This window comes from Micromonospora sp. NPDC051924 (assembly GCF_055586005.1).
This window is the reverse complement of the sequence record NZ_JBVJJA010000036.1, coordinates 1-54,571: the sequence shown is the minus strand read 5'-3', so window position 1 is coordinate 54,571 and position 54,571 is coordinate 1. Positions and strand designations below refer to the sequence as shown.

Genomic DNA, 54,571 nt, shown 5'->3' with positions numbered 1-54,571 from the left:
TGGCGCTGCTGCGCTACCGGCTCGACCAGTCCCTGCCGGAGCTGATCGCGGACATCGAGCGGACCATCGGCCTGGACGTGGAGGTGGCGGTCCGGGCCGGCCGGGACGGCACCGGCGACGCCGGTCTGGCCCGCGGCCACCTGGACGCGCTCGGCGACGTGGCGGCCCGGTTCAGCGGTGAGACGCCCGGGGCCACGCTGGCCGGTTTCCTCGCCTACCTGGCGGCCGCCGAGGACGAGGAGCGCGGCCTCACCCCGGGCGAGGTGGAGGTGGTGGAGGGCGCGGTGCAGATCCTCACCGCGCACGCCGCCAAGGGGCTGGAGTGGGACGTGGTGGCGGTCGCCGGGCTGACCCGGGGGGTCTGGCCGGGGCCGGTCCGCAACTCCGACCACTGGCTGGGCGGCCTGGGTGTGCTGCCGTTCCCGTTGCGCGGCGACGCCGACGGGCTGCCCGAGCTGGGCCTGGCCGGGGTCGCGGACCAGCGCGGGATGGCCCGGGCGCTGGAGGACTTCACCGACGCCTGGCGGGCCCACGACGAGCGGGAGGAGCGCCGGCTGGCGTACGTGGCGGCGACCCGGCCCCGCCGGCTGCTGCTCTGCTCCGGCTACTGGTGGGGCGAGGGGACGAAGAGGTTTCGCGGCCCCTCGGTGTTCCTGCGCGAGGTGCACGACGCCGGCCTGGACGGTGCCGACGGGCACCTGGTCGACGAGTGGGCGCCCGAGCCGGCCCCGGACGCGGTCAACCCGACCACCGAGCAGGTGCTCCGGGCCGAGTGGCCGGCCGACCCGCTCGGCACCCGCCGCCCGGCCCTCGCCGAGGCCGCCGCCCTGGTCCGCCGTTACCTCGCCGACCCCGACGCGGCCCGCCGCGAGGAGGCCGTCCTCGCCGCCGGCGCGGCGGCCGTCGACCTCAGGACCGCCGGCGAGGGCGGCCCCGGACCCGCCGGCACCGCCTCGCCCGCTGACGATCCGGAGGTGGCGCGCTGGCGGCGGGAGGCCGACCTGCTCCTCGCCGAGCGGGCCGAACTGCTGCGCGGCGCGGAGGCGGTCGAGGTCGAGCTGCCCGGGCACCTGTCGGTGACCCAGCTGGTGGCGCTGCGCCGCGACCCGGCAGCCCTGGCCCGGTCGCTGCGCCGGCCGATGCCGAGCGAGCCCAACCCGTACGCCCGGCGGGGCACCGCCTTCCACACCTGGCTGGAGCAGCGCTTCGGCGCCGACCGGCTGCTGGATGTGGACGAGCTGCCTGGTGCGGCGGACGACGACGCCGCACCGGACGAGGCGCTCACCGAACTCCAGGAGCGCTTCCTGGCCAGCGAGTGGGCCGACCGGATGCCGGTCGAGGTGGAGGTGCCGTTCGCCACGGTGCTCGCCGGCGTGGTGGTGCGCGGCCGGATGGACGCCGTCTTCGCCCGCCCCGGCGGCCGGTACGACGTGGTCGACTGGAAGACCGGCCGGCAGCCCACCGGGCGGGAGGCCGAGGCGGCGGCGGTGCAGCTCGCCGTCTACCGGCTGGCCTGGGCCGAGCTGGCCGGCGTGCCGGTCGAGCGGGTGGGGGCGGCCTTCCACTACGTCCGGGACGGGGCCACCGTCCGGCCCGCCGACCTGCTCGACGCCGACGGGCTGACCGCGCTGGTGGCCGACGTGCCGGAATTTCCGACGGACGGCGCGGCGTTGCACAGTTCGTGATAGGTTAGGCGCGTTGCAGTTTTGGTTACCAGAGACTCTGTGTGCGCCTGGCGGATTGTGGCCCCAGGCGCGCTTTGTTGTGTCCGGAGTTCTCCGGGCGGGGCGACCAGCAGCGACAGGTGCACCGCGCACCTCCGCGCGACGCACTCAATTTCGGCCCGCAACAGGTGCGGGACGAGCGTTCCGTCAAGGAGACGAAACAAATGGCTATTGGCACCGTCAAGTGGTTCAACGCTGACAAGGGCTTCGGCTTCATCACCCCGGACGGCGGCGGCGCCGACGTCTTCGCCCACTTCTCGGCGATCCAGTCCTCCGGCTACCGGAGCCTGGACGAGAACCAGCGGGTCGAGTTCGAGGTGACCCAGGGCCAGAAGGGCCCGCAGGCGGAGAACATCCGCCCGCTCTGATCCTCGGATCGCCCAGTAACACCCATCGCGCCCTCCGGGCGCGCTGACGGGCCGGTCCGCCGCGCCACCCACCCGCTCACAGCGGGTGCGGCGCGCTGCGGCGGGCCGGCCCGTACCCTTTCGGTTCGTGCTTGTGATTCCCGGTGGGTCGTTCCGCCGGTGACGCGCCGCTCCCCGGCGCCCTTCCTCGACACGTGCCGCGTCGAGGAAGGCGTTTCCGCATGACCATGACCATCCCCACCTTCGCCGCCACCGGCCTGGCCCCGGCGCTGGTCGCCGAGCTGACCGCGCAGGGCATCACCGAACCGTTCCCGATCCAGGCGGCCACCCTGCCCGACTCGCTGGCCGGGCGGGACGTGCTCGGCCGCGGCCGGACCGGCTCGGGCAAGACGCTCGCCTTCGGCCTGCCGCTGCTGCACCGCACGGCCGGCCGCCGGGCCCGCCCCGGCCGACCGCTCGCCCTGGTGCTGGTGCCCACCCGGGAGCTGGCCCAGCAGGTCACCACGGCCCTTGCCCCGTACGCCGGCGCGCTCGGGCTGCGCTGCGCCACCGTGGTCGGCGGGCTCTCCCTCGGGCGGCAGGCGGACGCGCTGCGCGCCGGCGCCGAGGTGCTGGTGGCCACCCCCGGCCGGCTGCACGACCTGATCGACCGGGGTGACGCCCGGCTGGACCAGGTGGCGATCACCGTGCTGGACGAGGCCGACCAGATGGCCGACATGGGCTTCCTGCCGCAGGTGACCAGGCTGCTGGAGCAGGTCGCTCCGGGCGGCCAGCGGCTGCTCTTCTCCGCCACCCTGGACGGGGGCGTGGACAAGCTGGTCCGTCGCTTCCTCACCGACCCGGTCACGCACTCGGTCGACCCGGGCACCGCCACGGTGACCGCCATGACCCACCACGTGCTGCACGTGGAGGCGGCGGACAAGCCGGCCGCGCTGGCCCACATCGCCGCCCGCGAGGGGCGGACCCTCCTGTTCATCGCGACCAAGCACCGGGCCGACCGGGTGGCCCGCCAACTGCTCGCCAAGGGCGTACGCGCCGCCGCCCTGCACGGTGGCAAGACGCAGCCGCAGCGCACCCGGATCCTGGAGCAGTTCCGCACCGGCCAGGTCACCGCGCTGGTGGCCACCGACGTGGCGGCCCGGGGCATCCACGTGGACGGGCTCGACCTGGTGGTCAACGCCGACCCGCCGACCGAGGCGAAGGACTACCTGCACCGGGGTGGGCGGACCGCCCGGGCGGGGGAGTCCGGCACGGTGGTCACCCTGGTCCTGCCCGAGCAGCGTCAGGACGTGTCCCGACTGATGAACCTCGCCGGGATCAACCCCCGGACCACCCGGGTACGTCCCGGCGACGAGGAGCTGAGCCGGCTCACCGGCGCCCGTGAGCCGTCCGGCGTCCCGGTGACCGTGGCGCCGCCGCCGCATCCCGTGCCGTCCTCGCCGGGTCCCCGCCCCACGCGTTCCCGGCGCCCCCGCCGCCGCTGATCCCTCCGCCGGCACTCCCGAGTCGGGGATCAGCGACGGGTGGGTCCGGTTGCCGACTGTTTCTCCGCGCCGGGCTGGCGATGCTGGCGGCGGGGGAGATGAGGTCGGGTGTGCCGGCCGTGCGGGAGGGGGATCATGGCGGGCGACGTCGGCTCGGCGGCGACGCGTGAGCTGCTGCTGGTGCTCGCGGTCGCGGCGGCGGGGCTGGCGCTCGCCATGGTCGCGGCCTTCGCGCCGTGGCATCCGGCACCCGGCGCCCCCGCACCCGCCGGCCTGGTCGGCCTGCACGCGCCGACCGGCTCGGCCGGAGCCCACCGCGCCGCCACCGGTTGACGCCGGAAGCGGGGCGCCCGGGCCGGTCAGCCGATGGTCGTGCCACCCTCCCGGACCAGCAGTTCGGCCAGCGTGGTCCGGTCGACGACCAGGGCGATCGCGCCGTCCACCGCCAGCCAGACGTCGCGCAGCCCGGTGGCCACCCCGTGGTAGCCGGCCCGGTCCGCGGGCAGACCCCGGACGCTGGTGAGCGCCCCGCCGACCGCGCGCAGCACGTCCCCGACGGTGATCTCGGCGGCGTGGCGGGTGAGGGCGTAGCCGCCCTCGTTGCCGCGGGCGCTGTGCAGCAGTCCGGCCCGGCGCAGGTCGAGCAGGATGCCCTGGAGGAAGCTGAGCGGGATGTCCTGGCTCTCGGCCAGGCTCGCGGCCTTGACCAGGTCGCCGCCGGGTCCCCCGGAGCCGGGGGACCCGGCCGCGTCGGCGACCGCGAGCATGGCCCGGAGGGCGTAGTCGGCGCGCGCGGAGACGTACACGGCGTCAGTTGCCGGCCTGGTCCAGCACGCCCCACCGCCGGCGGATCGCCTTGTCGGCCGCGCCGAAGGCGGCGTCCACGAGCAGCCCCACCACCAGGATGACGATCATGATGGCCATCAGCCGGGGCGCCTCGCTCAGTTCGCGGGCGTAGGTCAGCTGGGCGCCGATCGAGGTCCGGGTGGCGATGACCACCAGCAGCTCACCGGCCATCAGGCTGCGCCAGGCGAAGGCCCAGCCCTGCTTGAGCCCGGCGACGATGGCAGGCAGCGCGGCCGGCGCGATCACGTACCGGTAGAGGTCGAGGCCGCGGGCGCCGAGGTTGCGCCCGGCCCGCACCAGCAGTGGCGGCACGTAGTCGACGCCGTGGATGACGCCGTTGGCCACCGAGGGCGCCGCGCCGAGCACCACCACGAAGAAGATGGCCTGCTCGCTGAGCTGGAAGAGCAGGATGGCCAGCGGGAACCAGGCGATCGACGGCATGGTCTGCAACGCCGTGATCATCGAGCCGAGGGCGGCGCGGAGCACCTTGACCCGCGCCACGGCCAGGCCGAGCAGCAGCCCGACGGCGACCGCGGCGGCGAAGCCGACGGCGGCGCGGCGTGCGGTGGTGGCCAGGCCCTCCCAGAGCGCCGAGCTGACCAGGTAGTGGCCGAGGTCGGCGAAGACCACCGCCGGTCCGGGCAGCGCCCACGGGTCCTTCCAGCCGCTCCAGACCACGACCTGCCAGCAGGCTACGGCCAGGGCCAGCGCGGCGAGCTTGGGCCAGAGCGCGGACCAGCCGCGACGCAACCGGGACGGGGGCTTCTCCCGGCCGGCGATCTCCAGGGCGTCCAGTCCGGAGATCTCCGCGTCGGTACGCGGGGACCCGGCGAGCGTGTCACTGGCCATGGCGGCCCACCTCCGTACGCAGCCGGTCGGTGACCTCGGCGGCGATGGTCGCGATCTCCGGGGAGTCGATCCGCCGGGGTCGGGGCACGTCCACCCGGGTGGACCAGATGATCCGGCCGGGCCGGCTGGAGAGCAGGATGATCCGGTCGGCGAGCCGGGCCGCCTCCCGGACGTTGTGCGTCACGAAGAGCACGGTCAGCTTCCGCTCGGACCAGATCCGTTCCAGCTCGTCGTGGAGGATGTCCCGGGTCATCGCGTCGAGCGCGCCGAACGGCTCGTCCATCAGCAGCACCGGGGTGTCCAGGGCCAGGGTGCGGGCCAGCGCGACCCGCTGGCGCATGCCGCCGGAGAGCTGGTGCGGGCGCTTGCGGCCGAAGTCGGCCAGGTGGACCGTCCGTAGCAGCTCGGCGACCCGGGCCCGGCGCTCGGCCCGGGGCAGCCCGCGCAGCTTGAGCGGCACCTCGACGTTGGCCTCGACGGTGAGCCAGGGGAAGAGCGCCGGCTCCTGGAACATCAGGCCGGGGTTGACGCCGTCGCCCAGTTCGATCCCGCCGCCGCTGACCCGGTCCAGGCCGGCGACCAGGTTGAGCAGGGTGCTCTTGCCGCAGCCGGAGGCGCCGACCAGGCAGACGAACTCGCCGGGTGCGACGTCCAGCGAGACCCCGTCCAGCGCGAGGACGCTGTTGCCGCCCTGGCCGTACACCTTGGTCACGCCGCGCAGCGCGACCGAGCCGGTCGCTCTGCGCGGGGTCGTCGTGGTCGACGTCACGGCTGGGTGACCTCGGGCTTGCCCTGCGCCTTGAGCACCTCGTTGAGGAAGGACAGGTCGTACAGACCGTTGAGGTCGACCGGCTGGGTGAGCCCGACGGCGACCGCGTGGTCCAGGCCGGTCTTCAGCGAGGAGGCGATCGGGTCGTTGGTGAACTCCAGGGTCGGCCAGGCCTGCTTGATCAGCTTCACGTCCAGCGGCTTGCCGGTGATCTTGCCGATGTGGTCCGAGATGGCCTGCTGCGCCTCGTCGGGCCTGGTGTTCACGAACTCGTTCGCCGCGACCTGCCCCTCGACCAGCTTCTTCACCACGTCCGGGTGGGCCTTGAGGAACTTGGTGCTGACCAGCAGGTTGGTGATCACGAACTTCCTGTCCGGCCAGAGGTCGCGCTCGTCGACGAGGATCTTGCCGCCGGTGTTGAGCAGGCGGGAGACGAACGGCTCGGGCACCCAGGCGCCGTCGATCGCGCCGCTGCCGAAGGTCTCCACCGTCTGCGCGTTCTCCTGCGGGACGACCTTCACGTCGCCGCCGCCCTCCTTGGTGGTCTGCAGGCCCTTCTCCTTGAGCCAGTAGCGCAGCGCGACGTCCTGGGTGTTGCCGAGCTGCGGCGTGGCGATCTTCTTGCCGCGCAGCTGCTCCACCGCGATAATCTCCGGCTTGACCACCAGCGCGACACCGCCGGAGGCGGCCCCGGAGACGACCCGGACCGCCTCGCCCTTGGACTTGGAGAAGGCGTTCACGGTCGGATTCGGGCCGATGTACGTGGCGTCGAGCGCGCCGGAGAAGACCGCCTCGATGGCGGCCGGGCCGGCGTTGAAGGTCTTCGTCTCCAGCTTGACGCCGCTGCCGAGCTTCTCGGCGAAGATGCCCTTCTCCACGCCGACGACGGCCGGCGCGTGGGTGATGTTCGGGAAGTAGCCGAGGCGCAGCGTCACCGGACCGGACGTGCCGGCGGCGTCGGTGTCGTCGCCGCAGGCCGCCGTGCCGCCCAGGGTGGCCGCGCCGACCACGGCGAGGGTGGCGAGGGAGACCAGCCGACGGAAGGGGAGCCGTCTCATCGTGATGTCCAATCCACAGTATTCCTACTTAGTTGGTAGGAAGAGTGGGGCAGGCGCGGAGCGGCGTCAACCCCCATCCACGATCCGGAACGGCCGGCCGGGTATTCACGGCAATTCCCACCTGTTCGGTGGAGTAAGCGGGGCCGCTCGGCCCACCCGGACGAGGGCCGCCGGGAGTGCCGCGCCACACCACGGGTGCGGGCCGTGCGGACGCGTTAGGGTCGATCACGTGCCGACGCGGAGAGCGAGAATTCCAGCGACGAAGTACCCGGTCGAGCGGTTCACGCTCGGCAACGGCCTGCGGGTGGTGCTCACCCCCGACCGCAGCGCCCCGGTGATCGGGGTGGCGGTGGTCTACGACGTCGGCATCCGGTCCGAGCCGGAGGGGCGTACCGGCTTCGCCCACCTCTTCGAGCACCTGATGTTCCAGGGCTCGGAGAACCTGGAGAAGCTGGCCCACTTCCGGCACGTCCAGGGGGCCGGCGGCACCTTCAACGGCTCCACCCACCTGGACTACACCGACTACTTCGAGACCCTGCCGAGCAACGCCCTGGAGCGGGCGCTCTTCCTGGAGGCCGACCGGATGCGCGGCCCCCGGCTGACCGAGGAGAACCTGCGCAACCAGGTCGACGTGGTCAAGGAGGAGATCCGGGTCAACGTGCTCAATCGGCCGTACGGCGGGTTCCCCTGGCTGACCCTGCCGCCGGTCATGTTCGACACCTTCCCCAACGCCCACGACGGCTACGGCTCCTTCGACGACCTGGAGTCGGCGACCGTCGCCGACGCCGCCGACTTCTTCCGCCGCTACTACGCCAGCGGCAACGCGGTCCTCGCGGTGAGCGGCGACATCGACGTGGCCGAGGCGACCGCGCTGATCGAGCGGCACTTCGGGGACGTGCCGGCCCGCCCCGCCCCGGAGCGGCCCGACTTCGCCGAGCCCGGCCTGACCGCCGAGCGGCGCGCCTCGTACACCGACCAGCTGGCCCCGCTGCCGGCGGTGGCCAGCGCCTGGCGGGTGCCCGACCCGGTCACCGACTTCACCGGCTACCTGCCGTACGTGGTGCTCGCCGAGGTGCTCACCGACGGGGACGCCTCCCGGCTGGTCGAGCGGCTGGTCCAGCGGGACCGGTCGGTCACCAGCGTCGGCGGCTACCTCGGCTTCATGGGCGACCCGTTCGACGTCCGTGACCCCACCGCCCTGCTGCTCCAGTCCCACCTGCCGCCCGGCGGCGACGTGGACAAGGTGCTGCGTACCGTCGACGAGGAGCTCGACCGGCTGGCCACCGACGGCCTGACCGACGGGGAGCTGGCCCGCACCCAGGCGCGGATGGCCACCCACCTGCTGCGGGACACCGACGCGGTGCTCGGCCGAGCGTTGCGGATGGCTGTCCTCGAACAGCAACGCGGCGAGCCGGGACTGCTCAACGAGCTGCCCCGGCTGGTCGGCGAGGTGACCGAGGAGCAGGTCCGCGCCGCCGCCGCCGCCCTGCGGCCGGAGCGCCGCGCGTCCATCGAGGTCATTGCCGGAGGTGTCCGGTGAGCGCGAGGAGTGAGTCGGGTTTGCGAGCCCCGCAGTCGCGAACGGAGGAGGGTCGGTGACGGCAACCGTGGAGACCGGGACCCGGCCGCTGCCGCCGCTCGGGCCGAACCGCCGGCTCAAGCTGCCCGGGCAGGCCGAGCGCACGCTCGGCAACGGGCTCACCGTGATCGCCGTACGCCGGCCCGCCGTGCCCCTGGTCGAGCTGCGGCTCTGGATGCCGTTCGGGCGGACCCACATCGCCCGGGGTGCGATGCTGGCGCAGACCATGCTCTCCGGCACGGCGACGATGACCGCCACCGAGATCGCCGCCGAGCTGCAGAAGGTCGGCGGCGGCCTGTCCGCCGGCGTCGACCCGGACCGGCTGATGCTCTCCGGCGCCGGCCTGGTCACCGGCCTGGACCGGATGCTGGAGATCCTCGCCGACGTGCTGACCGGGGCCGCCTACCCGGCCGACTGGGTGGAGACCGAGCGGGACCGGCTGGTCGACCGGATCCAGGTCGCCCAGAGCCAGCCCGCGCACCTGGCCCGGACCGCGCTGCTCAAGCGGATCTACGGCCGGCACCCGTACGCGGTCCAGACCCCGGAGCCGGAGCAGGTCCGCGCCGTCAAGCCGCCCGCCCTGCGCAAGCTGCACGCCGAGCGGGTGCACCCGGCCGGCGCGGTACTGGTGCTGGTCGGCGACGTGCAGCCGGAGCGCGCCCTGGACGCCGCGGAGCGGGCGCTGTCGGGCTGGAACGGGGACGGGCACGTGGCCGAGCTGCCGCCCGCGCCGCCGCTGGAGCCCGGTCCGCTGCTGCTGGTCGACCGGCCCGGCTCGGTGCAGTCCTCGTTGCGGATCGCGCTGCCCGCGGTGCCCCGCACCCACCCCGACCATGCCGCGTTGCAACTGGCCAACCTGGTCTTCGGCGGCTACTTCTCCTCCCGCTGGGTGGAGAACATCCGGGAGGACAAGGGCTACACGTACGGGCCGCACTCGCTGGTCGAGCACTCGGTCGCCGGGTCGGTGCTGGTCGCCGCCGCCGAGGTGGCCACCGAGGTGACCGCCCCGGCGCTGCTGGAGACCATGTACGAGCTGGGCCGCCTGGCCGCTCTGCCGCCGAAGCCGGACGAGCTGGAGCAGGCCCGCCAGTACGCCCTCGGCACGCTCCAGCTCGGCATGTCCACCCAGGCCGGCCTGGCCTCGCTGACCAGCGCGTACGCCGGCAACGGGCTACGCCTGGACTTCCTCGCCGAGCACGCCGCCCGGCTGGCGAAGGCGACCGTGGACGACGTGGCCGAGGCGGGTGCCCGCTACCTCGCCCCGGCGAAGGCGGTCACCGTGGTGCTCGGTGACGCCGAGCGGGTCTCCGGCCCGCTCGCCGCGCTGGCCCCGGTCCGGACGGAGTCGGCGTGAGCGGGCGAACCGTCCGGCTCAGCAGCGTGGCGGCGCCGTGACCGGCGAAGGCGCCCCGCCGCTGGCCCGCGCCACGCTGGACCGGGCGGCGCACCGGCGTACCGACCCGGACTGGCTCGCCGCGGCGTGGGAGCGGGCCCGGGTGCTGGTGCTCGACTCGACCGACGACGGCCGGGCGCTGGTCCGCGGCCCGGAGCGGTCGGCCCGGCCGGAGCTGGTGCTGATCGGTTCCGGCGAGCTGCCCGAGGTGCCCCGCTCGGTGCCGATGTTCCTCGGCATCGAGCCGGACGGCGTACCGGTCTTCGCGGTGGACGGGCCCCTGCCGGAGTTGCCCGGCACCCGGCCGGCCAACCTGCGCGAGGTGGGCCATCTGCTGGTCGACCGGGACGCGGGCATCTTCACCACCGCGCTGGCCCTGATGAACTGGCACCTGCGGCACCGGTACTCGGCGGCGAGCGGGCACGCCACGCAGGCCGACGAGGCGGGCTGGTCCCGGGTCGACGCGATGGGCGACCGGATGTGGCCGCGTACCGATCCGGCGATGATCGTGCTGATCCACGACGGGGTCGCCGGCCCGGACGGCCGCTGCCTGCTCGGCAACAACGCCACCTGGGCGCGCAGCCCGGGGCAGCGCCGCTATTCCTGCCTGGCCGGCTACGTCGAGCCGGGGGAGTCCGCCGAGGCCGCGGTGCTCCGCGAGGTCCGCGAGGAGGTCGGCGTCGGGGTCGACGAGATCGCGTACGCCGGGAGCCAGTCCTGGCCGTTCCCGGGCTCGTTGATGCTCGGCTTCCTGGCCCGCGCCGACGCCGACGAACCGATCCGGGTCGACCCCGCCGAGATCGCGCACGCCCGCTGGTTCACCCGCCGGGAGATCGGCGCCGCGCTGGCCGGGGAGCCGGTCACGGTGGACGGCGGCGACCGGCTGGTGCTGCCACCGCCCTCCTCGATCGCCCTGTTCCTGGTCCACCGCTGGCTCGACGCCCACCGCTGACCCGCCGCACCTCGCCACCTCGCCGATCTGGCGGGGCCGGCGGGTCAGCGGTGAACGACGGGCAGCCCGGGCCGGAGTCGGAACGCGGCCCCGGCCCGTGACCGTCGTTGCCGCGGCGGTCACGGGCCGGGAACACGGGCCGCCGTGGCCGGGTGAGGCGAGGAACGCGGCGGGGGAGCCGGGTCCGACCACGACGGACGTCAGCGGCGGGTCAACTGCCGCCCCAGCAGTACGGGTACGTCGGGTCGGGGTCCGCGATCGGGAGCACCTTGACCCGGTGCCGGCCGCAGCGGACGGCGCCCACCGACGCCAGCGCCCGGGCGAGCAGCAGCGCGGCCTCCCGGTCCTCGGCGTGGACGACCTGGCGGCGTGGCTCCGGCGCGGTGGTCTCGTCCCGCAGCCGGCCACCGCCCGCCCACGCGGCGGCGATGTCGGTCTCGGCGACGGCACGGATCTCGGTGCGGACGATCAGGAACCGCATGGGTGTCCCCCGGGTACGGACGGACGGATACGCGCTGGAACTTCCACGTCACTTTTTCGACATGTTACGCCCGGGAGTTGTCCCAGCAAGTGAAACTCGACGATTGTTCGCGGTCGTAGACCGATCGGGGGAGCCCAGGTCAGCACGGTTGCCGGGGGTGGACACGCGAAGGGGCCGCCGGCCCGATGCCGACGGCCCCGAGGTTGGCCTGATCAGTTCAGATCGAACTGCCCGTTCTTCGCGCCGGCGATGAAGCCCAGCCATCCGGCCCGGTTGAACAGCAGGACCGGTCCGCCCCGGTCCTTGCTGTCCCGGAGCGCCACCGCCGCCGGCCCGGTACGCAGGGGCGCGACCTCCACACAGTTCGAGGTCTGGCTCCGGATGCTCTTGCGCCAGGCGGCGCCGGCGAGCTGCTGCGCGAGGTCGGACGAGCTGTTGTGGATCTCGTTCATGGTTCTGCTCCTGGTCTGGAGTGCTCCGATGGGGACGAGTGACGCCGCGGGCCGGACCGGCGGTCCCGCGTGGATCACCGGTCCGTGGTCAGACGCCCCGAGTCGCGGCGGCGCTGGGCCGGCGCCGCCGCCGGTCCGTACGCCACTGTGGACTCGACCGCCGTCTCGGGCCGTCCCGTCGCCTCGATGAGCCAGGAGAGGGTGTCCGATGCGGAGAGCGCCGCCGAGCAGAGCCACTCGAAAACCACTTTATAGCGATTTAGGGTGTTTACCTCGGTCGACATGACGTCGGTGAACCCACCTTCGATGGCGAGCGTCTCCGGATCGAGGGGGTCGGCGAACCGGTAGACCGAGAAGGCGGTCGGCGGCAGGTACCAGTCGCCGACCCGGGTGTCCCGCAGCAGCAGGTGCAGCGTGACGTTCGGCAGCATGGCCAGCTCGCACAGGTGGATGAGCTGGTCGTGCAGCACGGCCGGCGGGCCGGCCCGCCGGCCGAGCGCCGCCTCCTCCAGCACCGCCGTGTAGCGGGGCGCGTCCGGGCGGGTCAGCAGGGACTGGCGGGCCTGGCGGGCGCGTACCTCGTTCTCCGGATCCTCGCCGCCCTCCGGGTCGCCGGCCTGCTCCGCCACCCGGGCGGCGGAGATGATCCGGTGCCGGGCGTACCCGGGAGTCTGGAGCAGCCCCGGCACCAGCACCGGGTTGTACTCCGAGATCTCCGAGCAGCCCGCCTCGAGCTCGGCGAAGGCACGCTGCTGCTCGGTCATGACCGGGAAGTTGCGCAGCCAGCCGCGCATGTCACCGGCCTCGTGCGTGATGGCCAGCAGCTCCGCGCGCTGCTCGTCGCCGGCGCCGAAGAGGTCGAGCAGGACGCCCACGTCGTCGGGGTCGGGGCGGCTGCGCCCGTTCTCCAGGCGCGACAGCTTGGACGCGGAGGCCCAGCCGATCCGTTCGATGACCTGGTCCCCGGTGAGCCCGGCCCGCTCGCGCAACCGGCGCAGTTCAGTGCCGAGCCTGCGTCGGCGCAGGATCGGGCCTGGTGCGGTAGGAGGCACGGTGTCCTCTTCTCCGTCGACCGTCGCGGGGCGCGACGGTAACTGTATGAAATTCGCCCCCCACGGTCAGTATGGACGGCGAGGCCGGCGACGGAGGTTCCGGCGGGGGCGTGTCACGAGACAAAAAGAGGACTGTGGAGGGGTGCCCCGCGGCACCGGACGAGGGTCCGGGGCCGGGGTGCCCGTCCCCTCGGGAGGGAACCCGATGCGCACCGTCCTGCGCCGCCCCGACTTCCGCCTGCTCTTCGCCCTCGTCGGGGTGACCATCACCGCCGCCGGCCTCTACCTCTGGCACGGCCGCCGCCTCACCCCACCGACGCCCGCGCTGGCCCGCATACCGGCCCCCCGCCGCCCGCCGGCCGCCGTCGATCACGAGGTCGTCGCCGCGACCCGCCGCCGGGGCCACTGACTTCATGATCAACGAAAGCGGGGCGCCCAGGGGAGGGGGGCCCGCGTCGGGGGTACGGGGTGGGTCAGCGGGGGAGGGCGGCGAGGTGCTGCTTGACCTGGGTGATCGAGGGGTTGGTGAGGGCGCTGCCGTCGGCGAAACGCAGGGTCGGCACGGTCTGGTTGCCGCCGTTGACGCTCATCACGAACTCCGCGGCCTGCGGGTTCTGCTCGATGTCGACCACCTCGTACGCGATGCCCTCCCGGTCCAGCTGCGACTTCAGCCGGTGGCAGTAGCCGCACCACGGGGTGGAATACATCGTCAACATGGTCAGGTCCTCCAAGGGGATGGCTCGCACCCGGTCCGGGTCAGGCCAGGCTAACCGCTGCAACATCGGCGGGGGCTGGGATGATTCCTGGCTGTGGCGGTTCACTCAGCGGCGGAACGGGTGCTGGCCGGACTGGATCCGGAGCAGCGCTCCGCGGTGACCGCCCCGGCCGGCCCGGTCTGCATCCTGGCCGGCGCCGGGACCGGCAAGACCCGGGCCGTGACCTCCCGGATCGCCCACCGCGCGCTCACCGGGGACATCTCGGCCCGGCACGTGCTCGCGGTCACCTTCACCGCCCGCGCCGCCGCCGAGATGCGAGCCCGTCTCACCGTGCTCGGGGTGCGAGGTGTGCAGGCGCGCACCTTCCACGCGGCCGCGTTGCGCCAGGTCCGCTACTTCGCCCCCCGGCTGCTGGAGGGGCGGGCCATGCCGGAACTGCTGGACAGCAAGGTGCGGGTGGTCACCCTGGCCGCCGCCAAGGTCGGCCTGCGGGCCGACCGGGCCGCCGCCCGCGACCTGGCCGGCGAGATCGAGTGGGCCAAGTCGTCGCTGGTCGAGCCGGCGGAGTACGTGGTGGCCGCGGCCAAGGCGTTGCGCGAGACGCCGCACGAGCCGGCGAAGGTGGCCGAGGTCTTCGCCGCGTACGAGAAGCTCAAGCGCGGCAACGGCATGATCGACTTCGAGGACATGCTGCGGGCCGCCGTCTGGGGGATCGAGGAGCACGCCGACGTCGCCGAGCAGGTACGCGGCCAGTACCGGCACTTCGTCGTTGACGAGTACCAGGACGTCAACCCGCTCCAGCAGCGCCTGCTGGAGGCGTGGCTCGGCGGCCGGGACGACCTGACCGTGGTCGGCGACGCCAGCCAGACCATCTACTCGTTCACCGGGGCCAGCTCGTCCCATCTGGTCGACTTCCCGCGTCGGCACCGGAACGCCACCGTGGTCCGGCTGGTCCGCGACTACCGCTCCACGCCGCAGGTGGTCGGGCTGGCCAACGCGGTGATCTCCCAGGCCCGGGGTGCCGAGGCCCGGCTGCGGCTGGAGCTGCACGGCCAGCGCCCACCCGGCCAGGAGCCCGAGCTACGGATCTTCACCGACGAGCCGGCCGAGGCCAACGCGGTGGCCGCCCGCTGCCGGACACTCGTCGACGCGGGCACCCCGGCCCGCGAGATCGCCGTGCTGTTCCGCACCAACGCGCAGTCCGAGGCGTACGAGAAGGCGCTCACCGAGGCCGAGGTCCCGTACGTGGTGCAGGGGGCGGAACGCTTCTTCGAGCGACCCGAGGTGCGCCAGGCGATGGTCGCGCTGCGGGCCGCCACCCGGTCCATCCCCGGGGAGACCCCGCTGCCGGCGGCCGTGGTGGAGGGGCTCACGGCGGTCGGCTGGGCCCCGGACGCGCCCCCGGCCGGTGGCGCCGCGCGGGAGCGGTGGGAGGCGCTCGCCGCCCTGGTCCAGCTCGCCGAGGAGTACGCGGCGACCCCGGAGGTGGTGCCGATCGGGGAGGCCGCCGCGGTCGAGCGGCCGGTGACCCTCGCCGACTTCAACGACGAGCTGGCCCGGCGGGCGGCCCAGCAGCACGTACCCACAGTGGAGGGGGTGACCCTGGCCTCGCTGCACTCGGCGAAGGGCCTGGAGTGGGACGCCGTCTTCCTGGTCGGTCTCGCCGAGGGCACCCTCCCCACCGCGTACGCGAAGACCCCGGAGCAGGTGGAGGAGGAGCGGCGGCTGCTCTACGTCGGGATCACCCGGGCCCGGGAGTGGCTCTGGCTGTCGTACGCGGCGGCCCGCTCGCCGGGGGGCCGGGCTCGGCGGCCCTCCCGCTTCCTGCCGCAGCTCGACCGCTCCGGCGGTGGCGCCGAGCGGGCCGGCGCCGGCGCGGCCCGGCGGACCGAGCGACGACGCACCCAGGTGGTCTCCTGCCGGATCTGCGGCGCCACCCTGCTCGCCGGCGCGGACCGGAAGCTGGGCCGCTGCCCGACCTGTCCGTCCGACATCGACGAGGAGCTGTACGAGCGGCTGCGCGAGTGGCGGCAGCGGGTGGCCGGGGCGCAGAAGGTGCCGGCATACGTGGTCTTCACCGACGCCACGCTCACCGCGCTGGCCGAGCGGAAGCCGGGCCGCACCGAGGAGCTGATCGCGATCGCCGGGATCGGCCCCCGCAAACTGGGACTTTACGGGGATACCGTGCTGGCCCTGGTGGGCGGGGCGACGGTCGACGAGGTCTGCCCGCAGAAAAGTTTCGAAATCTAGCCGTAAATCGTTTGCCCTCGCCTGTGGGCGAGGAATAGCCTCAGGACACACCTCGCGAGCGGCGCCATTCTGGCTGCTCACGGGGGATGAGTCCATGGTCGATACGAGGAACGTGAGGGAGGTGGCACCCGTGGAGATCTTCACCTATGAGCGTCCGGCGGCGATGCCAGCTGCCTGCGCTCCGCTGTCGGCTGTCCGGGTGGCCCTTGCCGCTCGACCGTCGGCTCCGCAGGTGCACCAGGTCCCGGTTCAGGCCGAGCTGAACCTGACCGTCGCGCCGATTGCCGGAGTCGAGGGGACCAGTGGCTCCACGGGCATGGGCATCGGTGACGTCAAGAAGCGCACGGATGTCCGCGGTGTTCCACCTCGAGGTAGACCGGTCTGATCCACCAGACCACCGGCTCACCTCGAGGCCGCGGAACCCGCACACCGGGATCCGCGGCCTCAGTTTTTTTGCACCGCCGAAGTACGTCGGGAATGCGATCCACGAGATCGAAGTGAGAGAGAGGTGACCGGAGGATGAGTCTGGCGTTGGCCCCGCTCGACGTGAGCGTCGAGGTGGAGGCGAACCTGCCCTGCCGGAAGTTCGACCCCGACCTGTGGTTCTCCGACTCGCCCACCGAGCTCGAGCTGGCCAAGTCGCTCTGCGGGGACTGCCCGCTGCGCGTCGAGTGCCTGGCCGGTGCGGTGGAGCGGGCCGAGCCCTGGGGCGTCTGGGGCGGCGAGATCTTCGAGCGTGGCGCGGTCGTACCGCGCAAGCGGCCCCGTGGCCGTCCGCGCAAGGAGGACCTCGCCCGTGACGCCCAGCTCCGGGTCGAGGCCGAGGCGCGACTGGCGGCCAGTGGGCTGTCCGAGTCGCGCAGCGCGGTCCGGCTGGCAGCCTGACACAACCCCGTTCCACACGTCCCGCCGGTGACCGCCGGCCGAGCGAGAAAGTCGAAACCGATGCTGCACCTGCCGAATGGAACTGAGATGCAACTACTCCACGAAGCGTTGTCCCGGGCTCGAATGCCCCGGCCTCAGGCCGGTCGCACCACCACGAGCACTGAGGCAACCCGTTCCGCCCGTACCGTCGCGATGAAGAGCCGGGCCCAGTCCGCTCGTGACCTGGGCGTTCTCTAGATCCCTACCTGATCGCAAGGGGCGGTGACCGGATGGTCACCGCCCCTTCGGCGTGTCCGTGGCTCAGCCCACCGGGGCGAAGCCGGGCAGCCAGCGCTCCAGGATCGCCCGGTACGGCGCCTTCGCCTCCAGCTGGCAGAGCACCCCGATCGAGCCGAGCGTCACCCGGTGGATCATCAGGTACGACGGCGGCAGGTTGAGCTGTCGGCTCAGCTGGAACGCCGGCGACCGGGGGCTGGCCAGCCGGGCCGCCTCCGCGCGCAGCCAGGCCCGGCTGAACCGGAACTCCTCCTCGGCGACCGGGGTCAGCATCGGTCGCAGGTAGTCCAGAAGCGCCTGGGCGTCGATCGGCTCGGTCTGGCTGACGAAGCCCTCCTCGCGTAGCCCGTTCACCACCCCTTCCGCGTCGCCGCGGATCGCCAGCGCGGCGATCCGGCCGATCGGTTCGGGGGTGCCCTCCGGCATCCGAGCCACCGCGCCGAAGTCGATCACCCCGAGCCGGCCGTCCGGCAGCAGCCGGAAGTTGCCCGGGTGCGGGTCGGCGTGCAGCAACCCGGCCCGCATCGGCGCGGACAGGTGCAGCTCGGCCATCAGCCGTCCGGCCTCGTCGCGCTGCTCCTCGGTGCCGTCCCGGATGATGTCCGCCAGCGGCGTGCCCTCGACCCACTCGGTGATCAGGACCCGGGGCGAGGCGTCCAGCACCTCCGGAATGTAGATGTCCGGGTCGTCGGCGTACGCGGCGGCGAAGGCGCGCTGCGACTCGGCCTCCAACTCGTAGTCCAGCTCCTCGGTGATCCGCTCGCGCAGCTCGACCAGGAGCGGCTTGACGTCCAGTCCGGGCTGGATCGCGCGGAACATGCCACCCAGCCGGGAGAGCTGCTTCAGGTCGGCGAGCAGGGCGTCGCCGGCGCCGGGGTACTGGATCTTCACGGCGACGTCCCGATGGTTCGGGCCGCCGTTCGGGCTGTAGCCGGGGTCGCGCCAGACCGCGCGGTGCACCTGCCCGATGCTGGCCGCGGCGGCCGGGGTGTCGTTGAACTCGACGAACCGCTCCCGCCAGTCCGGCCCGAGCTGCTCGGCGAGCACCTTGTGCACGGTGGCGGCCGGCAGCGGCGGGGCGGCCTCCTGGAGCTTGGTGAGCGCCTGGCGGTAGGGGGCGGCGATCTCCTCGGGCAGCGCCGCCTCGAAGACCGACAGCGCCTGGCCGAACTTCATCGCCCCGCCCTTGAGCTGCCCGAGCACGCTGAACAGCTGCTCGGCGGTGCGCTGCTGGATCTCGGCGGAGATGACGTCGGAGGCGAGCCCGGTGACCCGCTTGCCCATGCCGAGGACGGTCCGACCGGCGAAGCCGAGCGGCAGAGCGGCGAGCTTGGCGGTCCGGGACACGGCCCGGCGCGGGATGTCGGTCACCCGGTCATTGTTACCGACTCGGCGGGCCCGCTGCTGCTACGAAGCCGGGAGCGGGTGGGGCGGCCCCGGATCGGGCGACGCCCGGAGCACCCGCAGGACGGATGCGGCGGCCACTGGCGGCGGCGGAAGCGGCCCGCCCCGGCGACCTCGACCGCGCAGCCGAGGGTCTCCGGGGTGCCCCCGTCGAGGTGGGCGAGGGCCTCGGCGACCGCGTACGCCACCGCCGCGAGCCGGGTGGTCGTGGCACAGGCCCGTTCGCCGGCGTCGGCCGCGAGCTGGGCGGCGAGCCGGGGCCAGTCCGGATCCCGGTCGGCCCGGTGCAGGTCGAGGCAGTTCAGGCAGGGGCCGACCGGCGGCCGGACCAGCGGGCCGACCGCCGGTACGCCGCCGCGCAGGTCGACCTGGAGGTGGGGCTGGCGGCGCTGGGCGTACCCGGTGGCCAGCAGGGCGGCGGGCCGGTCGGTGCCGAGCTGGATCACCAGGTCGACGCGGCCGCGCCGGAGCGGGGCGGTCGCCGTGCCGGGGGCGCACCGCCCGAGCGCGCCGCGGACCGCCGCGGCCAGCGGCCGGCCCACCTCGGCGGCGGTGAGCCCGGTCCCGACCAGGTCGGCCGGGCGGACCGGTCCGCTCAGGTCGGGCGTCACGTGCCCGACGCCGGCCTGGGCCAGCCCGACGGCGATCGCCGCGCCGAGCCGGCCGGACCCGGTGACCAGCACCCGGGCCGTGCGGCGGCGGCGCACCACCTGGGCCGGCGTGACGGGTGGTCCGGGCACGGCCAGGGCCAGGGCGTCCGCCTCGTCGGCCAGCCGGGCCCGGATCGGCCCGGCGAGGTCCCGGGGGAGCAGGCTGTGCGCCGGTACGACGAGACCGGCGGTCCGGAGCGTGTCGAGCAGGAGCCGGGCCTCCGCCGGGGCCACCTGGACCGTGGCCGCGTACGCAAGGACGGCCCGCTCGCTGCGGCTGCCGTCCAGCAGGTCGAGCAGGTGGGCGGCCCGGGGATTCGCCAACTCCAGCAGCACCGCCCGGCCGGGCTCCACCCCGAGCTGGAGGGTGTGCCGGTCCCGCCAGAGGCGGGTCAGGCCGGGCAAGAGGGTGGGGCGGGGGAGCGGACTCGGCTGGGTCATGACACGAATCGTGACCGTGTCCGCGCTCTCCGTCGATCGTTGTCCACAGGTGCGCCCGTCCCTGTCCAGGGTTGTCCACAGGGAAGGGCGGGGTTGTCCACAACCAGCCGGTAACCGGTGTCGGCGAGCTGCCAGTCAGGGCGGAGCCGAATGGGGGAGGGGGGGGGGGGGGGGGGGGCCCCCCCCCCCCCCCCCCCCCCCCCCGCGCGACCCGTACGGGTCAGACCTTGGCCTTGCCGAGAATGCGGTTCACTGTTGTGCCGCACACCGGGCACTTGCCCTTGGCCATGTTCATGCCGGTCTTCGAGACCTCCACGTGCCCCTCGAAGTCCCGCTTCTCCTTGCACTTCACGCAGTAACCGTTGTAGGTCTGGGCCTGGTCGGCCACGGTAGCCCTCCTCGTCTCGTCCGCCGGGCACGCCGTCCCGGTGGGTTTCCCTGCGGCGGGCCACGGAGGGCGCCGGCGCCGGGATCGGCGGCCACGCTCGTGACCGCTGGTTGGCGGACCCTACCCAGGTCTGGGCAGTTCCATGTCAGCTGTGCGCCGACTCTGTGAGCTAGTCGACGTCGAGAGTGTGCATGCCGAGTTACGTCGGATAAGTCAGTTTGGCGGGGACACGCCGGGTGAATGCGCTCAGATCCCCCTTCAGGGCGCCCCCGCGCGGCGGCGCGTCCGTAGATCACCTAACGTGTGGGCGGGCCCGGAGGTGACGCTCCGGAGTGCCCTACGGGTCTTCCGCAAAGAAATTTTTCAGGACTCCTGACGACCAACCACCATTTTCCGGGCGCGTGTCGTCGTGTTGACTCTTGCGGACCCCTGGTCAGTACGCATTAGCTTTCCCTCGTGACAGTCATCCGAGGCTGCGCGGGTCAGTGATGGCCGCGACGCGGAAGCCCGTCGTCGAGGTACGGCGCAGTCAGCGCCGGCGACGCACGGTGTCCGCGTACCGGGACGGTGAGCGGGTCGTGGTGCTCATCCCCGACCAGTTCTCCCGCGCCGAGGAGAGCGAGTGGGTCGACCGGATGCTGGCCCGGCTCGCCGCCCGCGAGGGCCGGCTGGCCCGCTCCGACGCCGAGCTGCTGGCCCGGGCCGCCCGGCTGATCAACCTCTACCTGACCGAGTACGGCGTCGCGGCCGCCCCCGCCAGCGTCCGCTGGGTCACCAACCAGAACGGCCGCTGGGGCTCCTGCACCCCGGCCGACCGCACCATCCGGATCTCGCACCGGATCCAGGACATGCCCGACTGGGTGGTCGACTACGTGCTCCTGCACGAGCTGGCGCACCTGATCGTGCCCAGCCACAACGCCTCGTTCTGGGCCCTGGTCGGCCGGTACCCGAAGACCGAGCGCGCCCGCGGCTACCTGGAGGGCGTCGCCGCCGCCAGCGGCGTACCCCTGGCCGACTGATCGCGCCGCCGGCCCCGGCGGCCCGGCTAGATCCACTCGGGATGCGCCAGGGCGCGCCTTCCCGGCCCGCCCACCGACCGCCTCACGGCAGGACGAGTCGATCATCGGGCTCCCGACGCCCCGCGGAGCGGCACACGGACGGAGGCGGCACCTCCGGGAAAGTGCTGCCTCCCTGCGCGCTGGGGCCACAACTTCCCTGAGCTTGCGCGGATCTTGGTGAGCGGGTGGGGTGATGGGCCACGGGTTAGGGTCGGGCATGGCCCGACGTGTGGTGGTGGCGTTGCTCGGACCGGTGGCCTGGACGCCGCCAGGGATCGACCCGTCCCGGTGGCGTACCGCGCTCGCCGAGGACGTCGTGGACCTGCTGGCCACGCTCAACGAGGTGGAGACCGCGGTCGCGGTGACGCCGACGGACCGTTGGCTGGCCGACGCGGTCGTCTGGCCGGGCACCGCCGTGCTCGAGGTGCCGGAACCCACCGTCAACGCCGTGTTCGCCGCCCTGGCCGGGGACGCCGCGCCGCTCGGGAAGGCCGTGCCCCTCGCGGAGGCCGTCCCGGCCGCAGCGGCCGTCCCGCTCGGGGAGGGCGCGCCGCGCCCGGAGAACGCGCCGGCTGTCGGCGCCGGCCCGACCGGGTACGACCAGGCGGCGGTGGTGGTCGCCGACGCGCCGGACGTGCCGGGGCTGACCCTCGGCAAGCTGCTCCGGCCGCTGTCCAGCCGGCCGGTCGCGGTCGCCCCGGTGGAGGGGGGCGGTCCCGGGCTGCTCGGCGTGGCCGCCCGGCTGCCCGTTCCGGACTGGCTGCCGGCGCTGGACCTCGGCACGGCCGCGCCGGGCGAGGTGCGTGCGGCCGCCCCCCGCCCGGGGGACGTGGCGGTCACCGCCGGCTGGCGCCGGTTGCGTGGCCCGGCCGACCTGGCCACCCTCGATCCGGCCGTCGAGGGCTGGGACGCCACCCGCGCCCTGCTCTCCGGCCATTCGGGCTGACCGCCCTCGGGCACAGCAAGATCCGCACAACTTCCGCGAAACCGTAGCCTCGACACGAGCGCGAGGCCACAGTTTCCGTGACGTTGTGCGGATCTTGACGGTAGGGGCGGCTCAGGACTTCTTGTCGTCGTCCTCGCCCGGGGTCTGCTCCTCCGGGGCGCCGGGGGCGGTGAAGTCGAAGTTCGCCAGCTCCTCGTCCAGGTCGCTACTGGTCGCGGCGAACGCCTCCGGGTTGGCGAAGTCGTCGTCCGAGGGGAGCAGGTCGGGGTGGCCCCAGATCGCGTCCCGGCCGGCGATCCCGCGGTGCTCGGTCAGCGCCGCCCAGAGCACGGTGGCCTCCCGCAGCCGGCGGGGCCGCAGCTCCAGGCCGACCAGGGCGGCGAACGTCTGCTCAGCCGGCCCGCCGGCGGCCCGGCGGCGGCGGAACGCCTCGCCGAGGCGGACGACGTTGGGCAGGCGGTCGCCCGCGGCGCTGTCCACCACGTGGCACACCCAGCCCTCGACCAGCGCGAGCACCGTCTCCAGCCGGGCCAGCGAGGCCTTCTGCGCCGGGGTGTCCTCCGGCGTGAAGATGCCCTCCAGGGCGATCGCCTGCATCGACTCCGGGTCGGTCGGATCGACCCGGCCCATCGCCTCCTCGATCGCCTCCCGGTTGACCCGGATGCCGGCGGCGTAGTTCTCCACTGCGGTGAGCACGTGTCCGCGCAGCCACGGCACGTGCTGGAAGAGCCGCTGGTGAGCGGCCTCCCGCAGGGCCACGTAGAGGCGTACCTCGTCCTCGGGCAGCTCCAGGCCCTCGCCGTACGCCCGGATGTTGGCCGGGATGAGCGCGGCGGTGCCGGCCGGGCCGAGCGGCAGGCCGATGTCCCCGGCGGAGAGCACCTCGGCGGCGAGCGAGCCGAGCGCCTGGCCGAGCTGGCCGCCGAACAGCGCGCCGCCCAGCGTGGCGACCATCGACTGCATCGGGCCGAGCTGGGCGCGGGCCTCCGGCGGCACCAGGTCGCCCATCGCGCCCACCATCCGGCTGGCCACCGGGTCGCAGAGCTTGCGCCAGACGTCGAGGGTCTTGTAGATCCACTCGTTGCGGTTCCAGGCGACCGACGTCCGGATGCCGGAGGGCCACGAGGTGGCCGGCTCCAGCCAGAGGTCGGCGATCCGCAGCGCCTCCTCCACCGCGTTGCGTTCGAACGGCGAGACCGCCGGGTCGCCGCTGGCGGCGAGCTGGCTGGCGGCCACCTGACGGGCGAGGTCCCAGTTGACCGGCCCGCTGCCCGGCGCGGAGAGCAGGTGCTGCAACTGCGACATGAACTGCTGCATCTGCGCGGGATCGTTGGGGTCTGGTGGTTGCCCACCCGGGAGCGCGAATCCGAACGGAATATCAGGCACGTCGTCTACGGTACGCGTGCCCCGCCGCAGGTCGCGTCCGTCGGCGTTGCGCTGAGGGCGAAGTCCGGCGGTCACCGCGCCGGACGTCTCCGCCCGGATCGGTACGCTCTGCCGCATGAGACGTCGCGGCGTGACCGTCCTCCTCGGTGCACTGCTCACCGCCCTGCTCAGCGTCGGCGTGCTGAGTGTGCCCATCCCGTACGTGGTGCTCGGTCCCGGCCCGACGGTCAACACCCTCGGCAGCGCCGACGGCAAGGAGATCATCCAGGTCACCGGGCGGGCGACGTCCACCTCCGCGGGCCAGTTGCGGCTCACCACGGTCGGCGTGCAGCCCACCGTGCGGCTCCGGTCGGCGTTGGCCGGCTGGTTCTCCGAGGACGAGGCGGTGGTGCCGCGCGAGCTGGTCTACCCGCCTGGCGAGTCGCAGGAGGAGGTCGAGAAGCGCAACGCCGAGGACTTCCAGAACTCGCAGACCAGCGCGGAGACCGCCGCCCTGCGGGAGCTGGGCTACCCGATCCGGGTGCTGGTGAAGGCGGTCACCCCGGGCGGTCCGTCGGTCGACGTGCTCAAGCCCAACGACGTGCTCACCTCGGTCGACGGCCAGCAGGTGACCAGCGCCGCCCGGCTCACCGAGCTGATCCGGGCCAAGCCGGCGGGGACCGCCCTGAAGATCGGGTACACCCGGGACGGCGAGCCGGCCACCGCCACGGTGACCAGCCGGGAACAGGACGGCCGGCCGCGGATCGGCATCGAGATCGACCAGCAGCAGCCGCACCCGTTCACTCTCAAGATCGACCTCGGGGACATCGGCGGGCCGAGCGCCGGGCTGATGTTCGCCCTCGGCATCGTCGACAAGCTGGAGCCCGCCGACCTGACCGGCGGGAAGATCATCGCGGGCACCGGCACGATCGACGACGAGGGCCGGGTCGGCCCGATCGGCGGCATCGCGCAGAAGCTGGTCGGCGCCAAGGAGGCCGGCGCGAAGGTCTTCCTGGTACCCGCCGACAACTGCGCCGAGGCGGTCCGCAACCCGCAGCCCGATCTGCCGTTGCTCAGGGTGGCGTCGCTGGACGACGCGCTGAAGGCGCTCGATACCCTGCGCGCCGGCGGGCAGCCCACCCGCTGCTGAGCGGGCCCGGTTGCGGGTGCGCGCGAGGATCGTGACGTGACCTTGACCCGACGTGTTCAGAAACACCCCGTACTCTGGGTGCCTGGTCGGAGCCGATCACATCGAGCGTGCGGAGCCAACAGTGGTCATGCGTAGCAGCCCCCTGCCGAGGATGAGCCGGCGCGGACGCGTCACCATCGGGGTCCTGATCGGGGTGTTCGTGCTCTTCACCCTGCTCGGCTGGGGGGTCAACGCGTGGACCGACTGGCTCTGGTTCGACGAGGTCCGCTACACCCAGGTCTTCACCGGCGTCCTCGCCACCCGGCTGCTGCTGTTCCTCCTGGTGGGGCTCGGCATGGCGCTGGTCATCGCGGGCAACCTCTGGCTGGCCTACCGGCTGCGGCCGCAGCTGCGCCCGCACTCCCCGGAGCAGGCCACCCTCGAGCGCTACCGGATGCTGCTGACCCCCCGGCTCGGCACCTGGATCGCGCTGGTCTCGGCGCTGATCGGGCTCTTCGCCGGGCTCTCCGCGCAGAGCCGGTGGAGCCAGTGGCTGCTGTTCCGTAACGGCGGCAGCTTCGGGGTCAAGGATCCGGAGTTCGGCGTCGACGTCGGGTTCTACGTCTTCCAGTTGCCGTTCTGGCGCTACCTGCTCGGGGTCGGTTTCACCGCGGTGGTGCTGGCCCTGCTCGGCGCGCTGGCCGTGCACTACGTCTTCGGCGGGGTGCGGCTGCAGGGCGTCGGGGACCGGATGACCAACGCCGCGCGCGCCCACCTGAGCACTCTGGTCGCCGTCTTCGTCCTGCTCAAGGCCGTCGCGTACGTGCTGGACCGGCGGGCGATGCTGCTGGAGTACAACGAGGGCGCCAAGCTCTACGGCGCCGGCTACGCGGACGTGAACGCGCTGCTCCCGGCCAAGGAGATCCTGGCGTACATCTCGATCGTGGTGGCGATCGCGATCATCGTGTTCTCCAACGCGGTGATGCGGAACCTGGTCTGGCCGGGCATCGCGCTGGCCCTGCTCGGCGTCTCCGCGGTGGCGATCGGCGGCATCTACCCGTGGGCGGTGCAGACCTTCGAGGTCAAGCCGAGCGCCCGGGACAAGGAGGCGCCGTACATCCAGCGCAGCATCGAGGCGACCCGGGCCGCGTACGCGCTGGCCGACACGAAGACCTCCGGGTACCAGGCGACCAACCTGACCCCGCCGGCCAGCCTGGCCACCGACACCTCGGTGGTGCAGAACGTCCGGCTGCTCGACCCGCAGCTGGTCTCCGAGACGTACACCCAGCTCCAGCAGGTCCGCGGCTTCTACGACTTCGGCCCGAAGCTGGACATCGACCGGTACACGGTGGGTGGCAAGACCGCCGACTACGTGGTCGGCGTCCGGGAGATCAACTACGGCGAGCTGACCCCGCAGCAGAGCGGCTGGATCAACCGGCACACCGTCTACACCCACGGCTACGGCCTGGTCGCCGCCCCCGCCAACCAGGTCTGCAACGGCCTGCCGTACTTCGTCTCCGGCTTCCTTGGCGACTCGGGCAAGGAGGCGCAGGGCTGCTCCTCGCCGAGCGACCAGATCCCGGCCCAGCAGCCGCGGATCTACTACGGCGAGCGGATGGAGGCCGACGACTACGCTATCGTCGGGCAGACCGGGGACCGCAACGTCGAGTTCGACCGGCCGACCTCGACCGGCGGCGAGCAGTACTACACCTACACCGGCGAGGGCGGCGTCAAGATCGGCTCGTTCACCCGTCGGCTGCTCTACGCGCTGAAGGAGCAGGAGTCGAACTTCCTCCTCTCCGAGGCGGTGAACAAGGACTCCAAGCTGCTCTACGTCCGTAACCCGCGGGACCGGGTGGAGAAGGTCGCGCCGTTCCTCACCGTGGACGGCGACCCGTACCCGGCCGTGGTGAACGGCCGGATCCAGTGGATCGTGGACGGCTACACCACGGCGGCGACCTACCCGTACGCCGAGCGGGTCAACCTCCAGGCCGAGACCGCCGACGAGCTGACCGGTCGGGGCACCTTCCAGCTCGCCCGGGAGAACGTCAACTACATCCGCAACTCGGTGAAGGCGACGGTCGACGCCTACGACGGCACCGTCCGGCTCTACGCGTTCGACGAGACCGACCCGGTGCTCAAGGCGTGGAACAAGGCGTTCGGCGGCGACCTGGTGCTGCCGAAGGCGGACATCCCGCCGGAGTTGGCGGCGCACTTCCGCTACCCGGCGGACCTGTTCAAGGTGCAGCGCAACCTGCTCACCCGGTTCCACGTCACCGACCCGGGCGACTTCTACTCCGGCCAGGACTTCTGGCAGGTGCCGAACGTGCCGGACGCGCCGGACAGCGGGCAGAAGCAGCCGCCGTACTACCTCTACACGCAGTTCCCCGGGCAGCAGGAGGGGCCGCGCTTCCAGCTCACCTCGGCGGTCACCCCGAACGGGCGGCAGAACCTGGCCGCGCTGATCTCCGGGTCGTACGTCGACGGGCAGCCCCGGCTGGAGGTGCTGGAGCTGCCCGACCAGACCCGTACCGCGGGTCCGGTCCAGGTGCACCAGCAGATGATCAACACCAACTCGAACATCCGCCAGCAGCTGAACCTGCTCCAGTCCAACCAGGCACAGGTGCAGTACGGCAACCTGCTCTCGCTGCCCTTCGGCAACGGCATGCTCTACGTCGAGCCGGTGTACGTGAAGAGCAACCAGCAGGACGCGTACCCGCTGCTGCAGAAGGTGCTGCTGTCCTACGGCGACGGCGGCTCGTACATGGTGCTGGCGGACAACCTCGCCGACGGCATCAAGCAGCTCGTCGAGCAGGGCAAGCGGGCCGCCCCCGGCACCCCGCCCAGCTCCGGGGGCACCACTCCGCCCAGCTCCGGGGGCACCACCCAGCCGGTGCTCACCGGCGAGCTGGCCCAGGCCGCCGACCGGGTGCAGGCCGCGATCGGCGAGGTCAAGGCCGCCCAGGCGTCCGGCGACTTCGAGCGGTACGGGCGGGCGCTGAAGGCGCTGGACGAGGCGATGACCGCGTTCCAGGAGGCGCAGGCGGCGGCGAACGCCTCGCCCGCCCCGGCGCCGAGCGGCAGCCCGTCCGCGTCGCCGTCGACCTCGCCATCCCCCTCGCCGAACGGCTGACGCCGACCCGAGCACGCCGGCCCGTGGCCCGGAACCCGTAGCGGTCCCGGGCCACGGGCCGGTCTTGTCGTGTACCGGACGGAACGCCCGCAACCCGGCACCCCGCTCCACCGTCAACAGGACAGGTGAACGGAGGGAGGCGGATTCGCCGATGCGGGACGCGAACAGCTTCGACGATTTCTATCGCAGCACGTCCGGGCGGGCGCTGCGGTACGGCTATGCGGTGGCGGGCGAGCCCGCCGAGGCGCAGGACCTGGTCCAGGAGGCGTACGCCCGGGCCTGGCGGCAGTGGGCGAAGCTGGCCGCCCATCCGGCGCCGGAGGCGTGGTTGCGGCTGGTGATCAGCCGGCTCGCCACCGACCGCTGGCGACGGTTGCGGAGCTGGCGGCTGGCGGCCAGCCGGACCGGCCCGCCCGCCGACGTCCGGCCACCGGGCGAGGAGACCGTGCTGCTGGTGGGCGCGCTCCGGCAGCTGCCGGCCGGGCAGCGGCAGGCCCTCGCTCTGCACTACCTGTTCGACATGTCGGTCGAGGAGGTCGCCCGGGAGGCCGGCGTCCCCACCGGAACCGTGAAGTCCTGGCTGGCCCGGGGGCGGGCCCGGCTGGCTGAGCTGCTGCCCGGTGTGGTCGCCGAGGAGCTGGAGGTGAATGATGTCGCGTGAACTGAGCCGTCTCTACCTGGCGCTGGCCGCCGACACCGACGAGCGGGCGCTGCCGGCGCCGGACCAGCTGCGCCGGGGTGCCGACCGCCGGGCCCGGAACCGGGCCGCGCTCGGCGCGCTGACTGCCGCCGTCCTGGTCGCCGGCACTGCCGCCGGCACGCACCTGGTGCTCGCCGCCGGGCCGGCCGGGCCGCCCAGGCCACCTGCCGGCTCGCCCACCGCCGGGCCGACCGTCGCTTTGCCCACGCCGTCCGGCCCGGCCACTTCGCCGCCGTCGCCCGGTCGTACCGGGCCCACGCCGTCCCGCACGCCGGCCGCGCCGACTACCGGCAGCTCGCCGACCGCCACCACCCCGACCAGCATCCCGGACCGGGCCTTCTTCACGCTGCCCCCCGCCAACGAGGCCGGCGGGGGACCCCGGTTCGTCTCCGGGCCCGTGCTGCCAACCCTCTGCGGCACCACTCCCGGCGGGGACAACGTCGTGGCGCGTCGCGGGCGGATTCTGCCCTTCACGCTGTCCGGCGGGCCGGATGTCGCGCCGTACGGCCTGTACCGGCACAGCGTCACCAGCTACCGCCCGGGGCGCGCCGACGACGCGCTCCGGGAGCTGCGGCAGGCGGTGCGCGACTGCCCCCGGCAGGACGAACCGAACGGGGCAGGGGAGATCGAGCGGCAGCGATTGCTGGCCGATGGCGGGTACGGCGACGAGTCGGTGCTGGTCGAGATCCGCGCCCCGTACCCGAGCGGCTACGGCGGCGGCACGCCCGGCGAGGACGAGATCCACCTGCTCCGGGCGATCCGGGTGGGTGATGTGGTCACCGTGCTCTGGGAGCAGGGCTACGAGAACACGCCCACCGACCGGCCGCAGTTCGAGAAGGACAGCGGACGGGCGACCGAGGCGGTACGGAAATGGCTGAGCTGAGGGCCCGTTTTGCGCCCCCCGGGGTCGGTGCGCTACGGTGGACGAGCCGACGCGGGGTGGAGCAGCTCGGTAGCTCGCTGGGCTCATAACCCAGAGGTCGCAGGTTCAAATCCTGTCCCCGCTACTCGTCCCGAAGGGCCCCGGAGTTCACTCCGGGGCCCTTCGCCGTGTCCGGCCCTTCATCGCGTCCCAGGGAACCGCCGCGATCGGGGACCCGGCTGATCTCCACCGCGAAGATGCGATAGGCTGTACGAGCCGACGCGGGGTGGAGCAGCTCGGTAGCTCGCTGGGCTCATAACCCAGAGGTCGCAGGTTCAAATCCTGTCCCCGCTACTCGTCGCGAAAGGCCCCGGAGTCCGCTCCGGGGCCTTTCGCCGTTTTCCGGTTTGCTCATCAGCAAGGTCGATCAGGGCGGGGCTTGCCAGGCGATTTCTGAGAGGATACTTTCGAAACATGTCTCTCAGAAATCCGGACGCCGCGGGCAACCCGTACGGCGATCTCGAACTGACCGACCCGAAGGCGATGCGGGCGCTCTCCCACCCGGTCCGGCTGGCCATCCTGTCGCGGCTCCAGCGGCACGGCCCGGCGACCGCCACCGAGCTCTCCGAGCACGTCGGCGCGACGCCCTCGGTCACCAGCTGGCACCTGCGTCACCTGGCCGGGTTCGGCCTGGTCCGGGACAGTGGGACCGGCGGCGACGCGCGGAAACGCTACTGGGAGGCGGCCGCCCGGGGCTTCCGGTTCACGTTTCCCGAGGACGCGGAGGGGCAGGCCGCCAGCCAGGTGCTGAGCCGCGCCATCTTCACCCAGTACGCGGACCTTCCCGGACGGTGGATGGCCGAGGTCGAGCCACACCTGGCCGCGGAGTGGCGCCGGGAGGCCGGGGTGTCGAACACCAACGTCCGGCTGACCGCCACCGAACTGGCCGCCGTCAACGCCGCGATCGAGCAGGTGCTCGCGCCGTACGTCACCCGGGACCTGGTCGAGCAGCCGTCCGACGGCCGCCACGTGCGGTTCATGCGGTACGTCATGCCCGAGGCGAAGGAGCAGTGAGCGGCCCAGGTCCGCTGCTCCGGGAGCCCGGCTTCCGGTCGTTCTTCCTGGCGCACACCGTCTCGCAGTTCGGCGACCGGATCTCCGAGCTGGCCTTCCCGCTCCTCGCGGTGCTCCTCCTCGACGCCACCGCCGCCCAGGTGTCGGTACTGACCGCCCTGGTGTGGCTGCCGAACCTCGCCGCGCTCTTTTTCGGCGCCTGGGTGGACCGGCAGCCGAACAAGATGCGCCTCCTGGTGGCGGCCGACCTGATTCGCGCCGCGCTGCTCGTGACGGTGCCGCTCGCGTTCGCCTTCGACGCCGGCACGATGGCCCAGCTCTACGCCGTGGCGCTGCTGACCGGGGCCGCCTCGGTGCTGTTCAACACCACCTACCCGGCCTTCTTCGTGCTGCTGGTGGACCGGTCGCGCTACCTGGCGGCGAACAGCGCGCTCAGCGCCAGCCGGTCGGTGTCGTTCATCGCCGGGCCGGCCCTCGGCGGTGTGCTGGTCCAGGCGCTGACGGCACCGATCGCGATCCTGGTGGACGCGGTCTCGTTCCTCCTGTCCGCGCTCGGCATCGGCCGGACCCGACCGACCGGGGCGGCCGGCGGCACCGACGACGCCGCGCCCGACCGGCTGTGGCAGCGGGCCCGGGAGGGCCTGCGGTTCACCCTCGGTCACCCCGTCCTCCGGGCCAGCCTCGGCTGCACGAGCACCGTCAACTACTTCAGCTTCATCTTCAGCGCGCTGCTCGTGCTCTTCGCCAGCCGTACGCTCGACCTCCCCGCCGGGCTGCTCGGCCTCGCGCTCGGGGTCGGCGCGGCCGGTGGACTGCTGGGCGCGGTGGCCGCGCCGCGGCTCTCCGCCCGGATCGGTGTGGGCCGCAGCATCGTGCTCGGCGCCGTCGTCTTCCCGGCCTCGATCGCCCTGGTGGCCGTCGCCGGGGGACCGCTCTGGGCGCGGGTGGCGCTGGTCGCCGGGGCTGAGTTCCTCTCCGGGGTCGGCGTGATGCTGTTCGACGTGAACCTCAACGCGCTCAACGCCACCGTCATCCCCGACGGCCTGCGAAGCCGGGTCTCCGGGGCGTACTCGACGGTCAACTACGGGATCCGGCCGCTGGGTGCGCTGACCGGCGGGGCGCTCGGCAGTTGGCTCGGCCTACGCCCGACGCTGTGGATCGCGGCGATCGGGGGGACCCTGTGCGTGCTCTGGCTGCTCCCCTCGCCGATCCCGAAGGTGCGTTCCCTGGACCAGCTCGCCGGCCCCGACCGGGCCGATCTCGCCCTGGTCGAGTGATGAGAAATGTCGGTGCCGGGTCGGCCGGTAGCGCTGGAGCCGCCCCGGTTCGCGCCGTCCACCCGCCCGGGTTGCGCCGCTCGGCCAGGATGGGGGCATGTCTGCTTGGAACAGGTGGTGGGGACGGCTCGGCGCGGTCCTCGGTGCGGTCGCGCTCTCGGTGTTCGTACCGGTCGCGGCTTGGGCGTCCACGGGCACCGGCGAGCTGGTGGTGGAGGCCGCGCGGCGGCGGTCGCGGGGCGGCGGTGGCTTCCTCGGGCTGCTCTGCTGCCTCGTGGTGGTCGTGGTGATCGTGCTGCTGGTGCTGCGGCTCATGCGTAACCGGCGCGGCGGCCCGCCGCGCTGACCCGACCCGTCCGCCGCGGCCCGGCCCGGGCCGCGGCGGACGGTCACTCGGCCAGCGCCGCGTTCGCCTGCGCCATGAACGTCGAGGTCGCCGCCCGGGCCCCGGACTGCTTCGCGCGGATGCTCTCGGCGGCGGCGATGAGCAGGGTACGCACCCGCGCGTGACCCTTGGGTGGCGGAGCGGGCGCCGGTCCCATCAGGTCGGCGAGCTCGTTGCCGAGGGCCACCAGCCGCTTCTGGGTGCGGTCGGTGGTGCCGTCGGTGACGAACCGCCGGACGGAGAGGCTGGCGTTCAACCCGCGCTCGGTGCCCAGGAGCCGGCCGGCCGCCACGTTGTTGGTCAGGAAGTTGATCACGTCGACGACCGCCGCGGGCTGTCGGGTCCCCCGGAAGGCGGCCCAGTACATCGACGCCCGCGGCCACTGCGCCGCCGGGCTGCCCGGCAGGGCGGTCATGCCCAGCTCGTCGTGGGTCAGGCGCTGGAGTTCGGGGAGCTGGTGCGACCAGGCGAAGGACGCCGCCGTGTGCCCGGTGACCACCAGTTGCCGGGACGGCTCGCCGGTGTCCGCCAGCTCCACCAGGGCGGCACTCGGCGTGGCGCGGTCGTACCGGGCCACCTCCCAGAACTCGAACCAGTCGAGCAGTTCGGCGGAGCTGAAGCCGAGCTGCCGGCCCTGGTACAGCTCTCCGCCCTGCCCGCGCAGCCAGAGCCAGAGCGCCCGGTAGTCGCCCGAGGGGTCCATCGTGCCGGCCACCCGGCTGCCCGAGGCGCGGGTGACCTGGGCGGCCCAGCGGACGTACTCCTCCCAGGTCATGCCGGTGTGCGGCTCCGGTACCCGGAGGCGGCGCAGCAGGTCGCGGTTGTAGACCAGCGCGGCGTTGGTCTGCGCGGCGGGCACGGCCACGGTCCGCTCGTCCACCCGGCCGTACCGGGCCAGGTTCTCCGGCAGGCCGCGCAGGTCGAGCCGGTTGTCCACGACGTACCTGCTGAGGTCGAGGGCGATCTCGCGCCGGGCGTACTCGGTCAGCATGGTGTCGTCGACCTGGAACAGGTCGGGCACGTTGCCCCCGGTGGCCTGGGTGGCCAGGCGGTCGTAGTAGCCGGTCAGGCCCTGCCAGGTGACCCGGAACCGGACCCGGGGGTTCTGCTCGGAATAGCGGCGCAGCGCCCTCTCGGTGGCCTCGGCCCGCTGGTTGCCGCCCCACCAGAACACCGACAGCTCGATCGGCCCGTCGTCGACCCGGGTCTGCTCCTCCGGGGAGCAGCCGGCCAGCCCGCCGCCGAGCAGCGGCAGCCCGGCCAGCGCGCCGAGGAGCCGTCGCCGGTCGAGGCCGGGGCGGGACGCGGGCTGCGGCGCGGGCACGGGCGGTCTCCTGGAGGCGGGCGGCGGCGGACGGACCATTTACACAGGCCCCGGGTGGGGGTGTCAACGCCCGATCCGGTACGCCCTGACCGGAACCGGTGGGAGGGCCGGTGGCCGCGCCGGGCGGGGCACCGCTCCCATGGTGTACTAGCGCCGTGGAACTTCTGCACTCGGGCAAGGTTCGGGACGTCTACGCCGACGGTGACGACCTGATCCTGGTCGCCTCCGACCGGATCTCCATCTACGACGTGGCGTTGCCGACCCCGATCCCGGACAAGGGTCGCCTGCTCACCGCGCTGTCGCTGTGGTGGTTCGAGCAGCTCGCCGACCTGGTGCCGAACCACGTGATCTCCGCGACGGACGTGCCGACGGAGTTCGCCGGCCGGGCGATCCGCTGCCGGCGGCTGGAGATGGTTCCGGTCGAGTGCGTCGCCCGGGGCTTCCTGACCGGCGGCGGCTTCGCCGAGTACCAGCGCACCGGCGCGGTCTCCGGGGTGGAACTGCCCCGGGGCCTGGTGGAGGCGTCCATCCTGCCCGAGCCGATCTTCACCCCGTCGACCAAGGCGCCCAAGGGCGAGCACGACGAGCCGATCACGTACGCGCAGGTGGTCGACAAGGTCGGCGCCGAGACCGCCGAGCGGTTGCGGCAGATCACCATCGACGTCTACCGGCGGGGCGCGGAGATCGCCGCCGACCGGGGCATCCTGGTCGCCGACACCAAGATCGAGCTGGGCTGGACGCCGGACGGCACCCTGGTCCTCGCCGACGAGGTGCTCACCTCCGACTCGTCCCGCTTCTGGCCGGCCGAGTCGTACCAGCCGGGCCGGGCCCAGTTCTCCTACGACAAGCAGTACGTCCGCGACTGGGCCACCGACAGCGGCTGGGACAAGCAGCCGCCGGCCCCCGAGGTGCCGGCCGAGGTCGTCGAGGCGACCCGGGCCCGCTACGTCGAGGTCTACGAGAAGCTCACCGGCAACCGCTGGGACTGACCGCCTCCCCAACCTCCGCGCCACGTCGCGGAAGTTGTGGTGCCGGCGGGCCTGGGAGGCCCAAGTTCCCCGATGTTGTGGGGTTCTTGCCGGCGCGTGCAGCGGATCCGCCCACCCGTGGCCTCTAACGGGTGGAGGTGCCATGCAGCCGACGTTCGAGGAGTTCGTGACCGCGCGCGGGCAAGCCCTGCTGCGGTTCGCGTTGATGCTCACCGGTGACCGGCACCAGGCCGAGGATCTCGTCCAGTCCGTGCTGGCCAAGGCGTACGTCCGGTGGGCGCGGGTGGCCGCGATGGGGCAGCCCGAGGCGTACCTGAAGCAGGTGCTGGTCAACGAGAACCTGCGCTGGTGGCGCCGGCGCTCGTCGCGGGAGACGCCGGTCGCGGAGCCGGGTGACGGTCCGGCCGGGACCGACGGGGCCGGGGCGTACGCGGCTCGCGAGGCGGCCTGGGGCCTGCTTGGCCGGCTGCCCCGCCGGCAGCGGGCGGTGCTGGTGCTCCGGTACTACGAGGATCTCGCCGATACGCAGATCGCCGAGATCCTCGGCTGCACTCCCGGGACCGTGCGATCGCAGGCGGCCCGGGCCCTCGCCACGCTTCGGGCCGTGGTGCCCACGATGGATCGGGAGGCGCTGCCGTGAGCCGCTACGACGTGGAGGATCTGGTCCGGGACGTGTTCCGGGGCCACGAGTCGGAGATCGAGGACGGTCGGCCCGGACTGGTTGGCGCGGTGCGGGCGCGGGTGGCGCGGCGTCGCCGCCGGGTCCGCGCGGCGGCCGTCGGAGCGACCGCGGCCGTCGTGCTCGTCGCCGCCGGCTTGGTGCCGGTGCTCACCCGGGACCGGCCGCCCACCGCCGAGCTTGCCGCCGAGCGCCGGGCGGCCGAGGACCGGGCGGCGACCGCGGACTGGCGCTGGGAGAGCGCGTTGGGCGCGGAGATCCGGGTGCCCGGCTCCTGGGGGGTCAACGACGTCGGCTGCCTCTCGACGGACAAGCCAACCGTGGTGCGGGTTGGCGGCGGCTCAGTATTCACCTGCCTGAAGTCGGAGGCCGTCACGAAGGAGGTGGCCTACCTCAGCGACCGGACCGTGAACCAGCCCAGCGCCGTGCTGCCCGACCACCCGGTGACGGTCGACGGGGTGCCGGCCGTGCGGGCCGAGGGGCGGCTGCCGGACGGCCGCTGGGCCGGGTCGATCGAGGTGGCCTCCCGTCAGGTCGCGGTCACCGTGCGGACTATCGACCAGGCCACCACCCGGCGGATCCTGGACAGTTTCCGGCTGGTGGAGACCGACTACGCCGGCTGCTCCGCCCGCCGCCCGTCGGTGCCGCCTGCCCCGCCGACCGGACAGCCCCACTCTTCGCCGCGCGCCGAGGACAGCTCGCAGCGGCGGCCCACGCCGTTCGCACCGGCCGCCCCTACCTCGATCAGCATCTGCCAGTACCCGCGGGAGGCCGGGCCGGCGCTCGCGGACCGGCTGCTGGGCTCCGTTCGGCTGACCGGGGACAGCGCGAAGCGCCTCGCCGCCGGGCTCAACGCGGCGCGTCCCGGTGGCAACCCCGACCAACCGGCGGCCACCTGCGTCCGGCCCGACCCGGGACAGTACGACGTGCTGCTGCTGGTCCGCGGCCGGGACGGCGAGACCCGGGTACGGGTGCGCTACAGCGGCTGCGCCGAGCTCGGGCTGGACAACGGGGTGCGCCGGGCACAGCTCACCATGCGGCTGCTCGCCCAGATCATGCGGCCGCTGCACACCGGCTACGCCGTGAGCGTCGACCTGCCCGACTGAGCCCATCCCGCCGGCCTGATGGCGCGCCACACCAAAAAGCAACCAATGGTTGCGCATGCTCGCCGGCTCGGCTAGCGTGATACGCAACCAAACGTTGCGAAAGGTGGCGGTCATGGAATTCGGCACGATCGAGCGGGAGATCCACATCGACGCCTCACCCGAGGTGGTCTTCGACGTGGTGAGCAGCCCCGAGCACCTGCGCGAGTGGTGGCCGGACGAGGCGGAGTACCCGGCCGTGCCCGGGGGAGCGGGGCGGATCGGCTTCGGGGACTTCGCGCAGGGCGGCGGCACCTGGGTGCAGTTCCAGGTCGTCGACGCCGTGCCGCCCCGGCTCTTCTCCTTCCGGTGGACCCACGAGGAGGGGGAGTCCGCGGCGCCGGGCAACTCGTTCCTGGTCGTCTTCGAGCTCGAGCCCGCCGGGAGCGGGACGCTGCTGCGGATGACCGAGAGCGGCTTCCGCGAGCGCGGCTGGGACGAGGCGAAGGTCGCCGCCGAGTACGCCGACCACGTCACCGGCTGGGACCACTTCATTCCGCGGCTGCCGGCGTACGCCGCGAAGGTCGGAGCGGGCGCGTGAGCGTGCTGGTGGACGACGACCTCTGGTCGGCGGTCGGCGACCCGACCCGCCGCCGGATGCTCGACCTGCTGCTGAGCGAGGGCAGCGGAACGGCGACCAGCCTGAGCGAGCACCTGCCGGTGACCCGTCAGGCGGTGGCGAAGCACCTCGTCGTCCTCGACCGGGTCGGCCTGGTGCGCGCCACCACCGCCGGCCGCGAGAAGCAGTTCCGCGTCGACGAGGCACAGCTCGCCCGAGCCGTCGCCCAACTCGCCGACGTCGGCGCGGCCTGGGATTCCCGGCTCCAGCGCATCAAGCGCATCGCCGAGACGATCCAGCGCGGCCGGGACACGGACAACGACGGAACCGGCAAGAAGCGGTAGAGAGGAACACGGAGATGGCAGACATCCTGCACCGCATCGGCGTCGAGCGGTCCTCGCCGGAGCAGGTGTACGACGCGCTCACCACCCTCGACGGTCTGTCCGGCTGGTGGACCGAGAAGACGTCGGGGGAGACCGACCCCGGCGGCGTGATCGAGTTCCGGTTCGGGCCGGGCGGAATCGACATGAAGGTCGCCGAGCTCGATCCGGGCCGGCTCGTCCGCTGGGAGGTCGTGGGCGGTCCGCAGGAGTGGATCGGCACCACCGTGCGGTGGGACCTCCGTCAGGACGGCGACTACACGATCGTGCTGTTCACGCACGAGGGCTGGCGGGAGCCGGTGGAGTTCATGCACCACTGCAGCACCAAGTGGGCCACCTTCCTGATGAGCCTCAAGCAGCTCCTCGAGACCGGCGAAGGTGCCCCCGACCCGCGTGACGTGAAGATCAGCGACTGGCACTGACCCGGCGCGCCCGGGAGAGCCCTCGGCGTCCGCCGGCGTCGAGGGCTCGCTAGTCGTCCACCCAGTCGAGGGTGCGCTGCACGGCCTTGCGCCAGTTGCGCAGCTCCCGCTCCCGGTGCGCCGGGTCCATGGTGGGCTCCCACTGGGCGTCCGAGCGCCACTGCTCGCGCAGGGTGGCCAGGTCGGGCCAGAAGCCGACCGCCAGGCCGGCGGCGTACGCGGCGCCGAGGCAGGTGGTCTCGGTGATCCGGGACCGGACCACCGGCACGTCGAGGACGTCGGCGAGGAACTGCATGAGCAGTGCGTTGCCGGTCATCCCGCCGTCCACCCGGAGCCGGCGCAGCGCCACGTCGGAGTCGGCGTTCATCGCGTCCACCACCTCGCGGGTCTGCCAGGCGGACGCCTCCAGCACCGCCCGGGCCAGGTGCCCCTTGGTGATGTAGCCGGTCAGCCCGGCGATCACGCCCCGGGCGTCGCTGCGCCAGTGCGGCGCGAACAGGCCGGAGAAGGCCGGCACCACGTAGCAGCCGCCGTTGTCGTCCACCGTGCGGGCCAGCTCCTCGACCTGCGGCGCGGTGGAGATCAGGCCGAGGTTGTCGCGCAGCCACTGCACCAGCGAGCCGGTGACCGCGATGGCGCCCTCCAGGGCGTACACGGCGGGCTGGCCGTCGATCCGGTAGGCGACGGTGGTGAGCAGGCCGTGCCGGGAGGCAACCGGGCTGGCGCCGGTGTTGAGCAGCAGGAAACTGCCGGTGCCGTAGGTGCACTTGGCCTCGCCGGGCTGGAAGCAGGTCTGTCCGAAGAGGGCGGCCTGCTGGTCACCGAGCGCGCTGGCCACCGGCACCCCGGCGAGCACCCCGTCGGCGGTGCCGTAGACCTCCGCCGAGCAGCGGACCTCCGGCAGCATGGCGGCCGGCACCCGCAGCGCGTCGAGCAGCTCCGGGTCCCAGTCCAGGGTGGTCAGATCCATCAGCATCGTGCGGCTGGCGTTGGTCACGTCGGTGACGTGCCGGCCGGTCAGCTTCCAGATCAGCCAGCTGTCCATCGTGCCGAACAGGACCTCGCCCCGCTCGGCCCGGGCGCGCAGCCCGTCGACGTGGTCGAGCAGCCAGCGCAGCTTCGGGCCGGCGAAGTAGGTGGCCAGGGTCAGGCCGGTGCGGACGCGCAGCCGCTCCTCGTCGTACGCCTCGGCCAGCTCGCGCAGCAGCGGGCCGGTGCGGGTGTCCTGCCAGACGATGGCCGGGGCGACCGGCTTCCCGGTGGCCCGGTCCCAGACCACCGTGGTCTCCCGCTGGTTGGTGATGCCGACGGCGGCTAGCCCGTCCGGCCCGGTGCCCGCGGCCGTCAGGGCCTCCAGCACCACCTGCTGCACGTTCGCCCAGATCTCCTCGGCGTCGTGCTCGACCCAGCCGGGCCGCGGGAAGATCTGCCGGTGTTCGCGCTGGGCGACGGAGACGATCTCCCCGGCCCGGTCGAAGACCATGCACCGCGAGGAGGTGGTGCCCTGATCGATGGCGGCGACGAACTCTCCGGTCACGGCAGCACCGTACCCGCCGGGAGCGTCCACCGCCTCCCCCCGGACCACCCGTACGATCAGCAGACGTGCGTGACATTGCCGTGTTCAGCGGGACCGCCCACCCCGACCTCGCCGCCGAGATCTGCGCCCACCTCGGCGTCCCCTTGTACCCGGTGCGGGTGTCCCGGTTCGCCAACGACTGCCTGGAGGTGCAGTTGCAGGCGAACTGCCGGGAGCGCGACGTGTTCCTGATCCAGCCGCTGGTGCCCCCGGTGCAGGAGCACCTGGTCGAGCTGCTGCTCATGATCGACGCGGCGCGGGGCGCGTCGGCCGGCCGGATCACCGTGGTGCTGCCGCACTACGCGTACGCCCGGTCGGACAAGAAGGACGCCCCGCGCATCTCGATCGGTGGCCGGCTGGTGGCCGACCTGCTCACCTCGGCCGGCGCGGACCGGGTCCTCGCCATGACGCTGCACTCGCCGCAGGTGCACGGCTTCTTCAGCGTCCCGGTGGACCACCTGCACGCGCTGCGCGAGCTGGCCGCCCACTTCAAGGGGTACGACCTGAGCAACGCGGTGGTGGTCTCGCCGGACCTGGGCAACGCCAAGGAGGCCGCCGCGTTCGCCCGGATGCTCGGCACCCCGGTGGCGGCCGGCGCGAAGCAGCGGTTCAGCGACGACCGGGTCAAGATCAGCACAGTGATCGGCGACGTGGCCGACCGGGACGTGATCGTGCTGGACGACGAGATCGCGAAGGGCAGCACGGTGATCGAGCTGATCGCCCACCTGCGCGAGCGGAAGGTCCGCTCGATCCGGTTGGCCTGCACCCACGGCCTCTTCTCCAGCGGCGCGCTGGAGCGGCTCAGCGCGCAGGACGGGGTGCTGGAGATCGTCTGCACCAACACCGTGCCGATCCCGGCGGAGAAGCGGGTGCCCAAGCTGGAGGTGCTCTCGGTGGCGCCCGCGCTGGCCGAGGCGATGCGCCGGATCCACAACGGCGAGTCGGTGAGCGCGCTGTTCGGCTGAGCCGGGGCCGGCCGGGCCGCCGCGCAGAGCGGGGTCAGCCGTCGGCGGGGCGGACGGCGGCCTGCCGGGCGACCAGGGCGGCGGTGATCCGGACGATCGTGCCCGCCTCGCCCGTCTCGACCGCCATCGTGTCGCTCAGCTCCCGGGCCAGCCAGAGGCCCCAGCCGCCGGCGGTGTCCGGGGCGGGACGGTTGCGGTCGCTGAGCCGCTGCGCGCTGATCCCTTGACCGTGGTCGGCGACCTCGCAGACGAGATCCCCGGCCTCGCGCCAGAGGCGCAGCGAGCCCTGGCCGCCACCGTGCCGCACGGCGTTGGTGATCAACTCGTTGACCGCCAGCACGAAGTCGTCCAGCCGCTGGCCGCTCAGCCCCGAGGCGTGCGCGCAGGAGGTGACCGAGTGCCGTAGCTCGGTCACCTGTGCCTGTTCGAAGGCCTCGGCGATGAGGAGGGAAGGTTCGATGGGCACAACCGTACGCGGTGCGGGGGGTTCTGCGTTCGTCATGGCCCCGTCCCGGCGGTTGGTCTCGTCGATTTTCGCGGCATTTCCACCGTACGTCAGGGTTTCCCATGTCGCACCCGCCACCCCGCCCGGTGCCCGCTGTGGCATGGTGTCGCCCATGCCGTCGTCCCCGGGTGGCCTGGAGGTCCCGCTCTGGCGGGCCATCGCGGTGTTCCGCTTCGCCTCGCTGGCGTACGTGGCCGTGCTGCTCCTCCGCGACGGTCATCGGTACGCGCACCCGCTCGCCGCCGGCGGCGTACTCCTGCTGATGCTGGCCTGGACCGGGGTGACCGCGGCCGGCTACGCGCGCCCCGCCGGACGGCGCTGGCCGCTGCTCCTCGCCGACCTCGGCGTGGTCCTGGCGATCATGCTGGCCACCCCGTGGGTGATCGGCCGCGCGGCGCTCGCCGCCGGCGTGCCCACCCTGACCGTCGCCTGGCTGGCCGGCCCGGTGCTGGCCTGGGCGGTCTCCGGCGGCCGGCGGCGCGGCGCGGTCGCCGCCCTGATCCTCGGCGGGGTCGACCTGGCCACCCGGGAGCGGATCAGTCAGTCCTCGCTCACCGGCGTGATCCTGATGCTGCTCGCCGGGGTGGTGGTCGGGCACGTGGCCCGGCTCACGGTCACCGCCGAGGAGCGGCTGCAACGGGCGGTGGAGCTGGAGGCGGCCACCCGGGAACGGGAGCGGCTGGCCCGGGACATCCACGACTCGGTGCTCCAGGTGCTCGCGCTGGTGCAGCGGCGCGGCGCCCAACTGGACGGCGAGGCCGGCGAGCTGGCCCGGCTGGCCGGCGAGCAGGAGGCCGCCCTGCGGGCGCTGATCGGCCGGGCCGGCGCCACCCCGGCCGAGGAGGGCGACGCCCGGGACCTGCGCGACCTGCTCGACCGGTACGCCTCGGCGGCGGTCGAGGTGGCCGCGCCGGCCACCCCGGTGCCGCTGCCCGGCCGGGTGGCCGGCGAACTGGCCGCCGCGGTCGGGGCGGCGCTGGACAACGTGGCCCGGCACGCCGGCGGGCGGGCCTGGGTGCTGATCGAGGACGAGGGGGAGACGGTGACCGTCTCGGTACGCGACGAGGGGCCGGGAATCCCGGCCGGGCGGCTCGCCGAGGCCGCCGCGCAGGGCCGGCTCGGCGTCGCCCAGTCCATCCGGGGCCGGATGGCCGACCTGGGCGGCGAGGTGCGCATCGCCTCGGCCCCGGGGACCGGTACGGAGATCGAGCTGAGCGTGCGCCGGAGTGGCCGGTGAGCATCCGGGTGATGGTGGTCGACGACCACCCGATGTGGCGCGAGGGCGTCGCCCGCGACCTCACCGAGGCCGGGTACGAGGTGGTGGCGACCAGCGGGGAGGGCCGGCAGGCGGTGCGGGTGGCCCCGGCGGCCCGCCCGGACGTGGTGGTGCTCGACCTGCAACTGCCCGACGTCTCCGGGGTCGAGCTGATCCGTGGGCTGCGCGCGGCGTTGCCCGAGGTCCGGGTGCTGATGCTGTCGGCCAGCGGCGAGCCGCAGCGCGTGCTGGACGCGGTGAAGGCCGGCGCGACCGGCTATCTGGTCAAGTCGGCCGCGCCGGCCGAGTTCCTGGACGCGGTGCGCCGCACGGCGGCCGGCGAGCCGGTCTTCACCCCGGGCCTGGCCGGGCTGGTGCTGGGGGAGTACCGGCGGCTGGCGGCGGGGCCGGCCGCCCCGGACGACGGCGCACCCCGGCTCACCGAACGGGAGACCGAGGTGCTGCGTCTGGTGGCCAAGGGCCTGTCGTACAAGCAGATCGCCGAGCGGCTCGGGCTCTCCCACCGTACGGTGCAGAACCACGTGCAGAACACGCTCGGCAAGCTCCAGCTGCACAACCGCGTCGAGCTGACCCGCTACGCGATCGAGCGGGGCCTGGACGACTGACCGTCAGGTCGCCTCCGGGGGCCGGGTCTCGTGGACGGCCAGCTCCTCCGCGGTCGCCCCGCCCCCGGCCGCGCCGGCGTCGTACGCGACGTTGTCGGTCTCCTGGTCGGTGTGCGCGCCCTCGTCCGGTTCGACCAGCCGGCCCACCTGGTGGTCGGCGACCGTGCCGAGCTGCCCGTGGTCGTAGAGGGAGACCGCCGAGTGCGGGTCCGAGGTCGGGCCGGGGTCGATCACGTCGGCGTCGAGCTGGGCCTGCGCGGCGGCCTCCTCGCTGTCCGCCTCGGCGGCGATGTCCGGGTCGACGGCGCCGGCCAGCGGGTCGTCGGCGGGCCGCTCGTACTGCTCGCGCTGGAGCTTGTAGTCCAGCGACTCGCCGTCGAGCTGCTCCTCGGCGGTCGTCCCGTACCGGTCCACCGCCACCGGGGTGCGGTCGCCGGGCAGCTGCGCCGGCTCGGGACCGTCGGCCTCGCGGCCGGTGAGGACATCGTCGTCGGCGGTCGAGTCGTCGTCGGCGGTGTCGGGCAGGCCCTCCGCCTCGGGATCGGACACGGGGGTGGGGTAGTCGTCGTCGCGCATGGGTGGTCACTACCCGCTGGGCTCGGCGCATTAACCGCGTCCGACGGGGTGGATCGGGAGGAACGGGCGCAAAGAGGGCGGGTCAACCCCGGAACGCCGCCTCGTCCTCGGCGTGCAGGACGCACCAGACCACCTTGCCGTCGGGCAGCGGGGTGCTGCCCCAGCGCCGGGCCACCGTGTCGATGAGCAGCAGCCCACGCCCGCCGGCCGAGTTCAGCGGCGCCAGGCCGGCGTACGCGGGCCGTCGGGCGGAGTGGTCGCGGACCGCCAGGTGCAGCGCGCCGTCGCGCGGGGCGACCCGGACCGTCATCGGCGTGCCGGCGTGGGCGACCACGTTGTTGACCATCTCGGTGGCCGCGATGCACGCCGGCTCGGCCAGCTCCGGCACCCCCCACCGGCCGCAGCCGTCGGTGACCAGCCCCCGGGCCTCCCGGGCCGCCGCCGGCAGCGGGGGCAGGTCGGCGTTCAGCACGGCCGCCAGCGGGGCGTTGACCAGCGCGGCCTGCGCCTCGTCCAGGGACGGGTAGACCGGGGGGCCGCCGGAATCGGCGGCCCGGTCGAGGTCACGGCCGGTGACCCGGCCGAGGACGTCGTCGCCGCGGCCGGCGGCCGGGTCGAGCACGAGGATCCCTGCCGCGGGCCAGTCGGCCACCGTACGGTGCACCTCGTCGACGACGGCGCGAGCGTCCGGTCCGACGATCCGGACCCGGGACAGGTCGACGATCACCGGGCCGGGCCGCTGCCAGAGCCGCGCCAGCAGGGCGTCGCGGACGCCGTCCGTCCCGGCCGGGTCGAGCACCCCGGTCAGCCTGACGATCGCGGACGATTCGTCCGCCTCCACCAGGCATCGCACGTCCGTCGGCATGATCGTCCCATTGTGCACGCCAGGTCGGGACGCGCATCCGGCCGGTCGACGGGATTCATCCGCGTTCCGTCCGCGAACGCCGACTCATCGCCGCCAGGGTGCCGACGGCGGTGCCCGCCGCGGCCAGCCCGAACGCCGCGGTCATCCGGACCAGCTGCCGGCGCCGGCCGTGCCAGCCACCGGACCGCTCGGCCTCGGCGTCGGCCCGGAACACGTTCCCGGTGCTGTCCAGGGCCACGCCGGGACCGAACTGGGTGCGGGCGGTGTACCAGCCGAGCACCCGCTCGACCAGGGCCGGGGCCAGCCGCCACTGGAGCCCGAGCAGCCGGGCGGCGCCCCCGGCGTACGCCTCGCGCCGGGGCCGGCGCAGCAGTCGGACGATCGTCTCGGCGACCACCTCCGGCGGGTAGACCGGTGGGGGTGGGGTCAGCTCCCGCCCGCTGTGGTTGGCGGCGTGCCGGAAGAACGGGGTGTCGATGGTGGCCGGCAGCACCGTGCAGATGGAGATGTTGCCCCGCCCGGTCACCCGCAGCTCCTGCCGGACCGTGTCGGCCAGCCCGCGGATGCCGTGTTTGGTCGCGTTGTACGCCGACTGGTAGGGCATCGCCACCTCGGCCAGCATGGACGCGTTGTTGACCAGCACCCCGCCGCCGGCCGCGTCCAGCCAGGGCAGGGCCGCCTTCGTCCCGTACACGGTGCCGAGCAGGTTCACCGCCACCACCCGGCGGAACTCCTCCACCGGGATCTCGTCGAAGAGTCCGACCGTGCCCACCGCCGCGTTGTTGACCCAGGCGTCGATCCGGCCGAACTCCGCAGCCGCCCGCGCCGCGAGCCGGCGGACCGCCTCCGGGTCGGTCACGTCGGTGGGTACCGCCAGCGCCTGTCCGCCCAGCTCCCGGCAGCGCGCGGCGACCCGGTGCAGGGCCTCCTCGGTGCGGGCCGCGAGCACCACGTCGGCGCCCCGGCGGGCCAGCGCGTACGCGGTGGCCGCGCCGATCCCGCTGGACGCGCCGGTGATCACGACGGTGGCGTCGTCGAGGGCACGGGTGAGAGGCATTCCTGGCCGGTACCCCTGGTCCGGGCCGGTCATGCCGGCCGGGTAGCCCGGATCACGGTTGGTCCGGGATGGATCCGGGCAGGCGTCACGAAGACGCCGGAAAGTCGAGGTGGCCCGCCCCGCGGCCCGGTCCGTCGGTCCGATCCCGATCTGCCAGGTTTCGGCGCACCGGGGCCGGGTTAATGGGACCCTCTGACCGGAGGACCCACCGCTGCAAAGAACGCATGGAGGTGCACCATGCGCGTCGGCCTTGTGTGCGCGCACGCCGGCCCGTCCGCCGACGGTCCCGCCGTCGGCACCCACGAGCACATCGCGCGGGTCGCGGCCGAACTCGCCGCACGGGGTCACGACGTCCGGGTCTACGAGCGGCGCGACGAACCGGGCCAGCCGGACACCATCGAGGTGGAGGGCTACCGGCTGGAGCGGGTGCCGGTCGGCGCGCCCACGCCACTGGCCACCGCCGAGCTGGTGCCGCACGTGGCCGAGTTCGGCGGCTGGCTGGCGCGGCGGTGGTCGGCTGACTGGGCGCCGGAGGTGGTGCACGGGCACTACTGGCTCGGCGGCCTGGCCGCCGCCCACGCCGTACGCGAGACGGACATCCCGGTCGTGCAGACCTTCCACTCGCTCGGCATCGAGCAGCTGCGCCACCTCGGTCAGCGGTACGACGGACCGGGCGAGCGGATCCCGCTGGAACGGGCGCTGACCCGGGCGGTGGACATCGCGGTCGCCCAGTGCAACGACGAGGTCGACGAGCTGACCCGGATGGGGCTGCAACGGTCCGCGGTGGCGATGGTGCCGACCGGGGTGGACACCGCCCAGTTCCACCCCGACGGCGAGGCCGCGCCCCGGGACCAGCGGGCCCGGATCCTCTCCGTGGGCGGGCTCTCGCCCGGGCACGGCCAGGACGACCTGATCCGGGCGATGCGCCTGGTGGGCGACGCCGAGCTGGTCATCGCCGGCGGTCCGCCCGTCGAGCAGCTCGCCGACCACGCCGAGGCCCGCCGGTTGCGCGAGCTGGCCGAGCGGACCGGGGTGGCCGAGCAGGTGAAGCTGGTCGGCGCGGTACCGCACGACCAGATGGCCACCTGGTACCGCTCCGCCGACGTGGTCGTCTGCACCCCGCACTACTCGTCCGCCGGCCGGGTGTCGTTGGAGGCAATGGCCTGCGGCGTGCCGGTGGTCGGCTACGCGATGGGTGGCATCGCCGACGCCGTGGTCGACGAGGTGACCGGCAAGCTCGTCCCGCCCGGCGACGTACGCACCCTCGGGGTGGCCCTGCGCCGGCTGCTCGCCGACAACGCCGGGCGGTTCGCGTACGGGCACGCCGCGGTCGACCGGGTCCGGTGCAGCTACACCTGGGAGCGGACGGCCGGCGCGTTGGAGCGGCTCTACGAGCGGGTGATCGGCCGACGCCGGCCGGCCGAGCCGGTGGAGCCGGCCGAGGCCCGCCAGCCCGTCGAGGTGGCCGCCGAGCGGCGCGGGCCGGTCGAGGCGGCCTGACGCCGGTCTCCCCGACCGGCTGCGCGCTGATCCACCCGGATTACGGCAGGTCGGCGGCTCAGCGGCGGGCGCGGACGGTGGCGCCGACGCCGACCATCGGCCGCTCCCGTTCCCGGGCGACCGCGTGGTGGTGCTGCGGTTCCGCGTACCGGGTCAGGCCGACCACCGACACCAGCGTGGCCAGGAAGCCGATCCCGGCCAGCCACTCCCGGCCCGGCCAGATCCGGTCGTTGAGCAGCAGCAGGCCGATGATCGCCGCGGGCACCGCCCCGGCGGCGTCCATCGCGGCCACCGCCGCGGTGGTGGAACCCCGCTGCATCGCCAGCCCGAGCAGCAGCTGCCCGATCACCGAGTGCGCGACCAGCAGGTAGAGCAGCGGGTCCCGGACGAACGCCTCCGCCGTGTCGGCCGACGCGAGCGGGCGGGCGGCCACCGCGGCGGCGGAGAACGCCATCCCGGCCAGCGAGCCGAGCGCCACCGAGCCGGGCGCGCCGCGCAGCCGGACGGCGAAGAACCCGAGGATGGCGATCACCGCCACCGCGACGCTCAGGCCGATCAGCCCGGCGGTGCCGAGTTGCCGGGACGGCGCCGGTTGGGCGGCCAGCACCAGTGCGGTGATCCCGCCGAAGAGCAGCACCAGGAGGGCGATCTCGGCGGCCGGCAGCCGCCACTTGAGCACCACCACCCCGATCACCGCGGTCACCCCGAGCCCGGCCGCCACGCTGGCCTGGACCAGGAACAGCGGTAGGTCGCGGCGCGCCAGAAAGGCCAGGACGAAGCCGGTGACCTGGCACAACAGCCCGACCAGGTAGGTGCGGTGGCTGGCCAGCCGGAGCAGCAGCCCGGGGTCGAAGGTGTGGTGCACGGTGGTGCGCGCCGCCGCGACCGACTGGAGCAGGTTGGCGAAGCCGTACGCGACGATCATCGCCGCGAGGAAGCACCAGCCGGAGGACACCACCTGGCGAGGATAGAGGCTACCGGCGGGTCAGTGCTCGGCCGGCCGGCCGAGCCGGGCCAGGATGTCGCCGTGCAGCGGGCCGTTGCTGGCGATCGCGCTGTCCTCGCCGCCAGCCGGCGCCGGGCTGCCGGACAGGTCGGTGAACCTGCCGCCGGCCTCGGTGACGATCGGCACCAGGGCGGCGATGTCCCAGAGCGACAGCTCCGGCTCCACCATCACGTCCAGTGCCCCCTCGGCCAGCAGCATGTAGCCGTAGAAGTCGCCGTACGCCCGGCTGCGCCAGGCGTCCCGCATGATCTGCAGGACCGCGTCCAGCCGGCCCGCCTCCTCCCACCCGGTCAGGGACGAGTAGCAGAAGCTGGCGTCGGCCAGGTCGGTCACCTCGGAGACCCGGATCGGCGCGCCGGAGGCCGGGTCGGGTCCGGCGTACGCGCCCGCGCCGAGCGTGGCCCACCAGCGCCGGCCCAGCGCCGGGGCGGAGACCACGCCGAGGACCGGACGGTCCCCTTCCAGCAGGGCGATCAGAGTGGCCCAGACCGGGACACCCCGGACGAAGTTCTTCGTGCCGTCGATCGGGTCCACCACCCAGCGCCGCCCGTCCGGGCCGGTCGCCGGCTGCTCGCCGTACTCCTCGCCGAGCAGGCCGTCGCCGGGGCGGTGGGTGGCCAGCAGGGCGCGGATCTCCCGCTCCACGGCGGTGTCCGCGTCGGAGACCGGGGTCAGGTCCGGCTTCGCGTCGACCCGCAGGTCCAGGGCGCGGAAGCGGGCCGTGGAGATGGCGTCGGCGGCGTCCGCCAGCCGGTGGGCGAGGGCGAGGTCGTCGGCGTACCGGGTCATGCCGACACGCTAGCCGTCACCGGTCCAGGGGATCCCCCGGGTTCCGCTGGTCGGACTCGCGGGGGTCGCTCTCGCCGCTGCGGGACGCCAGCAGCCGACGGTACGAAGCCAGCCGCCGCGGGTCGGCCTTGCCGGCGGCCACCCAGGCGTCCAGCGCGCAGTCCGCCTCCTCGGCGGTGTGCTGGCAGTTCGCCGGGCAGTCGACCGTCCCCTCCACGAGGTCGGGGAAGCCGTGCAGCAGGCTCTCCGCGGAGACGTGCGCCAGCCCGAAGCTGCGCACCCCGGGGGTGTCGATGATCCAGCCCTGATCGGCGGGAGAGCCGGGGAGCGGGGGCAGCCGCAACGCCACCGCGCTGGTCGAGGTGTGCCGGCCCCGGCCGATCGCGCTCACCGCGCCGACCGCCCGGTCCGCCTCCGGGACCAGCCGGTTGACCAGCGTCGACTTGCCCACCCCGGAGTGCCCGACCAGGACCGAGATCCGCCCGGCCAGCAGGGCGCGCAGCGCGTCCAGCGGCGAGTCGGGCTGGATCAGCACGTACGGCAGCTCCAGCTCGGCGTAGTAGTCCAGGACCGCCTCCGGGCCGGCCAGGTCGGCCTTGGTCAGGCAGAGCAGCGGCTCGACATCGGCGTCGTACGCGGCCACCAGGCAGCGGTCGATGAACCCGGTCCGGGGTGGCGGGTCGGCCAGCGCGCTGACGATCACCAACTGGTCGGCGTTGGCGACGACCACCCGCTCCAGCCGCCCCTCGGCGGTGGTGGCGTCGTCCTCCGCGGTGCGCCGCAGCACGGAGCTGCGTTCGGCGATCCGGACGATCCGGGCCAGCGCGCCGGGCGCGCCCGAGGTGTCGCCGACCAGCCCGACCCGGTCGCCCACCACGACCGACTTGCGGCCCAGCTCGCGGGCGCGCATGGCGGTGACGATCGGGGCGTCCGGCCCGGCGTCGGGGAGCACGCAGGTGTAGCGGCCCCGGTCGACGGCGATCACGAACCCGTCGACGGCGTTCTCGTGCCGAGGCCGGGTCCGGGTACGCGGACGCGACGATTTCCCGGGTCGGACCCGGACGTCGTCCTCGTCGTACTCCCGCCGTCTGGTCGCCAGGACGTCCCCCCGTCGCGTCAGTTCTTGCCGGTCACCATCCCCGACCATAGTGCCGGGAACTCCGGCATCGTCTTCGAGGTGCAGGCCACGTCGTCCACCTCGATGCCGGGGACGGCCAGCCCGGCCACCGCGGCGGCGTGCGCCATCCGGTGGTCGGCGTACGTCCGGAAGGTGCCGCCGCGCAGCGGGCGGGGCCGGATCTCCAGGCCGTCGACGGACTCGGTGATGTCCGCGCCCAGCGCGGTGAACTCCTTGGCCAGCGCGGCGATCCGGTCGGTCTCGTGCCCCCGGATGTGCCCGATCCCGGTCAGCCGGGACGGCGCGTCGGCGAGCATCGCCAGCGCGGCCAGTGCCGGGGTCAGCTCGCTCACGTCGGAGAGGTCGGCGTCGAGGCCGTGCACGGTGCCGGTGCCCCGGACGGTCAGCCCGGCCGTGCCCAACGTCACCTCGCCGCCCATCCGGGTCAGCAGGGCGCGGAGCTGCTCGACCGGCTGCATGCTGCTGCGCGGCCAGCCCTGGAGGGTCACCTCACCGCCGGTGACCAGCGCGGCGGCGAAGAACGGCACCGCCCCGGAGAGGTCCGGCTCGATCTCCCAGCCCCGCCCGGTCAGCGGGCCGGGCTCGACCGTCCAGACGTCGGGGGTGGTGTCGTCGACCGCGGCCCCCGCGGCCCGCAGCATCTGCACCGTCATCCGCAGGTGCGGCGCGGACGGGACCGGCGGCCCCTCGTGCCGGACCACCACACCCCGGTCGAAGCGGGGCGCGGCCAGCAGCAGGCCGGAGACGAGCTGGCTGGAGGCGGAGGCGTCGATCACCACCTCGCCGCCGGCGACCCGGCCGGCGCCGAGGACCGCCAGCGGCAGGCTGCCGGTCGCCGGCGTGTCGATCCGTACGCCGAGCGAGCGCAACGCCCCGATCAGCGGGCCGAGCGGGCGGACCCGGGCCTGCGGGTCGCCGTCGAAGGTGACCCGCCCCTCGGCGAGGCCGGCCACCGGCGGCAGGAAGCGCATCACGGTGCCGGCCAGGCCGACGTCCACGTGGGCCGGGCCGACCAGCCGGTGCGGCCGGACCAGCCAGCGCTCGTCGTCGGAGACCGACACGTGTGCGCCCAGCTCACGCAGCCCGCCGGCCATCAGCTCGGTGTCCCGCGCGCGTAGCGGGCGGGACAGCGTCGACGGCCCGCCGGCCAGCGCGCTGAGCACCAGGGCCCGGGCGGTCATCGACTTGGAGCCGGGCAGGCGCAGCGTGATGCCGACCGGGTCGGTGGCGGTCGGCGCGGTCCACGGCTGCGGCGAACGCGTCGCGATCAGATTCCCCACGGTCACATTGTGCCAATCCGTGCGGCCGGTGGAACCGCCCGTCGTCCCAGCTCCCGGTTGGCGGGACAGCCGAAAGGCCTGCGGGGGGCTAGCGTGTGCGCCATGTGCGGGAGGTACGCGACGAGTCGGAGCGCGGGCGACCTGAGCGCGCTGTTCGAGTCGTACGACGAGACCGGCGCCGCGGTCGACCCGGACTTCAACGTCGCTCCGACCGACCCGGTGCCGCTCGTCCGGATCTCCCCGGACGGGCACCGGGCGCTCTCGGTCGGCCGCTGGGGCCTGGTGCCGCACTGGTCACGGAACGCGGCCGGCGCGGCCCGCATGATCAACGCGCGGGCGGAGACCGTCGCCACCAGCCGGGCGTACGCCCCGTCCTTCGCCCGCCGCCGCTGTCTGGTCCCCGCCGACGGCTGGTACGAGTGGGTCCGCGAGCCGGGCGGCTCGCGGCAGCCCTACTACATGACCCCGCGGGACGGCTCGGTGCTCGCCTTCGCCGGCATCTGGTCGGTGTGGGAGTCCGCCGGCCGCGAGCTGCTCACCTTCAGCGTGCTGACCACGGCGGCGGTGGGCGAGCTGGCCGAGGTGCACGACCGGATGCCGCTGCTGCTGCCCCGGGACCGCTGGGCGTCCTGGCTCGGGCCGACCGGGGAGCCGGCCACGCTGCTCGTCCCGCCGTCGCCGCAGTGGCTCGCCGGATTGGAGATCCGCCCGGTCTCCCCGGCCGTCGGGGACGTCCGCAACGACGGCCCCGCGCTCACCGCCCGGGTTCCGCTCGCGCGCGAGGAGGCTGTTACGGAAATGACGCTGTTCTGAACGCAGTTGACACATTGTCGTGTGCTGATTTGCCGGGGTTGCGCCTGAATCGTCGCCCGGCCGTATAGCCATGTTTGCCGCAGAGTCTTGTCACCGTGCGTGCAAGTGCGATAGAACACAGCGCCGGCGTTGGGCGTCTGTTCGCACGGGGCGGATGACACTCATCGATCTCCCATGATCATAGCCGGTCCCACGGGGGAGGTGGGTGTATTGACACGGGCACGTATGCCCCGCCCGCACGAGGTGGCCGCCGCACGACGAGACCCGCGACTGCTGCGGGCGTTGCGGGAGCGGCGACAGGACGAGGCGTGGCGGACCAGAGGAACCTGTCAGAGCGTGGATCCGGAGACGTTCTTTCCGGCGCCCAACGAACCGGCCGACGCGGCCGTCGCGCTCTGCCGCAGTTGTGACGTGCAGGGGTCCTGCCTGGCCTGGGCGCTCGAGGTGGGCGACTGCCACGGCGTCTGGGGCGGCACCACGCCGCGCGAACGGCGGGCCATGCTCGTCGCCTGGCGCAGCGAGGTGCAACCGGATCCGGATGTCCTCGACGAGGCCGGTCCGCCGGTCCGCGACCGGCTGCTCACGCTGGTGCCGCTGAGCTGATTTCCGCCCGTCGCCCGCGCTCCTTTCCGGAGTGCGGGCGACGACGTTTTCCGCCCTGATCATGGCTGCGCGACGCCGGACGGCGCCCGCTGCCTCGGCTGCGCCGGCTCGCCGTCCGCCATTGTGCTGGCCGCCGTCCGGCCTGCCGGTCGGGGCCGCAGAATGGGTCGGTGCGGCAGAGCGATGAGATCTCCACGCCCCGCGGCCCGGCCCGGGTCGACACCGACCTGCCCGACACCCGGTACGCCACCCTGCTGGTGCTCGGTCACGGCGCGGGCGGTGACGTCGACGCCCCGGACCTGGTCGCGGTCCGGGACGCGGTGGTCGCCGCCGGGATGGGCGTGGCCCGGGTGACCCAGCCGTACCGGGTCGCCGGGCGCCGTGCGCCGGCACCCGCCGGGCACCTCGACGAGGCGTGGACGGCGGTGCTGGCGGCGCTCCGGGAGCGCCACCCCGACGTCGCCCACTGGGTGGTCGGCGGCCGGTCCAGCGGCGCCCGGGTCGCCTGCCGGACCGCCGGCGCGGTCGGCGCGGCCGGGATCGTCGCGCTCGCCTTCCCGCTGCACCCGCCGGGCCGGCCGGAGCGCTCCCGGGCGGACGAGCTGCGTACCGGCCTGCCCACCCTGGTGGTCAACGGGGACCGGGACCCGTTCGGGGTGCCCGAGCCGGGGCCGGGCGTCGAGGTGGTGACCCGCCCCGGGGAGCGGCACGACCTCCGCGGCGACCCGGCCGGCACGGCCGCCGTGGTCCGCGACTGGCTACGCGCCCGGCGCTGGACCGCCGCCTGACCGGCCTGTGCCGGCCCTTCGCGCCGCGGCTCCCGCTGCTCGCCCCGTACCTTTCCAGTGCGCGCCCTGCCCTGCTCGCCGTGCGCGCTGCGCTGCTCGCCGAGCTCTGCCTGCCCCGCGCTACTCGCCCCGGGCCGCGCGCACCGGCCGCCCGGCCTTCTTCCGAGCCCCGCTGTGCCGGCTTGCGCCCAGTGACCGAGCGGCCTCCGGTGGCCCGTCGGGGTCCGGGTGCGTTTGTTGTCGCGGACGCAGCCATGCGGCACGGACGCCGGGCCGCGCGGCGGCGCTCGCGCCAGACGGCCGGGTTCGCGAGGGCCCGGCGCCGCGCGGCGCCGCCGCTACCGTCGGCGGGGTGGGGCGTGACCGTGGGTGGCGGCGGGTCGTTGCATCGGGTGGCGCCGGGCGCCCGGTTCGGGCGTTCCGGGGCCATCCTCCCAGGCCCTTCCTGGTCCCAGCATCGGTCGCGGCCGAGGCCGGGACCAGGAACGGCGGGTGGCGGCGGAATGTGGCGGCCGGCGGCGCGCGTTACTACCTCCGGATGACATTTCCAGCCGAGGGGGGTGACCGGTGCCGACCGAGACACGGAGCCGGGAGCGGGACGAACGGGACGCGCGGCAGCTCAGGCAGCTGCTCGCCGCGCCGGAGTGGCCCGCGGCGGCGTCGGCCGTGAGCACCAGCACACAGTCCGGAAGTGAATCTGCCGTCAGGCGGGTACGCGTATCCTCGGCGGGAAAGCATCCGACGCGAGGGGATGTGCGGTTGACCACCGAGAAGACGGACGAGCGCAGGGCCCGTTTCGAGCGGGACGCGATGCCCTTCGTCGATCAGCTCTACGCTGCCGGGCTGCGGATGACGCGCAACCCGGCGGACGCCGAGGATCTGGTCCAGGAGACGTACCTGAAGGCGTACGCCGCCTTCCACCAGTTCGAGCAGGGCACGAACCTGAAGGCCTGGCTCTACCGGATCCTGACCAACACCTACATCAACTCCTACCGGAAGCGGCAGCGCCAGCCCGTCCAGGCACCCACGGACGAGATCACCGACTGGCAGCTCGCCGAGGCCGAGTCGCACACCTCCAGCGGGCTGCGCTCGGCGGAGACCGAGGCGCTGGACCGGCTGCCGGACAGCGACGTCAAGGAGGCCCTCCAGCAGCTGCCGGAGGAGTTCCGCCTGGCGGTCTACCTGACCGACGTCGAGGGCTTCTCCTACAAGGAGGTCGCCGACATCATGGGCACGCCGATCGGCACCGTGATGTCCCGGCTGCACCGCGGTCGTCGTAATCTCCGGAAGCTGCTCGAGCAGTACGCGGCGGAGCGGGGCTTCAGCTCCGCGCCGTCGAAGGGTTCGACCGCCGCCGCCGGCCGGGAGGTGTGACCATGAGCTGTGGAGAGCCGCACGAGACCGACTGCCGCGAGGTGCTCGCGGAGGTCTACCTCTACCTCGACCTGGAGTGCGCCGAGGAGCGCCGCGCGCTGATCCGGCACCACCTGGAGGAGTGCGGGCCCTGCCTCCAGGAGTACGGCATCGAGCAGGAGGTGAAGGCGCTGGTCGCGCGCTGCTGCGGCAACGAGACCGCGCCCGAGCAGTTGCGCGAGCGACTGCGCGTCCGGCTGACCGAGCTGGTGGTCTTCGAGACCACCGAGTCCCGCGAACTCGCCGACTGAGCGACCGCGACACGCTGAAGACACCGGTGGGGGGGGGGGGGGGGGGGGGGGGGGGGGGGGGGGGGGGGGGGGGTGGGGGGGGGGGGGGGGGGGGGGGGGGGGGGGGGGGGGGGGGGGGTTTGTT

57 protein-coding genes and 2 tRNA genes (1 of these 59 cut by a window edge) are annotated in these 54,571 nt (G+C 73.8%); 37 read left to right on the top strand and 22 right to left on the bottom strand.

Annotation, left to right across the window (positions count from 1 at the left end):
• The 4 genes from ACZ6S5_RS25340 to ACZ6S5_RS25325 form a co-directional block, all read left to right on the top strand.
• On the top strand, window positions 1-1,685 hold the final stretch of the coding sequence (locus ACZ6S5_RS25340; protein ID WP_466004294.1) for an ATP-dependent helicase. It extends 1,780 nt beyond the left edge of the window; 1,685 of the gene's 3,465 nt are visible here — the last part of the coding sequence; its start codon lies off the left edge, out of view; it ends in the stop codon at window positions 1,683-1,685.
• Between the two features lie 203 nt (window positions 1,686-1,888).
• Window positions 1,889-2,092, top strand: coding sequence for a transcription antiterminator/RNA stability regulator CspE (cspE, locus tag ACZ6S5_RS25335; protein ID WP_007464836.1), 204 nt, complete (start codon window positions 1,889-1,891; stop codon window positions 2,090-2,092).
• A gap of 221 nt (window positions 2,093-2,313) precedes the next feature.
• The gene (locus ACZ6S5_RS25330; protein WP_466004293.1) at window positions 2,314-3,576 is read left to right on the top strand and encodes a DEAD/DEAH box helicase; all 1,263 of its coding nucleotides are present in this window, start codon (window positions 2,314-2,316) and stop codon (window positions 3,574-3,576) included.
• Window positions 3,577-3,711: 135 nt separating this feature from the next.
• Window positions 3,712-3,909 (top strand): hypothetical protein, encoded by a 198-nt coding sequence (locus ACZ6S5_RS25325; RefSeq protein WP_466004291.1) that lies wholly within the window; start codon window positions 3,712-3,714, stop codon window positions 3,907-3,909.
• 26 nt (window positions 3,910-3,935) lie between these two features.
• Here the strand turns inward: ACZ6S5_RS25325 and ACZ6S5_RS25320 are convergent, their stop codons facing one another.
• The 4 genes from ACZ6S5_RS25320 to ACZ6S5_RS25305 are packed head-to-tail and all read right to left on the bottom strand — an operon-like array spanning window position 3,936 to window position 7,098.
• Entirely contained in the window at window positions 3,936-4,382 is a 447-nt protein-coding gene (locus tag ACZ6S5_RS25320; protein WP_466004289.1) for an RrF2 family transcriptional regulator, read from the bottom strand.
• A 4-nt stretch (window positions 4,383-4,386) separates the two neighbouring features.
• The gene (locus ACZ6S5_RS25315; protein WP_466004287.1) at window positions 4,387-5,271 is read right to left on the bottom strand and encodes an ABC transporter permease; all 885 of its coding nucleotides are present in this window, start codon (window positions 5,269-5,271) and stop codon (window positions 4,387-4,389) included.
• On the bottom strand, window positions 5,261-6,040 hold the full coding sequence (locus tag ACZ6S5_RS25310; protein WP_466004285.1) for an ABC transporter ATP-binding protein: 780 nt from the start codon (window positions 6,038-6,040) through the stop codon (window positions 5,261-5,263). Before ACZ6S5_RS25310 ends, ACZ6S5_RS25315 begins: the two co-directional genes overlap by 11 nt.
• A complete protein-coding gene (locus tag ACZ6S5_RS25305) occupies window positions 6,037-7,098 on the bottom strand; it encodes an ABC transporter substrate-binding protein (RefSeq protein WP_466004283.1) in 1,062 nt (353 codons plus the stop codon). Before ACZ6S5_RS25305 ends, ACZ6S5_RS25310 begins: the two co-directional genes overlap by 4 nt.
• Before the next feature lie 229 nt (window positions 7,099-7,327).
• On the opposite strand from ACZ6S5_RS25305, the gene ACZ6S5_RS25300 reads away from it, so the two are divergent.
• Genes ACZ6S5_RS25300 through nudC form a run of 3 tightly spaced genes read left to right on the top strand, consistent with a single transcriptional unit; the run spans window position 7,328 to window position 11,022 of the window.
• The gene (locus ACZ6S5_RS25300) at window positions 7,328-8,638 is read left to right on the top strand and encodes a M16 family metallopeptidase (RefSeq protein ID WP_466004282.1); all 1,311 of its coding nucleotides are present in this window, start codon (window positions 7,328-7,330) and stop codon (window positions 8,636-8,638) included.
• A gap of 55 nt (window positions 8,639-8,693) precedes the next feature.
• Window positions 8,694-10,031, top strand: a complete 1,338-nt coding sequence (locus ACZ6S5_RS25295) for a M16 family metallopeptidase (protein WP_466004281.1) — start codon at window positions 8,694-8,696, stop codon at window positions 10,029-10,031.
• 37 nt (window positions 10,032-10,068) lie between these two features.
• On the top strand, window positions 10,069-11,022 hold the full coding sequence (gene nudC, locus ACZ6S5_RS25290; RefSeq protein ID WP_466004279.1) for an NAD(+) diphosphatase: 954 nt from the start codon (window positions 10,069-10,071) through the stop codon (window positions 11,020-11,022).
• A 211-nt stretch (window positions 11,023-11,233) separates the two neighbouring features.
• Here nudC and ACZ6S5_RS25285 read toward each other — a convergent pair whose 3' ends face one another.
• The 3 genes from ACZ6S5_RS25285 to ACZ6S5_RS25275 all read right to left on the bottom strand — a co-directional run bounded on the left by ACZ6S5_RS25285 (window position 11,234) and on the right by ACZ6S5_RS25275 (window position 13,007).
• A complete protein-coding gene (locus ACZ6S5_RS25285) occupies window positions 11,234-11,503 on the bottom strand; it encodes a hypothetical protein (protein WP_466004277.1) in 270 nt (89 codons plus the stop codon).
• Window positions 11,504-11,715: 212 nt separating this feature from the next.
• Window positions 11,716-11,955, bottom strand: coding sequence for a DUF397 domain-containing protein (locus ACZ6S5_RS25280; RefSeq protein ID WP_466004276.1), 240 nt, complete (start codon window positions 11,953-11,955; stop codon window positions 11,716-11,718).
• A 74-nt stretch (window positions 11,956-12,029) separates the two neighbouring features.
• On the bottom strand, window positions 12,030-13,007 hold the full coding sequence (locus ACZ6S5_RS25275) for a helix-turn-helix domain-containing protein (RefSeq protein WP_466004274.1): 978 nt from the start codon (window positions 13,005-13,007) through the stop codon (window positions 12,030-12,032).
• Between the two features lie 205 nt (window positions 13,008-13,212).
• Here ACZ6S5_RS25275 and ACZ6S5_RS25270 point away from each other — a divergent pair, with 205 nt between their 5' ends.
• Window positions 13,213-13,416, top strand: a complete 204-nt coding sequence (locus ACZ6S5_RS25270) for a hypothetical protein (protein ID WP_466004273.1) — start codon at window positions 13,213-13,215, stop codon at window positions 13,414-13,416.
• A gap of 64 nt (window positions 13,417-13,480) precedes the next feature.
• Here the strand turns inward: ACZ6S5_RS25270 and ACZ6S5_RS25265 are convergent, their stop codons facing one another.
• Window positions 13,481-13,723 carry a mycoredoxin gene (locus tag ACZ6S5_RS25265; protein WP_466004272.1) on the bottom strand — a complete coding sequence of 81 codons (243 nt, stop codon included), beginning with the start codon at window positions 13,721-13,723 and terminating at the stop codon, window positions 13,481-13,483.
• 93 nt (window positions 13,724-13,816) lie between these two features.
• On the opposite strand from ACZ6S5_RS25265, the gene ACZ6S5_RS25260 reads away from it, so the two are divergent.
• The 3 genes from ACZ6S5_RS25260 (at window position 13,817) to ACZ6S5_RS25250 (ending at window position 16,858) form a co-directional block, all read left to right on the top strand.
• Window positions 13,817-15,973, top strand: a complete 2,157-nt coding sequence (locus tag ACZ6S5_RS25260; RefSeq protein WP_466004270.1) for an ATP-dependent DNA helicase UvrD2 — start codon at window positions 13,817-13,819, stop codon at window positions 15,971-15,973.
• A gap of 130 nt (window positions 15,974-16,103) precedes the next feature.
• Complete coding sequence (locus tag ACZ6S5_RS25255; protein WP_466004269.1) at window positions 16,104-16,358, top strand: hypothetical protein; 255 nt, start codon at window positions 16,104-16,106, stop codon at window positions 16,356-16,358.
• Window positions 16,359-16,492: 134 nt separating this feature from the next.
• On the top strand, window positions 16,493-16,858 hold the full coding sequence (locus ACZ6S5_RS25250) for a WhiB family transcriptional regulator (protein ID WP_091068617.1): 366 nt from the start codon (window positions 16,493-16,495) through the stop codon (window positions 16,856-16,858).
• Between the two features lie 300 nt (window positions 16,859-17,158).
• On the opposite strand, the gene ACZ6S5_RS25245 is transcribed toward ACZ6S5_RS25250, so the two are convergent.
• The 3 genes from ACZ6S5_RS25245 to ACZ6S5_RS25235 form a co-directional block, all read right to left on the bottom strand.
• Window positions 17,159-18,505: an ABC1 kinase family protein gene (locus ACZ6S5_RS25245; protein WP_466004268.1), complete on the bottom strand. Its 1,347-nt coding sequence runs from the start codon at window positions 18,503-18,505 to the stop codon at window positions 17,159-17,161.
• Entirely contained in the window at window positions 18,502-19,629 is a 1,128-nt protein-coding gene (locus ACZ6S5_RS25240) for a TOMM precursor leader peptide-binding protein (RefSeq protein WP_466004266.1), read from the bottom strand. The genes ACZ6S5_RS25245 and ACZ6S5_RS25240 overlap by 4 nt, the downstream gene beginning before the upstream one ends.
• Window positions 19,630-19,849: 220 nt before the next feature.
• Entirely contained in the window at window positions 19,850-20,017 is a 168-nt protein-coding gene (locus tag ACZ6S5_RS25235; RefSeq protein WP_007464795.1) for a DUF5679 domain-containing protein, read from the bottom strand.
• Between the two features lie 488 nt (window positions 20,018-20,505).
• Between ACZ6S5_RS25235 and ACZ6S5_RS25230 the strand changes: the two genes are divergently transcribed.
• Together ACZ6S5_RS25230 and ACZ6S5_RS25225 are read left to right on the top strand one after the other, a co-directional pair.
• Window positions 20,506-21,036, top strand: coding sequence for a M48 metallopeptidase family protein (locus ACZ6S5_RS25230; protein WP_466004265.1), 531 nt, complete (start codon window positions 20,506-20,508; stop codon window positions 21,034-21,036).
• Between the two features lie 256 nt (window positions 21,037-21,292).
• Entirely contained in the window at window positions 21,293-22,021 is a 729-nt protein-coding gene (locus tag ACZ6S5_RS25225; protein ID WP_466004264.1) for a hypothetical protein, read from the top strand.
• Between the two features lie 111 nt (window positions 22,022-22,132).
• On the opposite strand, the gene ACZ6S5_RS25220 is transcribed toward ACZ6S5_RS25225, so the two are convergent.
• A complete protein-coding gene (locus ACZ6S5_RS25220; protein ID WP_466004262.1) occupies window positions 22,133-23,338 on the bottom strand; it encodes a zinc-dependent metalloprotease in 1,206 nt (401 codons plus the stop codon).
• A 184-nt stretch (window positions 23,339-23,522) separates the two neighbouring features.
• Between ACZ6S5_RS25220 and ACZ6S5_RS25215 the strand changes: the two genes are divergently transcribed.
• From ACZ6S5_RS25215 to ACZ6S5_RS25175, 9 genes are all read left to right on the top strand, one after another.
• Window positions 23,523-24,536 (top strand): YlbL family protein, encoded by a 1,014-nt coding sequence (locus tag ACZ6S5_RS25215; protein WP_466004260.1) that lies wholly within the window; start codon window positions 23,523-23,525, stop codon window positions 24,534-24,536.
• 127 nt (window positions 24,537-24,663) lie between these two features.
• A complete protein-coding gene (locus tag ACZ6S5_RS25210) occupies window positions 24,664-27,648 on the top strand; it encodes a UPF0182 family membrane protein (protein ID WP_466004259.1) in 2,985 nt (994 codons plus the stop codon).
• A 151-nt stretch (window positions 27,649-27,799) separates the two neighbouring features.
• Window positions 27,800-28,309, top strand: a complete 510-nt coding sequence (locus ACZ6S5_RS25205; protein ID WP_466004258.1) for a SigE family RNA polymerase sigma factor — start codon at window positions 27,800-27,802, stop codon at window positions 28,307-28,309.
• Complete coding sequence (locus tag ACZ6S5_RS25200; RefSeq protein WP_466004257.1) at window positions 28,299-29,231, top strand: hypothetical protein; 933 nt, start codon at window positions 28,299-28,301, stop codon at window positions 29,229-29,231. Before ACZ6S5_RS25205 ends, ACZ6S5_RS25200 begins: the two co-directional genes overlap by 11 nt.
• A 50-nt stretch (window positions 29,232-29,281) precedes the next feature.
• Window positions 29,282-29,355: transfer RNA gene (locus ACZ6S5_RS25195), tRNA-Met, on the top strand.
• Window positions 29,356-29,490: 135 nt separating this feature from the next.
• Window positions 29,491-29,564 (top strand) — tRNA-Met (locus ACZ6S5_RS25190).
• Window positions 29,565-29,684: 120 nt separating this feature from the next.
• Window positions 29,685-30,284 (top strand): ArsR/SmtB family transcription factor, encoded by a 600-nt coding sequence (locus ACZ6S5_RS25185; RefSeq protein WP_466004255.1) that lies wholly within the window; start codon window positions 29,685-29,687, stop codon window positions 30,282-30,284.
• On the top strand, window positions 30,281-31,561 hold the full coding sequence (locus tag ACZ6S5_RS25180) for an MFS transporter (RefSeq protein WP_466004254.1): 1,281 nt from the start codon (window positions 30,281-30,283) through the stop codon (window positions 31,559-31,561). The genes ACZ6S5_RS25185 and ACZ6S5_RS25180 overlap by 4 nt, the downstream gene beginning before the upstream one ends.
• 97 nt (window positions 31,562-31,658) lie before the next feature.
• Window positions 31,659-31,907, top strand: a complete 249-nt coding sequence (locus ACZ6S5_RS25175; protein ID WP_466004253.1) for a hypothetical protein — start codon at window positions 31,659-31,661, stop codon at window positions 31,905-31,907.
• Between the two features lie 43 nt (window positions 31,908-31,950).
• Here the strand turns inward: ACZ6S5_RS25175 and ACZ6S5_RS25170 are convergent, their stop codons facing one another.
• The gene (locus ACZ6S5_RS25170; RefSeq protein WP_466004251.1) at window positions 31,951-33,270 is read right to left on the bottom strand and encodes an ABC transporter substrate-binding protein; all 1,320 of its coding nucleotides are present in this window, start codon (window positions 33,268-33,270) and stop codon (window positions 31,951-31,953) included.
• 155 nt (window positions 33,271-33,425) lie between these two features.
• On the opposite strand from ACZ6S5_RS25170, the gene ACZ6S5_RS25165 reads away from it, so the two are divergent.
• The 6 genes from ACZ6S5_RS25165 (at window position 33,426) to ACZ6S5_RS25140 (ending at window position 37,441) form a co-directional block, all read left to right on the top strand.
• Complete coding sequence (locus ACZ6S5_RS25165; protein ID WP_466004249.1) at window positions 33,426-34,259, top strand: phosphoribosylaminoimidazolesuccinocarboxamide synthase; 834 nt, start codon at window positions 33,426-33,428, stop codon at window positions 34,257-34,259.
• Between the two features lie 142 nt (window positions 34,260-34,401).
• A complete protein-coding gene (locus ACZ6S5_RS25160) occupies window positions 34,402-34,899 on the top strand; it encodes a SigE family RNA polymerase sigma factor (protein ID WP_466004247.1) in 498 nt (165 codons plus the stop codon).
• The gene (locus tag ACZ6S5_RS25155; RefSeq protein ID WP_466004246.1) at window positions 34,896-36,044 is read left to right on the top strand and encodes a hypothetical protein; all 1,149 of its coding nucleotides are present in this window, start codon (window positions 34,896-34,898) and stop codon (window positions 36,042-36,044) included. Before ACZ6S5_RS25160 ends, ACZ6S5_RS25155 begins: the two co-directional genes overlap by 4 nt.
• A 112-nt stretch (window positions 36,045-36,156) precedes the next feature.
• Window positions 36,157-36,621 (top strand): SRPBCC domain-containing protein, encoded by a 465-nt coding sequence (locus ACZ6S5_RS25150; RefSeq protein WP_466004245.1) that lies wholly within the window; start codon window positions 36,157-36,159, stop codon window positions 36,619-36,621.
• Window positions 36,618-36,983 (top strand): ArsR/SmtB family transcription factor, encoded by a 366-nt coding sequence (locus ACZ6S5_RS25145; RefSeq protein WP_466004243.1) that lies wholly within the window; start codon window positions 36,618-36,620, stop codon window positions 36,981-36,983. Before ACZ6S5_RS25150 ends, ACZ6S5_RS25145 begins: the two co-directional genes overlap by 4 nt.
• 14 nt (window positions 36,984-36,997) lie before the next feature.
• Entirely contained in the window at window positions 36,998-37,441 is a 444-nt protein-coding gene (locus ACZ6S5_RS25140; RefSeq protein ID WP_466004242.1) for an SRPBCC family protein, read from the top strand.
• Between the two features lie 49 nt (window positions 37,442-37,490).
• Here the strand turns inward: ACZ6S5_RS25140 and glpK are convergent, their stop codons facing one another.
• A complete protein-coding gene (gene glpK / locus ACZ6S5_RS25135) occupies window positions 37,491-38,978 on the bottom strand; it encodes a glycerol kinase GlpK (protein WP_466004240.1) in 1,488 nt (495 codons plus the stop codon).
• A gap of 65 nt (window positions 38,979-39,043) precedes the next feature.
• On the opposite strand from glpK, the gene ACZ6S5_RS25130 reads away from it, so the two are divergent.
• Window positions 39,044-39,982, top strand: a complete 939-nt coding sequence (locus tag ACZ6S5_RS25130) for a ribose-phosphate diphosphokinase (RefSeq protein ID WP_466004239.1) — start codon at window positions 39,044-39,046, stop codon at window positions 39,980-39,982.
• Between the two features lie 34 nt (window positions 39,983-40,016).
• On the opposite strand, the gene ACZ6S5_RS25125 is transcribed toward ACZ6S5_RS25130, so the two are convergent.
• Window positions 40,017-40,484 (bottom strand): ATP-binding protein, encoded by a 468-nt coding sequence (locus ACZ6S5_RS25125; protein ID WP_466004237.1) that lies wholly within the window; start codon window positions 40,482-40,484, stop codon window positions 40,017-40,019.
• A gap of 115 nt (window positions 40,485-40,599) precedes the next feature.
• Here ACZ6S5_RS25125 and macS point away from each other — a divergent pair, with 115 nt between their 5' ends.
• On the top strand, window positions 40,600-41,724 hold the full coding sequence (gene macS / locus ACZ6S5_RS25120) for a MacS family sensor histidine kinase (RefSeq protein WP_466004235.1): 1,125 nt from the start codon (window positions 40,600-40,602) through the stop codon (window positions 41,722-41,724).
• An 11-nt stretch (window positions 41,725-41,735) separates the two neighbouring features.
• Window positions 41,736-42,368 carry a response regulator gene (locus ACZ6S5_RS25115; protein ID WP_466004326.1) on the top strand — a complete coding sequence of 211 codons (633 nt, stop codon included), beginning with the start codon at window positions 41,736-41,738 and terminating at the stop codon, window positions 42,366-42,368.
• 3 nt (window positions 42,369-42,371) lie between these two features.
• Here the strand turns inward: ACZ6S5_RS25115 and ACZ6S5_RS25110 are convergent, their stop codons facing one another.
• The 3 genes from ACZ6S5_RS25110 to ACZ6S5_RS25100 all read right to left on the bottom strand — a co-directional run bounded on the left by ACZ6S5_RS25110 (window position 42,372) and on the right by ACZ6S5_RS25100 (window position 44,866).
• Window positions 42,372-42,944, bottom strand: coding sequence for a DUF5709 domain-containing protein (locus ACZ6S5_RS25110; protein WP_466004234.1), 573 nt, complete (start codon window positions 42,942-42,944; stop codon window positions 42,372-42,374).
• 82 nt (window positions 42,945-43,026) lie between these two features.
• Entirely contained in the window at window positions 43,027-43,809 is a 783-nt protein-coding gene (locus ACZ6S5_RS25105) for an ATP-binding protein (RefSeq protein ID WP_466004233.1), read from the bottom strand.
• 55 nt (window positions 43,810-43,864) lie between these two features.
• Window positions 43,865-44,866, bottom strand: coding sequence for an SDR family oxidoreductase (locus ACZ6S5_RS25100; protein ID WP_466004231.1), 1,002 nt, complete (start codon window positions 44,864-44,866; stop codon window positions 43,865-43,867).
• 237 nt (window positions 44,867-45,103) lie between these two features.
• On the opposite strand from ACZ6S5_RS25100, the gene ACZ6S5_RS25095 reads away from it, so the two are divergent.
• Window positions 45,104-46,366 (top strand): glycosyltransferase, encoded by a 1,263-nt coding sequence (locus ACZ6S5_RS25095; protein WP_466004229.1) that lies wholly within the window; start codon window positions 45,104-45,106, stop codon window positions 46,364-46,366.
• Window positions 46,367-46,424: 58 nt separating this feature from the next.
• On the opposite strand, the gene ACZ6S5_RS25090 is transcribed toward ACZ6S5_RS25095, so the two are convergent.
• From ACZ6S5_RS25090 to aroA, 4 genes are read right to left on the bottom strand one after another with little or no spacing between them, the layout of a single operon-like run.
• Window positions 46,425-47,291 (bottom strand): hypothetical protein, encoded by an 867-nt coding sequence (locus ACZ6S5_RS25090; protein WP_466004324.1) that lies wholly within the window; start codon window positions 47,289-47,291, stop codon window positions 46,425-46,427.
• A gap of 60 nt (window positions 47,292-47,351) precedes the next feature.
• Window positions 47,352-48,161, bottom strand: coding sequence for a histidinol-phosphatase (hisN, locus tag ACZ6S5_RS25085; RefSeq protein WP_466004228.1), 810 nt, complete (start codon window positions 48,159-48,161; stop codon window positions 47,352-47,354).
• A gap of 16 nt (window positions 48,162-48,177) precedes the next feature.
• On the bottom strand, window positions 48,178-49,308 hold the full coding sequence (rsgA, locus tag ACZ6S5_RS25080) for a ribosome small subunit-dependent GTPase A (protein ID WP_466004227.1): 1,131 nt from the start codon (window positions 49,306-49,308) through the stop codon (window positions 48,178-48,180).
• Window positions 49,278-50,579, bottom strand: coding sequence for a 3-phosphoshikimate 1-carboxyvinyltransferase (gene aroA / locus ACZ6S5_RS25075; protein ID WP_466004225.1), 1,302 nt, complete (start codon window positions 50,577-50,579; stop codon window positions 49,278-49,280). Before aroA ends, rsgA begins: the two co-directional genes overlap by 31 nt.
• Window positions 50,580-50,681: 102 nt before the next feature.
• Between aroA and ACZ6S5_RS25070 the strand changes: the two genes are divergently transcribed.
• The 5 genes from ACZ6S5_RS25070 to rsrA all read left to right on the top strand — a co-directional run bounded on the left by ACZ6S5_RS25070 (window position 50,682) and on the right by rsrA (window position 54,447).
• Window positions 50,682-51,392 carry an SOS response-associated peptidase gene (locus ACZ6S5_RS25070; RefSeq protein ID WP_466004223.1) on the top strand — a complete coding sequence of 237 codons (711 nt, stop codon included), beginning with the start codon at window positions 50,682-50,684 and terminating at the stop codon, window positions 51,390-51,392.
• Window positions 51,393-51,602: 210 nt separating this feature from the next.
• Window positions 51,603-51,995: a WhiB family transcriptional regulator gene (locus ACZ6S5_RS25065; protein ID WP_466004221.1), complete on the top strand. Its 393-nt coding sequence runs from the start codon at window positions 51,603-51,605 to the stop codon at window positions 51,993-51,995.
• Window positions 51,996-52,165: 170 nt separating this feature from the next.
• Window positions 52,166-52,783 (top strand): alpha/beta hydrolase family protein, encoded by a 618-nt coding sequence (locus tag ACZ6S5_RS25060; RefSeq protein ID WP_466004220.1) that lies wholly within the window; start codon window positions 52,166-52,168, stop codon window positions 52,781-52,783.
• Between the two features lie 567 nt (window positions 52,784-53,350).
• The gene (locus ACZ6S5_RS25055; protein WP_466004218.1) at window positions 53,351-54,157 is read left to right on the top strand and encodes a sigma-70 family RNA polymerase sigma factor; all 807 of its coding nucleotides are present in this window, start codon (window positions 53,351-53,353) and stop codon (window positions 54,155-54,157) included.
• Window positions 54,158-54,159: 2 nt separating this feature from the next.
• Complete coding sequence (gene rsrA / locus ACZ6S5_RS25050; protein ID WP_466004216.1) at window positions 54,160-54,447, top strand: mycothiol system anti-sigma-R factor; 288 nt, start codon at window positions 54,160-54,162, stop codon at window positions 54,445-54,447.
• Window positions 54,448-54,571: the final 124 nt, after the last annotated feature.

Excerpts from the sequence above, each read along its gene's own strand:
- macS (WP_466004235.1), top strand. The coding sequence starts at position 40,600 with ATGCCGTCGTCCCCGGGTGGCCTGGAGGTCCCGCTCTGGCGGGCCATC.
- ACZ6S5_RS25105 (WP_466004233.1), bottom strand. The coding sequence starts at position 43,809 with ATGCCGACGGACGTGCGATGCCTGGTGGAGGCGGACGAATCGTCCGCG.
- ACZ6S5_RS25175 (WP_466004253.1), top strand. The coding sequence starts at position 31,659 with ATGTCTGCTTGGAACAGGTGGTGGGGACGGCTCGGCGCGGTCCTCGGT.
- ACZ6S5_RS25225 (WP_466004264.1), top strand. The coding sequence starts at position 21,293 with ATGGCCCGACGTGTGGTGGTGGCGTTGCTCGGACCGGTGGCCTGGACG.
- ACZ6S5_RS25265 (WP_466004272.1), bottom strand. The coding sequence starts at position 13,723 with ATGTTGACGATGTATTCCACCCCGTGGTGCGGCTACTGCCACCGGCTG.
- ACZ6S5_RS25125 (WP_466004237.1), bottom strand. The coding sequence starts at position 40,484 with ATGACGAACGCAGAACCCCCCGCACCGCGTACGGTTGTGCCCATCGAA.
- ACZ6S5_RS25315 (WP_466004287.1), bottom strand. The coding sequence starts at position 5,271 with ATGGCCAGTGACACGCTCGCCGGGTCCCCGCGTACCGACGCGGAGATC.
- ACZ6S5_RS25100 (WP_466004231.1), bottom strand. The coding sequence starts at position 44,866 with ATGCCTCTCACCCGTGCCCTCGACGACGCCACCGTCGTGATCACCGGC.
- ACZ6S5_RS25330 (WP_466004293.1), top strand. The coding sequence starts at position 2,314 with ATGACCATGACCATCCCCACCTTCGCCGCCACCGGCCTGGCCCCGGCG.
- ACZ6S5_RS25200 (WP_466004257.1), top strand. The coding sequence starts at position 28,299 with ATGTCGCGTGAACTGAGCCGTCTCTACCTGGCGCTGGCCGCCGACACC.
- ACZ6S5_RS25250 (WP_091068617.1), top strand. The coding sequence starts at position 16,493 with ATGAGTCTGGCGTTGGCCCCGCTCGACGTGAGCGTCGAGGTGGAGGCG.
- ACZ6S5_RS25280 (WP_466004276.1), bottom strand. The coding sequence starts at position 11,955 with ATGAACGAGATCCACAACAGCTCGTCCGACCTCGCGCAGCAGCTCGCC.
- ACZ6S5_RS25220 (WP_466004262.1), bottom strand. The coding sequence starts at position 23,338 with ATGCAGCAGTTCATGTCGCAGTTGCAGCACCTGCTCTCCGCGCCGGGC.
- ACZ6S5_RS25270 (WP_466004273.1), top strand. The coding sequence starts at position 13,213 with ATGCGCACCGTCCTGCGCCGCCCCGACTTCCGCCTGCTCTTCGCCCTC.
- ACZ6S5_RS25210 (WP_466004259.1), top strand. The coding sequence starts at position 24,664 with ATGCGTAGCAGCCCCCTGCCGAGGATGAGCCGGCGCGGACGCGTCACC.
- ACZ6S5_RS25215 (WP_466004260.1), top strand. The coding sequence starts at position 23,523 with ATGAGACGTCGCGGCGTGACCGTCCTCCTCGGTGCACTGCTCACCGCC.
- ACZ6S5_RS25160 (WP_466004247.1), top strand. The coding sequence starts at position 34,402 with ATGCAGCCGACGTTCGAGGAGTTCGTGACCGCGCGCGGGCAAGCCCTG.
- ACZ6S5_RS25140 (WP_466004242.1), top strand. The coding sequence starts at position 36,998 with ATGGCAGACATCCTGCACCGCATCGGCGTCGAGCGGTCCTCGCCGGAG.
- ACZ6S5_RS25285 (WP_466004277.1), bottom strand. The coding sequence starts at position 11,503 with ATGCGGTTCCTGATCGTCCGCACCGAGATCCGTGCCGTCGCCGAGACC.
- ACZ6S5_RS25205 (WP_466004258.1), top strand. The coding sequence starts at position 27,800 with ATGCGGGACGCGAACAGCTTCGACGATTTCTATCGCAGCACGTCCGGG.
- rsgA (WP_466004227.1), bottom strand. The coding sequence starts at position 49,308 with ATGGTCGGGGATGGTGACCGGCAAGAACTGACGCGACGGGGGGACGTC.
- ACZ6S5_RS25115 (WP_466004326.1), top strand. The coding sequence starts at position 41,736 with ATGGTGGTCGACGACCACCCGATGTGGCGCGAGGGCGTCGCCCGCGAC.
- hisN (WP_466004228.1), bottom strand. The coding sequence starts at position 48,161 with ATGACCCGGTACGCCGACGACCTCGCCCTCGCCCACCGGCTGGCGGAC.
- ACZ6S5_RS25070 (WP_466004223.1), top strand. The coding sequence starts at position 50,682 with ATGTGCGGGAGGTACGCGACGAGTCGGAGCGCGGGCGACCTGAGCGCG.
- cspE (WP_007464836.1), top strand. The coding sequence starts at position 1,889 with ATGGCTATTGGCACCGTCAAGTGGTTCAACGCTGACAAGGGCTTCGGC.
- ACZ6S5_RS25185 (WP_466004255.1), top strand. The coding sequence starts at position 29,685 with ATGTCTCTCAGAAATCCGGACGCCGCGGGCAACCCGTACGGCGATCTC.
- ACZ6S5_RS25230 (WP_466004265.1), top strand. The coding sequence starts at position 20,506 with ATGGCCGCGACGCGGAAGCCCGTCGTCGAGGTACGGCGCAGTCAGCGC.
- ACZ6S5_RS25090 (WP_466004324.1), bottom strand. The coding sequence starts at position 47,291 with ATGATCGTCGCGTACGGCTTCGCCAACCTGCTCCAGTCGGTCGCGGCG.
- ACZ6S5_RS25095 (WP_466004229.1), top strand. The coding sequence starts at position 45,104 with ATGCGCGTCGGCCTTGTGTGCGCGCACGCCGGCCCGTCCGCCGACGGT.
- ACZ6S5_RS25325 (WP_466004291.1), top strand. The coding sequence starts at position 3,712 with ATGGCGGGCGACGTCGGCTCGGCGGCGACGCGTGAGCTGCTGCTGGTG.
- rsrA (WP_466004216.1), top strand. The coding sequence starts at position 54,160 with ATGAGCTGTGGAGAGCCGCACGAGACCGACTGCCGCGAGGTGCTCGCG.
- ACZ6S5_RS25240 (WP_466004266.1), bottom strand. The coding sequence starts at position 19,629 with ATGACCCAGCCGAGTCCGCTCCCCCGCCCCACCCTCTTGCCCGGCCTG.
- ACZ6S5_RS25110 (WP_466004234.1), bottom strand. The coding sequence starts at position 42,944 with ATGCGCGACGACGACTACCCCACCCCCGTGTCCGATCCCGAGGCGGAG.
- ACZ6S5_RS25150 (WP_466004245.1), top strand. The coding sequence starts at position 36,157 with ATGGAATTCGGCACGATCGAGCGGGAGATCCACATCGACGCCTCACCC.
- ACZ6S5_RS25305 (WP_466004283.1), bottom strand. The coding sequence starts at position 7,098 with ATGAGACGGCTCCCCTTCCGTCGGCTGGTCTCCCTCGCCACCCTCGCC.